The sequence below is a fragment of the Petralouisia muris genome (genome assembly GCF_004793545.1).
GTDB lineage: Bacteria > Bacillota > Clostridia > Lachnospirales > Lachnospiraceae > Petralouisia > Petralouisia muris.
This window is the reverse complement of record NZ_SRYA01000039.1, coordinates 1-44957: the sequence shown is the minus strand read 5'-3', so window position 1 is coordinate 44957 and position 44957 is coordinate 1. Positions and strand designations below refer to the sequence as shown.

38 protein-coding genes, 1 tRNA gene and 1 other annotated feature are annotated in these 44957 nt (G+C 43.9%); of the genes, 3 read left to right on the top strand and 36 right to left on the bottom strand.

Translation table 11 applies throughout. The features are described from left to right. Nucleotides 1–189: 189 nt before the first annotated feature. From E5329_RS17640 to pcrA, 4 genes are all read right to left on the bottom strand, one after another. A complete protein-coding gene (locus E5329_RS17640) occupies nucleotides 190–1047 on the bottom strand; it encodes a reverse transcriptase domain-containing protein (protein WP_330572238.1) in 858 nt (285 codons plus the stop codon). A gap of 467 nt (nucleotides 1048–1514) precedes the next feature. After that, nucleotides 1515–3041 carry a 23S rRNA (uracil(1939)-C(5))-methyltransferase RlmD gene (gene rlmD, locus E5329_RS17635; protein ID WP_135990761.1) on the bottom strand — a complete coding sequence of 509 codons (1527 nt, stop codon included), beginning with the start codon at nucleotides 3039–3041 and terminating at the stop codon, nucleotides 1515–1517. Nucleotides 3042–3119: 78 nt separating this feature from the next. Then, nucleotides 3120–3374 carry a hypothetical protein gene (locus E5329_RS17630; protein ID WP_135990760.1) on the bottom strand — a complete coding sequence of 85 codons (255 nt, stop codon included), beginning with the start codon at nucleotides 3372–3374 and terminating at the stop codon, nucleotides 3120–3122. A 102-nt stretch (nucleotides 3375–3476) separates the two neighbouring features. Beyond that, nucleotides 3477–5720 (bottom strand): DNA helicase PcrA, encoded by a 2244-nt coding sequence (pcrA, locus tag E5329_RS17625; RefSeq protein WP_135990759.1) that lies wholly within the window; start codon nucleotides 5718–5720, stop codon nucleotides 3477–3479. A gap of 148 nt (nucleotides 5721–5868) precedes the next feature. Between pcrA and E5329_RS17620 the strand changes: the two genes are divergently transcribed. Further along, entirely contained in the window at nucleotides 5869–6579 is a 711-nt protein-coding gene (locus tag E5329_RS17620; protein WP_135990758.1) for a DUF1836 domain-containing protein, read from the top strand. Nucleotides 6580–6724: 145 nt separating this feature from the next. Here E5329_RS17620 and E5329_RS17615 read toward each other — a convergent pair whose 3' ends face one another. Beyond that, nucleotides 6725–7027, bottom strand: a complete 303-nt coding sequence (locus tag E5329_RS17615) for a YerC/YecD family TrpR-related protein (protein WP_135990757.1) — start codon at nucleotides 7025–7027, stop codon at nucleotides 6725–6727. A gap of 173 nt (nucleotides 7028–7200) precedes the next feature. Further along, nucleotides 7201–7923 (bottom strand): phosphatase, encoded by a 723-nt coding sequence (locus tag E5329_RS17610; protein ID WP_135990756.1) that lies wholly within the window; start codon nucleotides 7921–7923, stop codon nucleotides 7201–7203. 237 nt (nucleotides 7924–8160) lie between these two features. Between E5329_RS17610 and E5329_RS17605 the strand changes: the two genes are divergently transcribed. Next, on the top strand, nucleotides 8161–9225 hold the full coding sequence (locus E5329_RS17605; protein WP_135990755.1) for an ABC transporter substrate-binding protein: 1065 nt from the start codon (nucleotides 8161–8163) through the stop codon (nucleotides 9223–9225). Nucleotides 9226–9469: 244 nt separating this feature from the next. Here the strand turns inward: E5329_RS17605 and E5329_RS17600 are convergent, their stop codons facing one another. The 28 genes from E5329_RS17600 to E5329_RS17475 all read right to left on the bottom strand — a co-directional run bounded on the left by E5329_RS17600 (nucleotide 9470) and on the right by E5329_RS17475 (nucleotide 42392). After that, complete coding sequence (locus E5329_RS17600) at nucleotides 9470–13144, bottom strand: InlB B-repeat-containing protein (RefSeq protein WP_168356670.1); 3675 nt, start codon at nucleotides 13142–13144, stop codon at nucleotides 9470–9472. A gap of 92 nt (nucleotides 13145–13236) precedes the next feature. Further along, nucleotides 13237–13836 (bottom strand): InlB B-repeat-containing protein, encoded by a 600-nt coding sequence (locus E5329_RS17595; protein ID WP_135990753.1) that lies wholly within the window; start codon nucleotides 13834–13836, stop codon nucleotides 13237–13239. 8 nt (nucleotides 13837–13844) lie between these two features. Beyond that, nucleotides 13845–14309, bottom strand: a complete 465-nt coding sequence (locus tag E5329_RS17590) for a hypothetical protein (RefSeq protein WP_135990752.1) — start codon at nucleotides 14307–14309, stop codon at nucleotides 13845–13847. 11 nt (nucleotides 14310–14320) lie between these two features. Next, entirely contained in the window at nucleotides 14321–14464 is a 144-nt protein-coding gene (locus E5329_RS29880) for a hypothetical protein (protein ID WP_168356669.1), read from the bottom strand. A gap of 260 nt (nucleotides 14465–14724) precedes the next feature. Continuing rightward, on the bottom strand, nucleotides 14725–15060 hold the full coding sequence (locus tag E5329_RS17585) for a hypothetical protein (protein WP_135990751.1): 336 nt from the start codon (nucleotides 15058–15060) through the stop codon (nucleotides 14725–14727). Between the two features lie 85 nt (nucleotides 15061–15145). Next, nucleotides 15146–16651 carry a hypothetical protein gene (locus E5329_RS17580; RefSeq protein ID WP_135990750.1) on the bottom strand — a complete coding sequence of 502 codons (1506 nt, stop codon included), beginning with the start codon at nucleotides 16649–16651 and terminating at the stop codon, nucleotides 15146–15148. Then, nucleotides 16648–17745, bottom strand: a complete 1098-nt coding sequence (locus E5329_RS17575) for an ATPase, T2SS/T4P/T4SS family (RefSeq protein WP_135990749.1) — start codon at nucleotides 17743–17745, stop codon at nucleotides 16648–16650. The genes E5329_RS17580 and E5329_RS17575 overlap by 4 nt, the downstream gene beginning before the upstream one ends. A gap of 179 nt (nucleotides 17746–17924) precedes the next feature. After that, complete coding sequence (locus E5329_RS29875) at nucleotides 17925–18086, bottom strand: hypothetical protein (protein WP_168356668.1); 162 nt, start codon at nucleotides 18084–18086, stop codon at nucleotides 17925–17927. 353 nt (nucleotides 18087–18439) lie between these two features. Beyond that, nucleotides 18440–19288 carry an Mrp/NBP35 family ATP-binding protein gene (locus E5329_RS17570; protein ID WP_135990748.1) on the bottom strand — a complete coding sequence of 283 codons (849 nt, stop codon included), beginning with the start codon at nucleotides 19286–19288 and terminating at the stop codon, nucleotides 18440–18442. A 139-nt stretch (nucleotides 19289–19427) separates the two neighbouring features. Continuing rightward, nucleotides 19428–20450: an Ig-like domain-containing protein gene (locus E5329_RS17565; protein WP_135990747.1), complete on the bottom strand. Its 1023-nt coding sequence runs from the start codon at nucleotides 20448–20450 to the stop codon at nucleotides 19428–19430. A 205-nt stretch (nucleotides 20451–20655) separates the two neighbouring features. After that, nucleotides 20656–21429 (bottom strand): ABC transporter ATP-binding protein, encoded by a 774-nt coding sequence (locus E5329_RS17560; protein WP_135990746.1) that lies wholly within the window; start codon nucleotides 21427–21429, stop codon nucleotides 20656–20658. Next, nucleotides 21422–22318: an ABC transporter permease gene (locus E5329_RS17555; RefSeq protein ID WP_135990745.1), complete on the bottom strand. Its 897-nt coding sequence runs from the start codon at nucleotides 22316–22318 to the stop codon at nucleotides 21422–21424. Before E5329_RS17555 ends, E5329_RS17560 begins: the two co-directional genes overlap by 8 nt. A 24-nt stretch (nucleotides 22319–22342) precedes the next feature. Then, nucleotides 22343–23380 (bottom strand): ABC transporter substrate-binding protein, encoded by a 1038-nt coding sequence (locus E5329_RS17550; RefSeq protein ID WP_135990744.1) that lies wholly within the window; start codon nucleotides 23378–23380, stop codon nucleotides 22343–22345. Between the two features lie 164 nt (nucleotides 23381–23544). Next, nucleotides 23545–23788 (bottom strand) — a binding site (T-box leader). 47 nt (nucleotides 23789–23835) lie between these two features. Next, a complete protein-coding gene (locus tag E5329_RS17545) occupies nucleotides 23836–24144 on the bottom strand; it encodes an energy-coupling factor ABC transporter substrate-binding protein (RefSeq protein WP_135990743.1) in 309 nt (102 codons plus the stop codon). Between the two features lie 59 nt (nucleotides 24145–24203). Continuing rightward, on the bottom strand, nucleotides 24204–24947 hold the full coding sequence (locus E5329_RS17540) for an energy-coupling factor ABC transporter permease (RefSeq protein WP_135990742.1): 744 nt from the start codon (nucleotides 24945–24947) through the stop codon (nucleotides 24204–24206). 44 nt (nucleotides 24948–24991) lie between these two features. Beyond that, nucleotides 24992–25639: an HD domain-containing protein gene (locus E5329_RS17535; RefSeq protein WP_135990741.1), complete on the bottom strand. Its 648-nt coding sequence runs from the start codon at nucleotides 25637–25639 to the stop codon at nucleotides 24992–24994. Between the two features lie 36 nt (nucleotides 25640–25675). Next, a complete protein-coding gene (locus E5329_RS17530; protein ID WP_135990740.1) occupies nucleotides 25676–26506 on the bottom strand; it encodes an energy-coupling factor ABC transporter ATP-binding protein in 831 nt (276 codons plus the stop codon). A gap of 32 nt (nucleotides 26507–26538) precedes the next feature. Continuing rightward, nucleotides 26539–27357, bottom strand: coding sequence for a cobalt ECF transporter T component CbiQ (gene cbiQ / locus E5329_RS17525; protein ID WP_135990739.1), 819 nt, complete (start codon nucleotides 27355–27357; stop codon nucleotides 26539–26541). Between the two features lie 366 nt (nucleotides 27358–27723). Further along, nucleotides 27724–28398: a uracil-DNA glycosylase gene (gene ung / locus E5329_RS17520; protein ID WP_135990738.1), complete on the bottom strand. Its 675-nt coding sequence runs from the start codon at nucleotides 28396–28398 to the stop codon at nucleotides 27724–27726. Nucleotides 28399–28476: 78 nt separating this feature from the next. After that, nucleotides 28477–29238 (bottom strand): imidazole glycerol phosphate synthase subunit HisF, encoded by a 762-nt coding sequence (gene hisF, locus E5329_RS17515; RefSeq protein WP_135990737.1) that lies wholly within the window; start codon nucleotides 29236–29238, stop codon nucleotides 28477–28479. Between the two features lie 2 nt (nucleotides 29239–29240). Beyond that, nucleotides 29241–29855, bottom strand: coding sequence for an imidazole glycerol phosphate synthase subunit HisH (gene hisH / locus E5329_RS17510; RefSeq protein ID WP_135990736.1), 615 nt, complete (start codon nucleotides 29853–29855; stop codon nucleotides 29241–29243). Nucleotides 29856–29874: 19 nt separating this feature from the next. Continuing rightward, nucleotides 29875–31539: a hypothetical protein gene (locus E5329_RS17505; RefSeq protein WP_135990735.1), complete on the bottom strand. Its 1665-nt coding sequence runs from the start codon at nucleotides 31537–31539 to the stop codon at nucleotides 29875–29877. 101 nt (nucleotides 31540–31640) lie between these two features. Next, complete coding sequence (locus tag E5329_RS17500; RefSeq protein WP_135990734.1) at nucleotides 31641–33005, bottom strand: PFL family protein; 1365 nt, start codon at nucleotides 33003–33005, stop codon at nucleotides 31641–31643. An 11-nt stretch (nucleotides 33006–33016) separates the two neighbouring features. Beyond that, nucleotides 33017–33301: an ACT domain-containing protein gene (locus tag E5329_RS17495; protein WP_135990733.1), complete on the bottom strand. Its 285-nt coding sequence runs from the start codon at nucleotides 33299–33301 to the stop codon at nucleotides 33017–33019. A gap of 42 nt (nucleotides 33302–33343) precedes the next feature. Beyond that, nucleotides 33344–34141 (bottom strand): MBL fold metallo-hydrolase, encoded by a 798-nt coding sequence (locus E5329_RS17490; protein ID WP_135990732.1) that lies wholly within the window; start codon nucleotides 34139–34141, stop codon nucleotides 33344–33346. Nucleotides 34142–34146: 5 nt separating this feature from the next. After that, nucleotides 34147–37392: a dephospho-CoA kinase gene (gene coaE / locus E5329_RS17485; protein ID WP_275443408.1), complete on the bottom strand. Its 3246-nt coding sequence runs from the start codon at nucleotides 37390–37392 to the stop codon at nucleotides 34147–34149. 25 nt (nucleotides 37393–37417) lie between these two features. Next, nucleotides 37418–40138, bottom strand: a complete 2721-nt coding sequence (gene polA / locus E5329_RS17480; RefSeq protein ID WP_135990731.1) for a DNA polymerase I — start codon at nucleotides 40136–40138, stop codon at nucleotides 37418–37420. Nucleotides 40139–40601: 463 nt separating this feature from the next. Further along, entirely contained in the window at nucleotides 40602–42392 is a 1791-nt protein-coding gene (locus E5329_RS17475) for an aminopeptidase P family protein (RefSeq protein WP_135990730.1), read from the bottom strand. Between the two features lie 144 nt (nucleotides 42393–42536). Between E5329_RS17475 and E5329_RS17470 the strand changes: the two genes are divergently transcribed. Next, a tRNA-Leu gene (locus E5329_RS17470) sits at nucleotides 42537–42619 on the top strand. A gap of 72 nt (nucleotides 42620–42691) precedes the next feature. On the opposite strand, the gene E5329_RS17465 is transcribed toward E5329_RS17470, so the two are convergent. Both E5329_RS17465 and E5329_RS17460 read right to left on the bottom strand, forming a co-directional pair. Continuing rightward, on the bottom strand, nucleotides 42692–43201 hold the full coding sequence (locus tag E5329_RS17465) for a tyrosine-type recombinase/integrase (protein WP_135990729.1): 510 nt from the start codon (nucleotides 43199–43201) through the stop codon (nucleotides 42692–42694). A 504-nt stretch (nucleotides 43202–43705) separates the two neighbouring features. Further along, complete coding sequence (locus E5329_RS17460; RefSeq protein ID WP_135990728.1) at nucleotides 43706–43951, bottom strand: hypothetical protein; 246 nt, start codon at nucleotides 43949–43951, stop codon at nucleotides 43706–43708. Between the last annotated feature and the right edge of the window lie 1006 nt (nucleotides 43952–44957).

The following is a 44957-nucleotide window of genomic DNA, read 5'->3' as shown; positions in this document are numbered from 1 at the left end:
TTCCGTAAGCGGTTCATATGTTCATTCATCTCCTTCACACTCACCTGACAGTTATATCCGCCTTTTCCCTAACGCTCAATGCCATAGCTTTTGGCTACAGCACCTTAGGGTGGTTTGAAACCTCCACCTGCATGGCGGTTCCGGCGGGCCCTCCGCCATCATCTGTACAGCATAGCTGTCTTCAAGCAGCTACGCTACTTGGACTCGCCTTCGTGGCGCACCGTCGTCCGCATATCTCACGAACCGGTGCCCCCTGCGTTCCAGTTCCTTATCCAGCTCATTCAGCGTCACGTTCCCACACAGCGGACTTAACGGCCCGCCCTGTGGCACGCCTTCCTCCGTTTTCTCGAAAAATCCCTTCTGCAATACTCCTGCGTTCAGGTATTTGTGTATCAGCGATATGACACGTCCGTCCTTGATTGTCCGTGACAGCACTTCTATCAGCTTGCTGTGGTTCACTGTATCGAAGAATTTCTCCAAATCCATGCTTACCACATACACATACCCTTCGTCTACATTCTTCTTGCAGGCCTTCAATGCGTCATGCTGGCTCCTCCCCCGCCTGAACCCATAGCTGTTCTCTGAAAACTGTGGTTCAAACAGCGGCGTCAATTCCTGTGTAACTGCCTGCTGAATCAGGCGGTCTACAACTGTTGGTATTCCTAATTTCCTGACCTTGCCTTTCTCTTCCTTGGGTATTTCTACCCTGCGGACTGGGTTGGGTTTATATTTCCCTTCCCGTATCTTCCGGATGATTTCGCTCTGGTTTTCTTTCAGGTAGGGTAGAAGTCCATCCACCTGCATTCCGTCTATTCCGCCTTTGCCTTTGTTTGATTTCACTTTCCTGTAAGCCCTGTTTAAGTTGTCTTTCCGTAAAATCAGTTCCAGTAGATTGTCCGTCCAAAAGTCCGTGATGATGTGGTTGTTTTCAGTAATCCGCTGATAGACGGACACTCCTGCATACTCTTTCTGTTCCGCAGATACCATTTGCAGGTAGTCTTCCATATGAAGTTGTCTGTTCTTAAACCCATCTTTGGTCACATTCATTTACTCACATCTCCTAAAGTTCAGTCCTTCCCACCACATTTGCAACCGTAGTGGCACTATGACCTCTGCTGACTTCTCGTGGTAAATCTTGTTTCAACCGCTCCTGCGAATGTTCTATCACTTTGGATGCGTCCACGAGACCTCCCCGGGTACTCACACGCTCTTTCCCTCTTATACTCACTCCATAACTACTAACTACAGTTCCGTGCAGTTATCGGACTTTGGTTTGTTTGGCAACCTTATCCCTGTATTTAGCCTCAAATGTAGCAAGCCAGAGTTTTGCCTGATCCTTTCTTCAGATTCCACCTCACGGTGGACACCCTTGGCTTCGGCTGTATCCTTCCCACTGCCGGGCGGATTGGGGACTTTCACCCGTTAGAACGTGTGCCCACCGGGCACACCAAAAAAATAACTGCCAATGTTTTCGCATCAGCAGCTATCGCTTTAGTTCAGTGTATTAAATTTGGCTATTGGTTATTTTTACCCTCTTCCTTAATCCTGTAATAATCATCCATACTCAGGCTCAGTTTCAAATGGGTATCCAGCTTTGCATTTCGGTTTCCCAAGAGGCAGACAGTCTCTATATTAGCAGAAGCCGGAAACATATCCACACAGCAAACCCGCTCCACCATATACCCCCTTGCCTGCAGCACCTCCAAATCCCTTGCCAAACTGGTAGGCTTACAAGAAATATAAACCATTTTCTCTACGCCATATCGGATAATCCTCTCTAAAGCCTTAGGATGAATTCCTTCTCTGGGCGGGTCCAGTACGATTACATCCGGCTTTTGTTCAATCTGTTCCAATGCCTTCATTACATCTCCTGCAATAAATTCACAATTATCCAACTGATTCAGCCGTGCATTCTCCTTTGCCGCTTCCACTGCTTCTTCCACAAGTTCCACGCCAATCACCTGTTTCGCCGCAGGCGCAAGAATCTGGGCAATAGTCCCTGTACCGCTGTACAAATCATAAACAATCTTTCCATTTCCGGCATCCGCTATATATTCCCTGACCGTCTCATACAAAACCTCTGCTCCTAACGAATTAGTCTGGAAAAAAGAAAAGGGGGTAATACGAAACCGCAGCCCCAAGAGTTCTTCATAAAAGTAATCCTGCCCATACAGAATTCTGGTGCCCTGATTGATCACGGCATCTGCCAAACTGTCATTATGAGTATTCAAAATCCCTGTAATCTTTCCCTCTAATTCCAACGAAAGAAGCATATCCCGAAATCCTGTCAGCAGCTTTTCTTCCGCTTCCCCCTGAATCTGGGTAGTCGTCACCAAATCCACCAGAATCTCTCCGGTTTTTGCCCCTTTGCGTACCAGAAGATGACGTAAATATCCAGTATGATGCATCTTATGGTAATAGGGAACTCCTCTATTTCCTTCCGAATCATCCATAGGATTTTCATAATTTTGAAAATAGGATAATGCCGCTGACAAAATCTCAGAATAATCCTGATCCACAATTCGGCATCCATGCACCGTCACAATATCATGAAAACTTCCTCTCTTATGCATTCCCAGTGACAAAGGGCCGTCCTTATAGCTGTCTCCAAAAGAAAACTCCATCTTATTCCGATATTCAAACTGCCTTGGGCTTCTCCTGATCCCCTCAAATTTCTTTTCAAAAGGCAAGCTGCTGTCCTCATCCTCATAATGAGCACACACCGGTTTCAGCAATTCTTTTACTTGCTGTTCTTTCAAATCCAGCTGAGTTTGATAGTCCAAATTTAAAAAAGTACATCCACCGCAGACGCCGAAATGTTCACATGGCACGGATTCCAGTTCCAAAGGAGATTTTTCCAAAACTTCCAAAAGCCTGCCCTCTCCCTTTCCTTTTCTGACTTTATTGATGGAAAAAGATATTTTCTGCCCTGACGTTACATTTTTTACCACAACAGTTTTGCCGTCTTCTAATTTGATGATTCCCTTATTGGGAAATATAACCTTTTCCACCCTGCCAACATATGTCTGTCCCTTTTTCATATTTCCTCCTGCATCCTTCAAAATTGCTTTATCCAAAAAGAACTCCCGCATGTTATGCGGGAGTTCCAGAATTGATTCCTATTCTTCAGTTTCATCCTCATCATCAAAGAAATCATCTTCAAAATCATCTTCGAAATCATCCTCAAAGTCTTCCAGATAATCCGGCGTAAAGAAACGATAGATACCATATGCGATGGCTGCCACTGCTACCACTGCTCCTGCAATTGCACAAACCCAAAGTACCTTTGACTTCTTCTGCTCTTCTTCCTGTTTGTGTAACAACTCATTCAACTTCACTGTACTTAACAATTCATCAATCTTTTCTCTGCTCATGATAACCGCTCCTTCTCCTCTTTTTGGGGGTTGATGTCTCAACCAATTGTTCTTATAAGTATAACACATATTTATCTATTAGCATACCAATTTTTTGAAATTTTATACTTTTTTTAGTTTTGCAAAAGAAGCAAACATTTTTTTCGTCCCTACGCGGTCAAATGCCACTGTTACCTCATAGTCTCTGCCGCCTTCCACAATCTGCAGCACTGTACCCTCTCCAAATTTCATATGCTTCACTCGATCCCCGCTGCTGTAATCTAAAGCAATCTTATCGGTGCTGCTGCTGGCAAATGAATTGCTTTGCCGGGATTGATAAATATTTCTGGTGCTGAAAATAGGCTTTACCTTGGAAGTAGCCTGCCGGAAAGACTGTGCGGAAGATTCCTGCTCGTCTTTTTGCTTCTTCTGAGTCCGCACCATGCCACCCAACAGATTTCCGGGAATTTCCTTTACAAAACGGGATACTTTATTATATTGCGTTTCTCCCCGAATCATACGCTGCTTTGCGCAGGTAATCGTAAGCTGAGTCATTGCGCGGGTAATTCCTACGTAACACAATCTTCGTTCTTCTTCCATCTCCAAAGGATCATCAGAAATAATCGTCATATAGCCGGGAAACATGCCATCCTCCATTCCGGCCAGATATACGTTAGGAAACTCCAGTCCTTTCGCACTATGTAATGTCATAAGAACGACATAATCACTGCCCTCCTGCAAACTGTCAACGTCCGCAACCAAAGCTACCATTTCCAGGAAACCGCTTAAAGTAGGCGTCTCTTCTGATTCCTCATAAGCAACAGCCTTGCTCAGCAACTCATCAATATTTTCAATCCGGGCCTGGGCCTCATCTGTGCCCTCTGCTTCCAATTCCGACACATATCCTGTCTCTTCTATGATTTCCTGCAGCAATTTGGCTACACCCAAGTACTCTACTTTACTCCGCATAGTTTGAATAAAATTCACAAACGGCCTGATTTTCACTCCTGCCTTGCCAATGGTAGATATCTCATCCGCCCCCCGCAGCGCCTGATAAAAACTCAGTCCCTGCTCTTGCGCATAAGCCTGTACGCGGCCTAGCGTTGTTGCGCCAATGCCTCTTTTGGGCACATTTATAATCCGGCGGACTGCTAAATCATCCCGTCCATTATCTATGGTTTTCAAATATGCCAGCAAATCCTTGATTTCTTTTCTAGCATAGAAATTAATTCCGCCTACAATTTTATAGGGAATATCAGAAACCACAAATTTTTCTTCAAAGAGACGTGACTGGGCATTCGTCCTATAGAGAATTGCGCAGTCTCCAAAATGGCAGCCGCTCTCTTTCACTTTTTTTCTGATATCCGCTGCAATATAATCTGCCTCTTCATAGGCCGTCTCAAACTGCTGGAAATCTATTTTCTCCCCTTCGCCGTGATCCGTCCACAGAGCTTTTGCCTTTCTCCCCACATTATTGGCAATCACACTGTTTGCAGCATTTAAAATATTCTGCGTAGAGCGGTAATTCTGCTCCAATTTAATCACTTTTGCATCTGGATAAATCTCTTCAAAATTCAGAATATTCTTAATATTAGCGCCCCGGAATTTATAAATAGACTGATCATCATCCCCTACCACACAAAGATTCCGGTATTTATCTGCCAACAATTTAATCAAATAAAACTGCGCCGTATTAGTATCCTGATACTCGTCCACCATAATATAGCGGAAACGCTCCTGATAATAATCCAGAACTTCTGCATCGTTACTCAAAAGTTCCACGGTTTTTACAAGCAAATCATCAAAGTCCAGCGCATTGTTCTTCCGCAGCGCCGCCTGATATTCCCGATATACTGCAGCCTGTCTCTCTTTGGCAAAATCACCTGCTGCACGCAGCGTAAAATCTTCCGGAGAAATTAATTCATCTTTGGCTGATGAAATAACTCCCAAAAAACTTTTCTCTTTATAAATCTTCGTATCTATCTGCAGACGTTTACAAATGTCCTTCATCAATATCTTCTGATCATCCGCATCATAAATCGTAAAATTTGTGTCATACCCCAAGCGATCGATATAGCGCCTTAAAATTCTCACGCAGGTGGAATGGAACGTGGACACCCAGATGCTCTCTGAACCAAATCCCACCAGACTGTCAATACGTTCCCGCATTTCTCCTGCCGCTTTATTCGTAAAGGTAATCGCCATAATGTGCCAGGGATTCACCCCCTTCTCCTCGATCAGATAACATGCTCTGTGGGTCAGCACTCTGGTTTTCCCGGAACCTGCGCCAGCCAGAATCAGTACCGGGCCTTCTGTGTGAAATACCGCCTCCTGCTGCATGGAATTCAAATTATCATACATACTCATATTTTTTCCTCTCATATCTCAAACATATGTTTATTATAGTAAATAATTCGTCATTTTTCAACCTGTTTTCTACCATCTTCCAGAAAAAATAATAAAACACTTGTTATCCGGTTTTTATTACTATATAATATATCCTGAGGTGAAATAAATGACAATAGATGATAAAGATTTACTGAACAGTATTCTGGACAGCCTTGCCCGGATTGACTACATTAAGCCGGAAGAGCTTCCCAACATAGATTTGTACATGGATCAGGTTACCACCTTTATGGACGCTCAGCTCTCCGTATCCAAACGCCATCCGGATGACAAGGTACTCACAAAGACAATGATTAATAACTATGCAAAAAACAACCTGCTTCCGCCTCCGGTCAAGAAAAAATACTCCAAAGAGCATCTGCTGGCTCTGATCTTCATTTATTATTTTAAAAATATTTTAAGCATCGGAGACATACAGGGCATTCTGAATCCCATTACAGACCAGTATTTTGCTGCTGATTCAGACCTCAATCTGGAAAGTATCTACTCCGAGGTATTTCGCCTGGCAGAGTCCGAAATCCAAAATATGCAAAAAGACATTACCCGGAAATACCATACCAGCCAACAAACATTTTCTGAACTCTCCGGGGATGAACAGGAACGGCTGCAGCGCTTTTCCTTTTTGTGCATGCTAAGTTTTGATGTTTACATTAAAAAACAATTGATCGAAAAATTAATTGATGCAGAGGTCTTCGCAAATGACAAGCCTGCCGGAAAACACACAAAAACTTCCGCAGAAGACAAATCCGCCGCAAAACGGACAAAAAATCTTTCCGAAGACAAGCCTGCCGGAAAGCGCACAAAAAATCAAGAAAAATAATTTAATCTCTAAAAGCTGAAAATGTCCGGTTAATTATTAAAAACCGGACATTTCCGACTTATGTATTTTCCCAGCCTAAATCTTTCCTTTATCCAGCCCTGTAATGGCTGGACTGTCACATTCTGACGCTGACTGCCCCATTAGGCTAATTATCATTTTTTCCCATTCCCGTTCTGGCAAACACCATATCATATCCGTCATTTCCATAATTCAGGGAACGATTTACTCTGCTGATTGTGGCTGTAGAGGCTCCTGTTTTCTCTGCAATATCCAGGTATGTTTTCTGCGCCCTAAGCATTCTTGCCACCTCAAACCGCTGAGACAGTGACAATAATTCATTCACTGTACACACATCTTCAAAAAAAGTATAACACTCCTCTTTGTTTTCCAGACTCAATATTGCTTCAAACAAATGGTCTACGGCTTCTGTCCTTAATTTTTTGCTCATACGCCATTCTCCTTTATGTAGTACTCCTTTTATAATTCTGTCTTATAAATGCTTCTCTGGTGATTTTAACATACTAAAGTTATGAAGTAAATACATATTTTTATCTTTCCTGAAAACACTATCCTTGGACTGTATTTCTCATGTATACATATTCCTGGTTTGAATGCCGCGCACTATACCAAATCTCCTCTGTTGATATACTCTTTCAGCAGTTCACGGTGATAATTTACCACCATTTCTCCTGGAAATCCAACCATTTCCAGCATTTCCTTGGCAAATTCATGATTTCCCACCAGCACATCTGCATGGGCGTCAGAATCCATCACAACAGGAACTTTCCACTCCATGCACAATTCCAGCATTTCCCTGTACTTTTCCCTGGGATCTCCCCGAAAACTATTGGGAGACAGAGATGCATTATTCACCTCAAGAATCACGTGATACTCCCTGGCAGCCTTTACCAACCTTTCATAATCAATTGGAAAACGTGCATCATCAGGATGGGCAATAATATTGATATAAGGATTCTTCATAGCCGCCACATAGGTGTCTGTATTCTCTTTTGCCGTTCCTGGCGTATAACAGGGCAAATGAAGGCTGGCAAATGCCAAATCCATCTCTCTTAACAGCGATTCCGGCAAATCAACACGTCCTGCATCATCAAGAATATTCAGCTCTGCACCATATAATACGGTCATATCTTTATATTTTCTCGGCAGCACCCGAAAGTTTGCAAAATACATAGTATGGCAGCTGCCAGGCATGGCAGGCGCATGTTCGGTAATCCCGTAAATTTCAAGTCCTCTCTTTTCGGCTGCCTTTATCATCTCATTGCGGGTATTATAAGCATGTCCGCTCATCAGTGTATGTGTATGCAAATCCATTTTATCCAGCATATTTATCCTCTTTTCCTTTCTCACTCTGTTCTTACATTTTAGCTGTTTTATTCTGAAATTGCAAGATAATGACCATTCATTTCATCCACAAATCCAGAATAAGAAATTACATACATTTTTCACATACACATCTGGAATAACAAAAGGCACACATTTTTTCTTTTTTTCATACTCTAATAAAAATGAAGCAGAAAACATTATTTTTTTGCGCAAACGCCAAAACAGAATGGAGGAATTATGAAAAAGAATCTTTTACATGCTATTTCACTGGCATTATGCCTTACTGTGCTCTTTACGACTGTCTGTGGCTGTTCCCAAAAATCAAAAACGCCGTCGAAAGAAACTTCCAGCCAAGCTTCCGATACTGTAGACGAGGATTCCAAAAATACTCCTGTGGATATTACCTTAAATGAGGTCGCACATTCCATTTTTTATGCACCTATGTACGTTGCCATCGAACAGGGATATTTTGAAGAAGAAGGCATTAATCTGACGCTTGTCACTGGATTCGGTGCAGATAAGACCATGACTGCCGTTCTCTCCGGCGAAGCAGATATTGGATTTATGGGACCGGAAACTACCGTTTACACTTACAATGAAGGTTCAGCAGATTATGTAGTAAATTTCGCCCAGCTTACCCAGCGCGCCGGCAATTTCCTGGTAGCCCGGGAAGAAATGCCCGATTTTTCCTGGTCTGACCTGTGTGGAAAAGAAGTTCTTGGCGGAAGAAAAGGCGGCATGCCTGAAATGGTCTTTGAATACATCTTACGGCAAAATAAAATTGACCCTGCCGCAGATCTCTCCATTGATCAAAGCATTGATTTCGGCTCTACTGCAGCTGCATTTTCCGGCGGAAAAGGAGACTTCTCTGTTGAGTTCGAGCCAGGCGCTACTGCACTTGAGACAGAAGGAGCTGGATATGTGGTTGCTTCTCTGGGAATCGATTCCGGCTACGTTCCCTATACGGCCTTCAGCGCAAAGAGCAGCTATCTGGAAAAAAATCCGGATGTGATACAAAAATTCACCAATGCTCTTCAAAAAGGCATGGACTACACACTCTCCCACAGCCCGGAAGAAATTGCCGAAGTCATCGCTCCTCAATTCAAAGAAACAGATATGGAAACACTGACCTCCATTGTAGCCAGATACCACCAGCAGGACACATGGAAAGAGAACCTCATTTTTGAGGAATCCAGCTTTACTTTACTTCTGGATATTCTTTCAGAATCCGGAGAACTCACCAAACGTCCTGAATGGGAAAAATTAGTCGACACTTCCTTTGCAGAAAAAGCCGCAAAATAGACGGATTCTGCACGGTTCAGGCAAAGAACTGAATTCTGCACTGCCCAGGCAAAATCGGCGGATTCCTCACTGCCCTGACAAAGAACTGGATTAACAGTATTCTATTTTCTCCTGACAGAGAAGAAGGTTTTTCCGCCTTCTTCTCTGCTTCTTTTCCCAGCTCAGACCTTCGGCATTTGGATACCATAAGATTTTCAGGATTATTCTTCCTCAAACAAATCAAGCGGCAAATGCAACTTCAAATTTATTTTCTGCAGTGGGAAAATCTTGCCAGAAAATCCTGTCCATTCCCCTGCCTGTTCTCTGACATCCAATCCTGTACTGCCAGCACATCTTCATGGGTAAATTCCCAGGTTTCCGCCGCCGTTTCATTTTCGAGAATCCGCTTCAGATATGCATAATTTTCCGGCTCACGCCAAACAGAATTTTCTTCCAGCGTATCCAGATATTTCTTGGAAATATAGCGGACATAATATTTCGGCATTTCCGCTATCGCTGCCTCTTCATCCGTTACCACTAATTTCACAGTTTTATAAGAAGTTTTTTTGTATGCATCTGTCACCTGATAAGTAATCTCAAATTCCGTTGTGGATTCTGTCTGCATCTTAATCACCTGACTGTCAAAATCTTTCAGATTTAATTTATCTGTTATATTTCCATCCTCTGTATCCCTGGCTGCGGCACGTCCTGTCAGAACCTCTTCTGTAATTTCACCTTTGTTTGCCTCTTCTTTAAAATAATAAAAGACATCTTCACTGATAATTTCCGGATAATTGTTATACTTTACTTTTACCGGAAATTCCTCTTCTGTAGTATTCCCATTAGAATCTGTCACTGAAAATGTCACCATCACTTCCACTGTTTCTCCTTTTTCCAACTTCAAATAGTAGGTATCCAACAGAAAATCCTTGGGCACATCCGTTTTGTACACTTTCTCATAAGCAGGCTGGCTCCCATTGCGGGATTTCGGATAATTGATTTTGATAATCTTCACCTTATCATTCAAATCCGGTTGATAGGGTCTGTTTTCCTTATGATTATCTTCTTCATCATGCACTGTCAGACAATCTACCAGATTTTCCCTGGTAACTTCCTCTCCTTCATAAAATTCCAGACTCTTTCCTGGTGTTACGGCAATGGTGGGAAATGCATTCCACTTTGCCAGAAAATTAATATATTCCTCTGCGTGATTTTCCTTTTTTCCTGGATCTTCTACCTGATAAGAGTCAACTGCCTCTAGGGTTCTGTTTAAAAGCGCCTGTTCCTCTTGCGCCTGTCTGTAAATCTCCAATGCCAACTCCTGTTCCTGCTGCCGATAAGGTCTGCCGGTACTAAGCTGCCATCCTGCAAATGCATACCTGACCCTGCACTCATAAGGCCGTCCATCTTCTGTATGCTTGGTTTTCATTTCTTCTCTGACAAATCCATTTTGCCGGAACCGATACATATTTTCCAGTGGAACGTCATACTCTAGTATATTTTTACCAGAAGTCGCTCCATTTCCGCTGTATGCCATGTTCACGTCTCTATACTGAAAATACCGGTATACGCTCCCTGGAGACTGAATGTTTTTCAATTCACTGCACCCTATGTACCGATACAGAGGATATGCCGTATCCAGAGTTCCCCATAAACTTCCTGCAGCAGCTCCGCCCTGAGCGATTTCCTTTTTCTCTTTCGTTCCAAGCTTAATAAGAGTACGGAATCTACCGCCTTTATAATACACTGCCTGGTCAAAAAGAACCTTTCCTGCCCCCGACACTTTCAAATGATAAGCTGCACCTTCCTGGGGCGTCAACGGCAAAGTAACAGATTGTGTATTTCCTGCAGAACCAGAAGCAGAACCTCCTGCAGCAACAGAGCAGAACCGGCCAATCGCCGTCCCCGCCGGTTTCCCAGTAAGGGACACTGTAATTCCTGTTTGTCCCGCCTTAACTGTCACCTGATCTTTTTCCCCGGCAATCAGGATTCTTGTGCTTTCCCTGTTATCCCCTGCTGTCTTTTCAAAATCACAGGGAACATCTGCATAATCCTCGCAGGAAATCAGACAATGATAACGGGCATACCAGGTGGCGTTTCCAAGCTGCTTAAAATCTGAGATTCCTGCAGAAGTCATTTTCCCTGACGCATCAATCATCTGTACGCCACCTGCTTCAGCATCGTAATATCCCTGAAAAATGTATCCGCTTTTCTTTGGAACCACAATACTTCCTGTTCTTGTTTTGTCTTTTAAAATGGCAGTGCATCCCTTATCGAAATACCATCCATTCTCATACTTTTCATAAATAACATCTGTTCCACCTGCTTCTAATCCGGTCAGCTTCTTATCCAATGTAACTGAATAAAGATTGGGTTCCCACTGAGCGTACAGCAGCCGGCTTCTGTCTCCGCTTTTCAGATCAGCAGCATAGTCCAGCATTCCATAGACTTGATTCTCATCATAAGATACTCCCGTTCCATCTGCGGCAGTGTTCCATTCTGCCCCTGTCCGCTTGGAATAGCCCATTTTTGCCAGGCCAAAGGAAGCGAATTTTTCCGGCGGGCTGGCAGGCGTTTCATAACTCCAATGATTCACATAAGTTCCAATCTGATAGGGCTTTCCTGCAGATGTTCCACCGTTCGCATGATACGTTACCGCCAACTTGTTGGGCCGCCACTGGGCATACAGGGTAATAGTTTCCTTGTGGGCATCTGTCAGATTCTTTACACACTCTCCCCCTTCATATGCCGTTCCCTTTCCATTTGACGCCATATTCCATCCTGCAAAGGTATATCCCTCCCGAACAAAACTGTTTTTCCGTAATGTAAGGTTCTCGTCATAGACAGCCGGCTGCGACTTCATAGTTCCGATTCCACCGTTCGCATGATACGCCACCGTATACTGGTTGGGTTTCAGATAAAATCCGTACATGGAATGATGAAACTCTCCGGAAGCCCCATAATTGGTCATTCCCACATTATTGGTGTCAATGGCAAATTTAAAATATCCGTCGCCCGTCCAAGAGACTTCCCCTTCATCCAGTTTGGAATCCTTTTTCTGTATCTGGCTGTTTTCTTTTTCAATATCCATTCCTTTCATATCATGAAATACAGAATTATCAAAATACATACGATATCCTTTTACCGTAAACATAAGCTTTCCGCAAAGCATATAGTATCTTTCCTTGTAGGGATATCCCTGGGGCCTAAGTGACTCCAGATTGGGCGCAGGCTCTCCCATTACAGGTTTAATCCCCAGTCCATCCTGCCTTGTTTTCTCCCAGTTTTTACCTTTTTCAATTTCCAAAGAATAATTGTCTTTCTCACTGCTGGCTTTGTCTCCCCGCACTTTAATCCATTCCACCACATGATCAAGATCCTTTTTGGGCATTTTCCCTATATATGTCATTTCCCAGGCAATATCCTGTGACTTCTGTGCGGTAAGCTTGGGTACACTCATATTCAGCTTATACCAATGACCGTTTTCTGCACTTTCCCCCTGTTTTCGCACAAAAATATAAAAATATCCATTTCGCACCACATACTTTTCATTTTCCGCAGCTTTTGCTGCTGCAAATACCGGAAGATTCATTTCTTCGAAAAGCAGCGTGCCATCCGCTTCCTTCTGAAATGCATCTGGCTTCTTCATTCTCTCTTCTTCAGGACACAATTCCTGATCCTGAATTTTCTCTTCCTTTTTAGGCATATACCGCTTGCCGGTCTCCTCTTCCTTTTGTGACGTCTCCTCCTTGCTGGCTTCCTCTTCCTTCTGAGACATGTCCCGCTTGCTGCTTCCCTCTTCTTGAAACATGTCCTGTTCCTGAACTTCTGCCCTGCGGCAAGGGGTACCCCGTTCCTGAATCGTTCCTGAACTGGAAAGATTTATATTTCCCATCAGCAGCACAAAAGACAGCAGCACACTTACTATTTTTGTTTCCATATTTCCTCCTTGCATACAATATTGCTTTCTCTCCCGCCCGGTTAGGCAGCAAGATTCATAAAGCACACAATACTTTAAATTTCCCTTTCTTCTCATCGAAAAACAGCTTCCAGCACAAGATTATCCTCTGCTGTCATATGATCCAGCGCACATTCCTTCTGTTCTCCCTGCTTTGACCAGTAGCAAAAAACTTTTCCTTCTTTTCTGGGTGTTTCAGGCTGAATGATTCTTCCTCCTTCATATAGGGAATACCTGGAATAAGTTTCCCCATCCACCAAAAAAGTGACCGTATGATATCCCTTTTTTCCAGAATACTCTTCTAAAATCACAGATTTTCGGCATACTGCTTTCTTCTCCTTCCCCAGAATCGTCCGATACCTTTGCGTAACCCTCACATCCAGTATGCCTTTTTTTGTATCTGCCGTGAGAATGTCCACCTGAAGCTCAGAGTCTGACTCTATCTGGGCTAACAGGAGCCGATGGAAATCCGTTATCAGCTCCTGGTATGCTTCCGTTTCGTAAGAATAATAGGTTTTTTCCTGTCTCAACCGCTCCAGTGACTGTTCTATCGCTGTATTCAACGATGTTTCCATTTCATTTTTCCGCACATTTTTTCCACTGATCCCCAACACAATTGCAACCACCATAACTACAAGCAATGCCAGGAATATACCGTATACCGTATGTTTCATGTTCCTCCCTATCTGTCATCAATCAGCAGCATAAATTTTTTGACCGTTGGTTTCTTTTGCCCATCTGCCGTCCGAAGTTCCAGTACATAGGCACCCCGTCTCAAAAACACTGCCGTATGTCCTGCCTTGTCATACCATTCCATTCTGCTGATTCCGAATGCATCCTGAATATCCAATACCTGGACATCCAGGTGATTCCCTTCTTCATCCACTGCTTCAAATGCCTGATTGATCCGGACTTTTTCTCCTGTTTTCCAAATACTGGCGCCTTTTCTGACCAATTCCGGCGGTTTTCTGGCACAAATCCATTTTGTCTGTGCTATGTCCTGATACTCCGAATAATTCTCCTTTTCCGTTTTCATCTGCTCTCCTAACCGGGAAAGCAATGCCATCCCTGCCAGAATACCCAGCAGCATTGCGCACACAATTCCGGATAAAAGAAGATCAGACATCCCTTTGCTTATCTGTTTCATAGCTTTCCCCTTCAGCAAATGCTCTGGGAAAATCCCAGAATCACTCCGTACAATCCCGAACTTCCCAACACAAAATCTACTGCCATACCCAAAATCATCATTGCCGCTATTCCTCCTGCTGCCACTCCTGCATACTCATCTATGATTTCTCTCATAATTTTTCCTCCTGTTTCTGCTCATTTCCTGATATACTGCCGCATATTTCCATGCTTCCTGCGGGGATTCCTGTAAACAGGACAAAGCCACTCACAGCCTGAAAATTAGCATATTTCCATGTTTCCTACAGGAATTCCTGTGCCAATCCTTATATTGCAAGGCTCAGTATATAACCAAAGATACCAAGAACCCCTCCCCCTGCAATAACATATACAATTGTTCCGCCAAATTCCTCAAAAATGGTTTTCATATTTCCTCCTTATCTTGCAAACCCGCGCACTTCATGGGCTGACGCCAAATTTAAAATGGAAATGGTATAATCAAAAGACAAAATCACTTCCGCCATTCTCTGATTTCCTTCCGCATCATAGACCAGTTCCGCTATTTCCAACTGATATCCTCTCTCCTGAGCCTGGCTTTTGCAGGCGGAGATAACCTCTGCATTAAAATTGCTGCATTCTATCTCACTGATCACATCCGCGTGGTAATTTCTGGCGGCAGTCACTTCTATTCCGGCCGACACAACGCCAATACCCACCAGACCCATAATCAGCAGGAAAAACAGACCCAGATACGTTTTTAACACTTGTCCCATCTATTCTTCTCCTTTGCAATCAACTCTTTTCCCCTGCTGTCCCTTCGCTTTGCACAAAATCCTTTCGTCCTCTTAATTTCTAAACTTATATCTTTAACTGTCCTAAAAATACTACCATAAATACCACCATATTCACCATAGTCTGGAAAGACACGGTAATCTGAGGCAGATAGAAAATGCTGTTGATCCCGGCAAGGCTTTTCTCATTCGAAAGCTTTTCTGACTTGTCCAGCATTTTGCTGTTTCTCTGCACTAATATCTGAATCTGGCTCTGTGCATCTCCGCTTCCCGATTCCGAAATCGCATAAAGCATCTTCATAGAAGACTGCACGGAAGAAAGCTGGAACATTTTCAGAAAATCCAGATAAGGCTCAATAGCGTCCGGCCGGCTCTTCAGGCTGTCTGACAACCTCTGCAGTTCTTCTTTTAATACTGCCGGGGCATGTTCTATCGTTTTCTCAATGGAAACCTGAACATTGTTTCCCTGCATCAGCAATGCCATTTCCATCAGCCATGACGGGAATACCCGATTAATTTCCTTCACTACTCTGTCATAAGCAAGCCGGTATCCCATTTTATGCTGATTCAGCAGAATCCCGCCGGCTCCAGCTGCCAGCAAAGCTCCAAAAGGATGCCCAAGCCCCCAGACTCCTAAACCAAACAGACATAGGCTTCCGCCCAAAATCAGGCTCTTATTCCTCTCCTTTTTCTCATCAAATTCCATAACCATACGGTAATATCCGGACAATTTTTCTTGCTCTTTATTTTCCTGTATGAGCCAGCTTCTGGCAATTTCCTTGTTCGCTTTTCGAAAAATTAAAATATTCAGCAGAAGATACAGCACTGTGGCTGCCTGAGTCACCGGATGTTCCACAATCGTGTACTGAGCCGGCATAGAACGGTATACGCTGTGGAACACAACAGCCAGAATCATCGTGACCGCCAGAGAAAAAATTACTTTTGTCCGGGCCGCCTTCTTGTCCTCCTGCAGAAGCAGTACATTGTCTGCCCAAACTGCTTTATCCTGCAGCAAAAGATCGATTGCTTCTTTGCAGGAGCCTCCATTGCTTTCCACCATACGCAAATACTCATGAATGGACGGCAGACGGTTTGCCGGATACTCACGTTCTATGAGTTCCAATGCCTCTCCATACAAATCCCACTGATACTTTCCCTGTTCAATATAATCCACCGCCTCACAGATTGCATTATGCATGCGTCCGGTTTCAAACAGGGAACTGGTATCTTTCAATGCATTGACAATTTTAGGATTCATTCGAAAGGAATACAAAATCTGCTCCATATAATCCGAAACATCCAGAAAGCACTTGTGTTCATACATTTGCTTATATCCATCCAAAATCAAAAAGGGCAGATTCCCCAGACACACCACTGCCAAAATCAGTATAAAATACCAGTGCAGGGAAAACAAAATTCCGCACCCCACTGCCCCTGCCAGGGCAGTAAACAGAAACATCACATACCTTCCCATCGAAAAGCTGTAGCCGTAACTGTCAATCTTTTTCTGCAAATTCTCCGGATGAAGCAAATAACATATACTGGTTTGTTTTCTCTTATTTCCTCTTTTCATTCTTCCTCCCATTCTGACTTTGCCGCCTTCACCAGTTCCACATCCAGCGGCTCGTAGGGACAGGTCTCCACACATTGAAAAGGCCTGGATATTCCTGCTCTGTCCATACGCTTTAAAATATCCTTGGGTATATTCCTGGAGATCAGTTTTCCGTCCTCCACCAGCATGTAAATATCATTTTTCCCATCCAGGCGATCATAAAAACACATCTGATCAATATACCGCTCCAGCATTCCCTGCTCATTTTCATACTGGCGGATCAACACACCTACGCTGATAAATTCATAAATATAATTTTCCAGACGGTCTGCATCTCTGGATCTTCCTATCATGTTCATAATCCGATCCGGCAAATTCCGTAAATCATCCAGATGCAGTGTAGTAAATCCATATACTCCTGTAGACCACTGTTCCAGCAAATACTGCACTTCCGTAGATCTGGCTTCTGACAGGATAATCCATTTGGGATTCTGCCGCAGGCACAGCTTTATGGCGTCGGTATAACTCAGCTCCTTACTTACCTGCAGCTCTACACAGTCATTTTCCGGATTGATCTCATGAAAATGCATCTCCAGATTATCCTCAATGGTAATGGCTCTCTGGTTCGCGGGTATAAAACGTGAAAAAAATTTAGCGCATTCTGTTTTTCCCACTCCCGGCTCCCCACAGAAAGCAAAATTCATCTTTGCTTTCACACAATTAATCAGCAGACTCAGCACCTCCACGGAACAATACCTGCTGTCCAGCATACTTTCCACCGTATGCCGCACCTTAGGCAGCGATTTGCGGATGCATATGCTTCTGCCTGACACCGCCGCCGATTCATGGACAATACTGATACGCAGCTCATTGGTTTCTGCTTCCAGCACATTGCTTGCCCGGTTGAAAGGCTTATTCACCCGGTTGGCAATCCGGTGGGTAAACCGCTCTACAAATTCCTCTGTTACTTCCGCTTTGGCCCGGTATCTGCCCTTTTTCAAGTCTGCAATCCACAAGGTCTGCCCGTTAAAATCAATATCCGTTACATTTTTATCCTGAATATACGAATAAAACGGCCCAAATTCCGCCTCCGTTAATTCCCAGTTGTATTTCATAGTCCCTCCATTCTGCATCTTGCATCATCTGTACCAAAACATACCGATGAACGCAAAAACCTATTTTCGGATTACCAGGCTTTGGCCAGCTCCCGGCGGCTATCCGGCTTGCCGCTATGCAAAAATTGCATAAGCCTGCCCGCCTTGCCTTGCCGCCGGATCTCTGGCTTCCTGCTGGTTTAAGAAACGCTTGCTTTGTCAAATAATTCTTTAATCAGATTAACGAAAGCGCTGTGCACCGGCCCATCCGCAGCCAGCAACAGTCCCACAACGGCAATTAATGCAATAATTGCAACAGCCGTAATAATAATTCCGCTGTACTCCTCAAAAATGACTTTCATGCAATTCCTCCTTTCCGCGGACAGAATCATCCACTGTTTTGTTGTACATTTCATGCATTGGTAATTGGCGGAACAACCTGCCAATTGATTAAGGCTGAAAGTTCTTCATCCTTATGCAGAAATTAAAGATTGTGTGTGCCGGCCAAGAAATAGCCGGCGGTAAGATTAGCTGGAACATATACTCTGGATATATTCCGCTGTAATAAATCTGTAACCAGAATTGCTTCTGTGCTGGTATTGTAACTCCTGTTTCTGGAAAAAGCAATTATGCATATTCCACAAATTTTTTTCGCAAAAAACAGCCCTGGGAAAGCAAACTAGCTTTCCGCAAGGCTTTGGAATGTCAAAAGACTCTAAATATTTGTTATTTTTTTCACCGCTTCTTCCAGATAAGAATTTTCTAATTGATGGAACTTCCCTTCATCTGCCAGCCGGGCATACTCAGGATTCAGCGGCATTTTTCCAAGCACCGGAATATTCCGCTTAGCCGCCGCTTCCTCCAGATGGCTTTCCCCGAATATTTTAATCTCTTTTCCGCAATCAGGGCATTTCAGGTAACTGTAATTTTCCACAATGCCAAGCACCGGAATATTCATCATTCCGGCCATATTGATCGCTTTTTTTACAATTAAGTGCACCAGTTCCTGAGGAGATGTTACAATTATGATTCCATCCACCGGAAGGGATTGAAACACCGTCAAAGGCACATCACCGGTTCCAGGCGGCATGTCTACAAACAGATAATCCAAATCCCCCCAATAAACATCATGCCAGAACTGCTTTACAGTTGACGCAATTACAGGCCCCCGCCAAACGACCGGAGCTTCCTCATCATCCACCAACAAATTCAATGACATAATTTTCGTGCCGTCCTGGGCCGGAATCGGAAACAATCCCATATCATTTCCTTCTGCCGGACCATGAATCCCATACATTTTCGGAATAGAAGGACCTGTAATGTCTGCATCCAAAATTCCCGTCTCATACCCCTGTTTTCTCATAGCGGACGCCAGCGACGCCGTAACAAAAGACTTCCCCACGCCCCCTTTTCCGCTAACGATCCCAATGACTTTTTTCACGCTGGAAAAGGGATTCAATTCTTCTATAAAACTTTGAGGCCCGCCTCCATTACGGCTGGGACACCCTTCACAACTTTCTCTTGAACAGCTTGATGCACTGCTGCACTCCTGATTCTCTGCCATTTTGTTTCCTCCTGTTTGATAAATATTACTTTCACAGAATCTATTATAAGCATATCCGGCAGAGAAGTATATAACTTTTTGCAATTTCTTTTGTTATTTCTGATTTCCCGGGATTCCTGCCAATATCAGATATTGATTATCATTTTACAATTACTTGCATGCGGCTCTTTACTCCGTCTTCTTTAGCATAAATATAGGCTTTTCCTGCATCATTTGCTGATATGTTTCCCTGTTCGTCCACGGAAGCAATACTGGTGTTTGAGCTTGAAAATACCGGCTTATTTCCGGAAGAAACCGTTACGTTCACTTTTCTGGTCTCCCCTCTTGCCATGATGATTTCACTTTCTGCAAATTTAACCACAGGCTTTTTCACTGTAACTTCACAGCTTTTGCTTACGCCATCCACTGTTACGGTAATAACTGCGGAGCCATTTTTTACTGCTGTAACTACGCCGTTTTGTTCTATTGTTGCAACACTTTTCTTATTGCTTTTCCACTTGGGCGCGCTGTTTGAGGTTGATTTGACTGTTAAACGCACTTTCCTGTTCCGGTACAGAGAAACAGACCGTTTACTCAGACTGACCGTGGGCTTTTTCACCGTAACCCTGCAGCTTGCAGATATTTTATCCACAGTTGCCGTAATTGTGGCAGTTCCCGGCTTTTTGGCCGTGATCACTCCGTTTTCGTCTACCTCGGCAATGCTTTTTTTACTGGTTTTAAAGGTTACGGGATGCCCCGTGGAAGAATTGACTTTTAATCTGGCGCTCTGTCCATTTTCCAGAGAAATTTCCTTCGCGCTTAGCTGAATCTTTGTTTTCTGCACTGTAACTGTGCAGCTTGCCTCCCCATTCTTAATCTTTGCCGTGATTTTTACCGTTCCTGCTTTTTTCGCTGTAATTTTTCCATAGGTATTAACCGAGGCAATTTTGGAATCACTGGATGAAAAAGAGGGCTTTTTACCGTTCGTGGTAAGGGCAAGAAGATAACATTCGTCTCCGATTTTCACCGTTTTGGAATAAAAATTTAAGACCACGGCTTCCAGCCCGGAAGCCGCATAAGCTGTCATTGACTGACTTATGGAAAGAAACAGCACGGATATCATGCAGCATACTGCAAATGCTGTTCTCAAGACTTTTTTCTTCACTGATGTAACTTCTGACATAACATTCCTCCATTCCTTATGGCAGGAATCCCGGTTTATATCAGAAATCACAAACCTCTGGTCTGTGATTGTTCTAATATAACACGGAATGCTATGAATGTAAAGAGGTTTTACGGCAAAATTTTCCAGAAAAATTCCAACGTAACTATCCTTTTGTAATGCCAAAATCCCGAAACGCCGGCCCGGCAATAGAACGCACTGCCGGCTAATTCCCGCATTCAATACTGATTTCATTAAATGTCCTAAGAATATCCTCCACCTTCAGCTTTGCCTTTTCTTCTCCTGCAAAATCCATTACTGCAGTTCCCTGATGCATCATTAGGAGGCGATCCCCGTATTCCACCGCATACCGAAGATTATGGGTAACCATAATTGTAGTGACCTGCTTCTGTTTTACAATTTTCCCTGTCAATTCCATGACAAGCTCTGCGGTTCTGGGATCTAAAGCCGCCGTATGTTCATCCAGAATCAGGAATTCAATGGGCGTCATTGTTGCCATAAGCAATGCCAGAGTCTGCCGCTGTCCGCCGGAAAGAGCTCCTGCCTTTGTTTCCATTTTATCTTCCAGCCCCAAATTCAGGCTTTGCAGCATCTCCCGGTATTTCTCGGCTTTCTTCTTATTCTTTCCCTGCCCCAGCCCGTATCCTTTTCCCTTATGATCTGCAATGGACATATTTTCAAAAATCGTCATGGAAGGGCAGGTGCCCTTGGCCGGGTCCTGAAATACTCTTCCAATCTTCCTGTGGCGCTCAAAATCTTTTTTGCCGGTAATATCCTTTCCATTTACCAGAATCTGCCCTGCGTCCGCCTCTATGCTTCCGCAAATCAGATTCAGCATAGAGGTCTTTCCGGAACCATTGCTGCCTACCACAGACATAAACTGCCGATCCGGAATCACAAGGTTAAAATGCTCAAACAAACACAGCTCATTTACCGTTCCCGGATTGTAATGTTTCGTAATATTTTTCAATTCAAGCATTCTTTTTCACCTTCTTCCTTCTCTCATTTGCAATTACCAGAATCAGTAAAAACAGAACTGATGTTACCAGCTTTAAATCCTTGGACTGCAGATTAATTACCTTCATATAGCGGAGAGCCAAAGCCACGCAGGCTTTATAGAGTATGGAACCAATGATTACGCTGCTGGTCACCCGAAGCAGCGTCGCTTTTTTTAACAGGCTGGTTCCGATAATCACGCTGGCCAGCCCAATGACTACGGTCCCTGTTCCCATGGAAATATCAAAAAACCTCTGCTGCTGTGCAAACAGACAGCCTCCTAAAGCGGTAAGCCCGTTGGCAATGGCAAGGCCAATCATTTTTACCCTGCCTTTATCCACTCCCATAGATGTAACAAATACATCATTATCTCCCACGGCCTGCAGCAAATATCCGGAATGAGTGCTTAGATACCAGTCCAAAAGATATTTCACCAATATGGCAATCACTGCGATTCCCAGCAATGTGGCAGCAGGCGCCAATGCATTTCCTGCAATTCCCTCGGTAAACCGGTTGTCAAAAACAGTTGCTTTGTTGTACAGAGGGACATTTGCCTTACCAGTAATTCTCAAATTAACAGTATACAGTGCCGTCATCATGATTATGCCGGAAAGCAAATCCCGCACCTTCAATTTTACATGAATCAGCCCGGTTAATATCCCCACAAACGCTCCCGCTCCAAAACTAACCGGAAGGGTCAAAAGCGGATGGATTCCTTCTGTTATCATCACCGCTGCAATAGCAGCCCCCATAGGAAAGCTGCCATCCACGGTCAGGTCCGGAAAATCCAGGATTTTATAGGTAATATACACTCCTAATGCCATTACTCCATAAATAAGCCCCTGTTCCAGTACACTTAAAATCAGCATCATATTATCACTCCATCTGTCTTTTTCTTATTCTGCCGTTATTTCATTAAAAGTTTCTGCCGCATCCTTTACATCGTTTTCATCCAATGCCATTCCTATTTTATCTGCAGCGGCTGTATTGACATAAAGTTCTGCTTCTGTGGCTGAGATAAAGGGCGTTTCTTCTGCCTTTGCCTCTCCCTTGAGGATTTTTGCCGCCATCACTCCGGTCTGTCTGCCCAACTCCACATATTCAATTCCCATGGAAGCCACACAGCCGGATTTCACCTGCTCAATTTCGCTTCCGAATATCGGAATCTTCTTTTCATTGGCCGCAGCCAGCACCGTCTGCAGGGCGTCTACCACCGTATTGTCTGTCAGATTCGTCAGGCAGTCTACCCGGGTAACCAGATCTGCGGCTGCCATTTCCACCTCGGAAGGTGCGGTAATGCCGGAATCCACAATCTCAAATCCATAGTCTCCTGCCAGTTCTTTGTATGTGGCAATGGTGCTGAGGGAATTGGCCTCGCTGGTAGTGTAGATAATCCCGATTTTCTCTGCTTTAGGCAATAAGCTGCGAATCATTTCCAGCTGAGCTTTTACCGGAAGCACATCGGAGGAACCCGTAATATTTCCAACTGGATTGCCTTCTTCATCTGCAAGGCCTGCCTCTGCCGGATCTGAAACCGCCGTATACACCACCGGGATATCTGTCTCCATACATGCATTATATGCACTCATAGCGCAGGGCGTTGCAATGGCACAGATCAAATCTGTTTTCTGGGAAACAAACCCTTCCGCTATCGTACTGGCTGTTCCCGTATCCGTCTGGGCATTGTCGTAAATCACTTTCAGATTTTCCCCTTCCACAATGCCCTCTTCTGCCAATCCCTTTATAAATCCTTCCCGGCAGTTATCTAAAGAGCCGTGTTCCGCAAACTGGGAAATGCCGATGGTATAAAACTCTTCTTCGCCTTTTCCACTGTCGGCTTCTGCCGCTCCTTTTGCGCCGTTACTGCCGCAACCTGTAAATATGGCTGCCATCATTGTAATTGTGGTTAAAATTGCAAGTGTTTTTCTTTTCATAGTGTTTTCCTCATTTTCTTATTTTTTGAAAAACCAATGAAAAAGGGTTTTCATGAACAATGCACACAAGCCCACATCCTGCCCGGAGGACTTTTATCTTATAAGAAAGTCGCGAACTTTCATATTTTAGCCTTCTTAATAAAAGAAAACCGCCTCAAGCTAACGCTTGAGACGGTAATAAATTCTTATTATCGCGGTACCACTCAAATTGACAAATGTCCACTCTCTCATGTACTATCATACATGCCGGGTTGATAACGGGTCCGGTTCCCGGCGGCTCCTACTTCCATTACGAGTTCAGACCGCCCTCAAAAGTCCATTCCATTCAGGTCTCCATACTGTAATTCCACCCTATACAGCTCTCTGTAATTTCAACCAGAACTTACTACTCTTTTTCATCGGTTTCTCTATATGCGTTATACTTTACTACGATAGCGAAGTAATGTCAAGAGTTTTTATTGATTTTCCCATTTTTTTCGTTCCACAAATCGTCCCATAAGAAAAGCAATAATTCCTACGCCAATTCCTGTCTGAATACAAAACATCAGACTTTCTACTTCTCCCGGCAGCTCTCCTCCGATTAAAGTCTCCAAAACAGGCGTAAACCATGGCTCATAATCATCGGCAATGGCTTCAATGGCCTGACTTCCAGCATCATCGGAGCCGCCGAATTCCGCACCTCTTAGCAACAGCAAGGGAACTGCTATGATCAACAGTACTGCCACCAGAACTGCCGCTATTATTTTTTTATCCGAACTCTTCATACTGTATACCTCCTATGTATGACAATGGGTCTGCTTCACACAAATTATAATAATTCTCATCAATTTTCCAGATATCCAACATTTTTCAATTCAGACCTGGCGTAATTTTCCAGGGTAATCATAATAATCATTGTCAAAAGCCCCTCTACCACTGCAAGGGGAAGCTGCGTTGGTGCAAATACCGTCAAAAATTTTCCTGCTGACGCCAGAATCCCGCCATTCTCAGAGGGATAAGCAACTGCAAGCTGAATGCTGGTGACGCAGTAAGTAAAAAGATCTCCAAAAGCTGCCGCCAGAAATACACTGACCCTGCGGTTTACTCTGCATTTCCTGCAAAGCTTATATATGCCGTAAGACAAAAAAGGCCCTGCGACTGCCATGGAAAAGGTATTTGCTCCCAGGCTTGTCAAACCTCCATGCGCCAACAAAATAGCCTGAAAAATCAATACGATAACTCCAAGAATACTGACTGCGCCTGGCCCAAACAAAATTGCTCCCAAACCGGTTCCCGTCATGTGGGAACAGCTTCCCGTTACCGAAGGAATTTTCAAAGAAGAGATCACAAAAATAAACGCTCCGGACATGGCAAGTATGGTAATATTCTTTGGATTTTCCTGCAGCTTATTTCTGATTGAGAAAAATCCCATAATCAGAAACGGAACACATATGACTCCCCAAGCAATACAAAAACGTATCGGCAGATATCCCTCCATAATGTGCATGGCATTAGCAGCCGGCGCTATTGCAAAGGCTGCAAATACGGCAATGACTAAAACAAATCGTTTTTTCTGTTGGTTCTTCATAAATTTTCTCCTTTCCGGTTCGTAAACGCTTTTATACGGCATTATCAGTAAATATCAAAATACGGGCTTCCTATCATCAAATCCTCTGCAAGAATATCTGCAAATTCAGAAACCACACGTTTCTTTTCCTCCCAGAAAACTTTTGCCTTTTCCGTTACCATAGGATTAGGCTCCTTCTTATTAGAATTCTCCATAATGTGATAATAAGCCGCTGCATAACTGGACGCATGGATATTTCCCATACTCATACAATCCCACACAATTCCCATGGCCCCTTCCTCATCCAGCAAATCCGCTTCCATCAGCAAAATCAGTTCCAGGCTGACGTTTTTATTTTTCAGCAAAGCCTTGTTGGAATGGGCATAAATCAGCTTTTCCACTTTCTCCCGAAACTCTGCGTTCATCTGCCGATTCAGCGCATATTCATGAAACGCCTGTCCGCTGCGCAGGGCATGCCGGTCATTTTCTCCGTCGGAATAACCAATATCGTGAAAAATTGCCGCTGTATATAATACCTCTTCCTCCACCTGCTCCAGCCCTTCCGCAAGCCGAAAGCACCAGTGCAGAACACGAATCGTATGCTGAAACCGGCAGCGGAAAGGATGTCTCGGATTGGGAGAAACCATTCCGCCGTGTTTTGTAAGATATTCTTTCACATATTCCAAATATTCCGTATACCTTTCTCTCCTCATGCTGCAACTCCTCTCTGCCAAAATAAACAATCTTTATCACATCAATGTCTCTGCCAACTCCTTCGCCTGCCTGGGATAACTGTCCGGGCGTATCAGATTCTTACGCAGCAGGGTTTCATATACCGTAAGCATTTGCGGTTTCTTCAAATGCGCTCTTTTTAAAACTTCCTCCTGCCGGAAAACCTCTAAAGTATTGCTGTCTGCTATCAGTCCTCCTTTGTCAAAAACCAGAATCCGCTGCGCCCAGCGGTAAGCAAAATCCACATCATGGGTGGAAATCAGCAAAGTTTTCCCTTCCCCCGACAATTTATCCAGCACTTCCTCTAACATGTCTCCGCTCAAAGGATCCAGCGCTGCAGTAGGTTCATCAAACAATATTACCTCCGGCTTCATGGCAATGATATCGGCGATACTGACCCGTTTCTTCTCGCCGCCGCTTAAATAATGGGGCGGCCGCTCCCGATATTCCAAAAGATCCATATATTCCAAAGCCCGGGTAACTCTTTTTTCAATTTCTCCTTTCGGTAATTTCAGATTCACTGGACCAAAGGCCACTTCTGCCTGAACACTCGAAGCAATAATCTGATTGTCTGCATCCTGAAATACAAACCCCACATGCTTTCTCAAATCATTCAGGTCCTTTTTTCCAATCCGCTTCCCTCGATAAAAGATGGTTCCTTCTGTAGGCAGAAGCACGCCGTTCAAATTTAAAAAAAATGTGGATTTTCCTGCCCCATTGGAACCCATCACAGCAATTTTCTCTCCCTGACTGATAGAAATGCTCAGTTCCCGCAATGCCGGACTTCCCGGCTGATATTCATAAGTCAACCGCTCTGTCCGTAAAATTTCTTCTGTATTACTTTCCAAGCCTTCTCCCTTCCTCTGTCCCGCTTTTATGCTTATTTTACCCAGAAATACAGGAAAACCAATCCTGCTGCATACATAGCCAGAATTCCAACCTGCCACAGTTTTACCGGTTTCTCTTCTTCCCAGAAAACAAGTTCCCCTTCATATCCCCTGGAAACCATAGCGTCATAATATGTATTTGCCTTCCTCAGAGACAGCAAAAAAAGATTTCCTCCCGTCTGTCCAAACGAACGGCAGGAAGTTTTAAAATCCACATACCCAAGCCTGGATACGGCAGCTGCCTTCATATTTCCCTGTACCTTTGTAAGAATAAAAATAAAGCGATAAATCATATGCATTAATTCCACAACCACTTTGGGAACATGGGCTTTTCTCAATATGCCTGCCAACTCTCCTGCCGGAGTAGACAATGCCAGAAAATACATGGTGCTTACAGCGCCCATAGATTTAAAAAATAGTTCCAAAGCCTGTCTTATCCCTTCGTCTGAAATACAGAGATAACGCCAGTGCAGGGATATCCTGAAATCTCCTAACGGATATTTTGAAATTCCAAAAGCAATTACCCCGCTCCCCAGCAGCAGGAATGCCATGGGAATTTTCAAAAAGCCTGCATAGTCACGAAAAGATACCTGATTGCCCCATATATTTACAATTCCCATAGAAACAATTACTGTGACAGAAATTTCCAACTGGTTCAAAATAAGACACAGCAGCAAAACCATGCAGGCAGCGATTACCTTATAACTGCCATTCCAATTTCTTAGTTCCGACTGAGCAGCATAATAATCCATGCTGCCTGTTCCATGGAACTGGCGATGCCGTCTGGGCCTCCGAAAATTCTGCAATTTCATATCTGTTTTCCTTTCCTGTAACAATAGCGCAGTCTTTCTTATAAGATGAAAAAAAGAACTGCCTATCAACAGTTCTCTCTATTCTCACAACCTACGTCTCAATGCAGCTATTATAATTACTTCTATCAAAATAATTATAATACAAGAATAATTATTTTGATATGCTCTGCTCTTACCGTAAGTATTCGCTTCGCTTGCCTCATTCTGCGTATAACAATCAATCATGCATGCTTTTGTAGATACAGAATAATCATAAGAACCAGCGCCGTTGAAAAACCTTTCATTTTCAGCTATGTACAGTATAGCATCCCTATCCTGATTTGGCAATATTTTTCAGATATTTAACAAATATTTCTAGGATTCCTGTTAAATATTTTCAATCTGCCAGTCAATGGGCTCCACCCCATGAGTTTTTAAAAATTCATTGGCCTGGCTGAAATGCCTGCATCCGAAAAATCCCCGGTATGCCGACAAGGGGCTTGGATGGGGAGCTTTCAAAATCAAATGATTGGGATTGGTCAGCATAGCCCCCTTGCTTTGCGCCGGCCTGCCCCACAGCATAGAAACAATGGGCCTGTCCTGTGCATTAACTGCATGAATAATCGCATCTGTAAACTGTTCCCAGCCCTGCCCCTGATGAGAATTGGCCTGATGCGCCCGGACAGTAAGCACCGTATTCAGCATTAAAACTCCCTGCCTGGCCCATTTTACCAGATAACCGTTGTTCGGTATCTCACATCCCAGATCTTCATGCAGCTCTTTATAAATATTTTCCAAGGAGGGAGGCGGTTCCACTCCCGGCTTTACCGAAAAGCAAAGCCCGTGGGCCTGCCCTTCATTGTGATAGGGATCCTGCCCCAGAATCAGTACCTTAACATCCTTTAAAGCCGTTAAATGCAAGGCGTTAAAAATATCATCTGCAGGAGGATATATGACCCTCGTATTGTACTCCTCCTTTACAAATTTATAAAGCTTTGCGTAGTAAGGCTTCTTAAATTCCTCTCCGACAGCCTCCACCCAGTCATTTTCCAGCATTCCCATAGTATCCTGCTCCTTTTTATCCTCTCACCGGCATCATTTTCTGCATATGCGCTTCCTGCGGCAGAAAAACGCTGACTGCTATAATCTTACCGGTATCTGTTGTTCTGCCAGATATTCTTTCAGTTCCATAATTTCCAATTCTTTATAGTGAAACAGAGACGCTGCCAGGGCTGCATCTGCGCCTCCTTCTGTCAGCGCCTCCTTGAAATGTTCTTCGGTTCCTGCACCCCCTGACGCAATCACTGGTATGGTAACGCAATCCGCAATGGCTCTGGTCAGCTCCAGATCATACCCGGCCTTTGTTCCGTCACAATCCATGCTGGTCAGAAGAATCTCTCCGGCCCCCAGCATATTTGCTTTCTTTGCCCATTCCACCGCATCCAGGCCGGTATCTATCCGGCCGCCGTTTTTATATACATTCCAACCGCTGCCATCCTCTCGCCGCCTGGCGTCTATGGCTACCACTACGCACTGGCTGCCAAATTTATCGGCCGCATCCTGAATCAATTTCGGTGTGTTAATGGCAGAAGAATTAATGGAAATTTTATCTGCCCCTTCCCGAAGCAATACTTTAAAATCTTCCACCGTACGGATTCCTCCGCCGACTGTAAAAGGAATAAAAACTGTCTCAGCCACCCGTCGCACCATATCCACTACTGTATTTCTGGCGTCAGAAGAAGCGGTAATATCCAAAAACACCAATTCATCCGCCCCAGCTCTGTCATAAGCCGCCGCAATCTCTACCGGATCTCCGGCATCTTTAAGATTCACAAAATTAACGCCTTTTACCACGCGCCCGCCATGGACATCCAGGCAGGGGATAATTCTTTTTGTAAACACCCTTACACCTCCCCTGCTTTTGCAAAATTCTGCAGTACCTTAAGGCCCATGGAACTGCTTTTTTCCGGATGAAACTGGCAGGCAAATACCGTCCCCTGTTCCACAGAAGCGTGAATCGTCACACCGTAATCTGCAGAAGCCTTTACAATACTTTCTTCTTTTGCCTTTAAATAAAAGGAATGTACAAAATATACAAAGGTTCCTTCCGGTATTCCCTCAAACAGTCTGCCCTGATTCTGTAAATGCAGAGAATTCCAGCCTATATGAGGAATCTTCATCCCCGGTGCATCCGGTATCTTCAAAATCTGTCCTTCCAAAATATTCAGCCCTTCCACACCGCCGCTCTCTTCACTGCCCTCAAACAACAACTGCAATCCCAGGCAGATGCCGAGAAACGGCTTTTGTCTGTGAACTGCTTCCTGTATTACTTTATCCAATTCGTATTTTTTCAAATGATCCATGGCTTCCCCGAAAGCGCCCACTCCTGGAAGAATGATTTTGTCTGCTTCCAGAATCTCTCTCCTGTCTCTGGTAACGACACTTTCTTCCCCCAGAAATTTCAAAGCTTTTTCCACGCTTCTCAGGTTTCCTGCATCATAATCAATAATCGCTATCATCTCGCACACCTGTCCATCGTTATTTTAGAAGCCCCAGACTGTTAATGATATCATAAAGCATGTATGTATAATCTTCTTTATCATGAACGGCATACAATTCTCTTGCCTGATCCAGGGTCATGCCAAATTTCTCTGACAGTAATTTCTCCAGTTCCGCAAGCATATTGTCATATTCTGCGGCTGCTCCCGCCTTGGCAGCATCCGACGCATTTTTATCGTATCTTCCCACGCCGCAAATCAGAGCGTTTAAGGATTCCGTATACAGTTCCTGTTCCTGATACGTGTAATAACTCCGAAGCTGCTGCTGTACATAAGCGGTATACTTTGCCTTGTTATATAACTCTTCATCCACTGCCTTCACTTTTGCGCCCTGAGTAAAACAGGTGTATGCTTCCACATAATCCCCATTCTCATAATACTCCTTTGCATTGGCAATGTCCAAGGAATAACCAACCTGGGTGGTAACCAGATAAATCAAAACCACCAGGGAAGCTCCCACCAACATTATCATAAACACAGGCTTTTTCGGAAGAGGCTTTGATTTCTCCACGACCTTGGGTTTCTTTTCTTTTTTCGGTTTGGCCTGTTTTTCCTTTTCCTTTTGCGCCTTCTTCTCGGCCTTCGCCTGCTTCTTTTCGGCCTTCTTCTGGTCTTTCTGCGCCTTTTTCTCCTTTTTCTTCTGAGCTTTCAGGGCTTTCTCGTCTTTTTCCTTCTTCCCCTTCTTCCCATCCAACTCTCTCAGAATCTCCATATTTTCATCTGAAAGATTGTCTATATCAGCATTTTGGGGAACCTCGCCGGATTCCTCTTCTTCATCTTCTCCAAAAAGAGCCAATGATATCCGTTTCAATAATCCCGGCTTCTTTCCATTCGGATCTTCTTTCTTCTTTTTTCCCTTCTTGCCCTTTTCTGGTTCCTCTTCCAGCAAAACCTGCTCTAATTCTTTCTTATTATCTTTTTCGCTTTCGCTCTCGTCATTGCTTCCAATTCCCAGGTCTCCGATCTCTTTTGCAAGATCTCTGGCTATGGATTCCAGTTCATCTTCCGGCATATTATCTGCCTCTCCTTCTTCTCCCATATCAGAAAACATATCTTCCATTCCCTGTTCGGCGTCTTCTTCTCCAAATCCAAGCATATCCGCATCACCCATGGTATTTACCATAAATTCCTGATTCTCTGACTCAAATTCGGATTCTTGTGCCTCAAACTCCGGCTCTATCTGATCCAATACCGGATCCTCCTCCGGAAAATTCTGCAGGGTCTCGTCAATGGATAAATCCTCTTCTCCCAGGTTATCAATTTCACCGAACGTATCAATATCACCAATAGTATCTATCTCGTCAAGAGTATCTATCTCGTCAAGAGTATCTATCTGGTCCATATCATCCAGTGTTCCATTTTTTACATTACTTACGATATTATCAATATCTTCCAGATCAAAGTCCATATCCAAATCGGACTCTGAATCTGCTTTGTTCTTGCTTCTTTCGAATTCCTGCAGAAAATCATTTTCATCATCTTCAGAAAAAGAACTGTTAAACTCCTCTAAGAAATCTTCCTCTGACCCCTGGAATTCTTCTGGATCATCCTCTACTCCCCGTAACAGTCTATCCAGATAATCTTCTCTCTCGTTCAAAGATTCCACCTCCGGTGATTTATTCTTCCGGTCTCCTCGCAACTCCATCAGAGCCTCCAGGCAACCCTCAGGTCTCCTCCCAACTCTGTTGGAGCCCTGCAACTAACTCTCAGAGTAAATTATATCACATCTTTCGGCAATACACAAATCTAATTCTTAAAACTATGTATCGGCGCCGGTATCCTGCCTCCGCGGCTGATAAATGCTTCACAACCGTATTTATTTACGGGCATCACCGGAGCATGGCCTAAAAGACCTCCAAATTCAACCGTTTCTCCAATTCCCTTTCCAATCACTGGAATCAGCCGCACTGCTGTTGTTTTCTGGTTAATCATACCAATTGCCATTTCGTCTGCAATAATTCCAGAAATTGTAGAAGGCGGAAGATCTCCCGGAACGGCAATCATGTCAAGCCCTACAGAACAGACACAGGTCATGGCCTCTAATTTCTCCAAAGTCAGCGCTCCCGCTTCCACTGCATCTATCATGCCCTGATCTTCACTGACCGGAATAAATGCGCCGCTTAATCCGCCTACATAGGAAGACGCCATAATTCCGCCTTTTTTTACCTGATCATTCAACAGAGCCAAAGCTGCCGTGGTACCGGGAGCTCCAGCATATTCCAGGCCGATTTCCTCTAAAATCTCAGCTACAGAATCGCCTACTGCCGGCGTAGGAGCCAAAGACAAATCAATAATGCCGAAGGGAATCCCCATTCTCCTGCTGGCTTCCTGGGCTACAAGCTGCCCTACGCGGGTAATCTTAAAAGCCGTCTTCTTGATGGTTTCACAGAGCACTTCAAAATTCTCACCCCGCACCTGTTCCAGTGATTTTTTTACCACTCCCGGGCCGGAAACCCCTACATTGATAATCGCATCCGCCTCCGTTACGCCATGAAAGGCACCGGCCATAAAGGGATTGTCATCCGGCGCATTGCAAAAAATTACCAGCTTTGCACAGCCAAGGGAATCATTTTCTTTCGTATATTCAGCAGTCTGCAGTACAATTTCTCCCATTAATTTCACAGCATCCATATCAATCCCGGTTTTGGTGGAGCCCACATTGACGGAACTGCACACCCGCTCTGTGACGGAAAGGGCTTTGGGAATGGAACGAATCAGATTTTCATCTCCTTTTGTCATCCCTTTCGACACCAATGCAGAATATCCGCCAATAAAATTAACCCCCACTGTCTTTGCTGCGCGATCCAACGTTTTAGCAATGGTTACAAAATCTTCCGGCGTCCTGCAGGCGGCCTGCCCAATCAGCGCCGCAGGCGTTACGGAAATTCGCTTGTTTACCACAGGAATACAGTAATCACGTTCAATTTCTGTTCCTGTTTCCACCAGCTTCGCGGCAACTCTGGTAATTTTATTATAAATATTTTTGTTTAACTGCTCCAAGTCAGAATCAATACAATCCAACAAGCTGATTCCCAACGTAATGGTGCGGACATCCAGATTTTCCTGCTCAATCATTTTATTGGTTTCTTTTACTTCCCAGATATTTATCATCGCTCTGCTCCTTAAATTCTGTGCATTTTATTAAATATTTCTTCTCTTTGACACTTAATGGACACGCCGATTTTTTCCCCAACCTGCTCCAGTTCTTTGGCGCACTGTCCAAAGGGCTTCGATGCTTTTTTCATATCTACAATCATCATCATATTAAAAAATCCCTGCACGATTGTCTGACTGATATCCAGCACATTGATATCGTTTTCCGCAAGATATGTACATACGCCGGCAATAATTCCTACCGTGTCTTTTCCTACCACTGTGATAATTGTTCTGTCTGACTTCTGCTCCATTCTCTTTTCATCCTCCATTTCATGTGCGGGGCACATTCTGTTCTAAAATTCAATCACATCCGAAACCATATCGCGTTTTGCTACATAAATCGGGAAATCTTTGGCCCGGTAATGGTTTTCTGCCATATCAATTTCCAGCCGCACTGTTTCATAGGCCAGCTTTTCGTAATTATTTTCCTTGCTCAAGTGCCCCAAAATCACTGTTTTGAAGTTATCATGAAGCACTTCGCTTAACAGCCGGCCGGATAATTCATTGGATAAATGTCCCTTATCCCCTAAAATACGCTGCTTCAAATAGTAAGGATAGGTTCCTACCTGCAGCATATGCACATCATGATTTGCTTCCAGCAGCAGCACGTCCAGGTTCTGAAGCTTTTCTATGATATAGCTGTCATACATTCCAAGATCTGTCATGACAGCCATAGATTTTTCCCCCTGGCGCAAAAGAAAAGCTGTGGGCATGGCAGCGTCATGGGAGACGCCAATGGGGCTTACTGTAATATCCCCAATGGAAAACTCCCGATCCGGCTCAATTTCCCGAAACAATTCCTCCGGTATCTCACCAACGCTTTTACACTTTACAATTGCTTCCCTGGTTCCCTTCGTGGCATAAATGGGAATCCCAAACCTTCGGGACATAACGCCCAAGCCGCTGATATGATCTGCATGTTCATGGGTAACCAGAATTCCGTCTGCTTCCCTGGCAGTACAGCCAATCTCATTTAATCCCGCTTCTATGCGTTTTCCGCTGATCCCGGCGTCAATCAGAAGGCTTGTTGTCTCCGTTCCGGCAAAAATGCAGTTCCCGCTGCTGCCGCTTGCAATGCTGCACAACCTCATAGCCTTTAATCCTCCCAGTAAATTTCCACCACATCCCCATACTTAAGAGGAGCAGTATAAGAAGGCACTTCACCATTCAGCTTAGTAACAATCGCCCTTCCTTTTCCAGCATTCAAATCAAATGCTATGGCGTCAAATACGTCTACAAACACATAGGAAGCTTTTCCAGTCAAAGTAACTGCCGCATTATTTACAATTACCTGCAAGGAAACCCCTGCCGGTTTCTCCTTCACAATTTTGGCTTCCGGTTTCTTTCGGATGGTTGGACGGATATCACTTTCTACCGTTTGCTGAGACTGCAGATATTTTTCCTCTAACTCTTCCTGGGTCAACTCTTCCTCTTCCTGTTTCTTAAGCGTTTGAGAAGAATCCGGTTCTTTTTCTGTGGCTTCGCTGGTTTCTTCCGGTTCTCGTACCACCACTTCCCGGGAAGTCTCTGTTTCTCTTATCCGTACCTCTCTGGATGCTTCCGGCTCTTTGAGCAACACTTCTTTGGTACTTTCTGTCTCTTTTTCAGATTCTTCTTCCAGATTCTCCGGCTGTTTTTGGGAAACTTTCATTTCCTCTGTTTTCTCTGGCTGTTCTTCCATAACTTTCTGTTCTTTTGGAACCTCTGGCTGTTCTCCCATAATCTTCCGTTCTTTTGAAGTTCCTGCCCCTTCTTCCATAATATTCCGTTCTATTGGCGTTTCTGCCTGTTTAGTCATAACTTTCCCTGTTGGAGCTTGGGCTTTCTCTAAAACTTCTGGTTCTGCTACAGCTTTCGGCTCTTCTGGTATCTCTGTCTCCTCTGCCTTGAGCTCTTCTGCCAACTCATCTGCTGTCATCTCTGACTCCTCTAAGGGTCTGCCGTACACATTCTCAATCTCTGCCAAAGGCGTCCGATAGGTAATCACTTCCCATTCTACTGAGAAATTCTCATACACCTGGGTATCCAGATCTGCCGGCTTGTTATTTACAAGGATTTCGCCGTCCAAATCAATTTCCACATCCATAAACTCCATGATTTGGGCAACGGTATAAAATCCGCGCATTTCTACCCAGTCATTTTCCTGAATTTCGTAATAGGGCGGCTCCAGGCTGCCGTTTACCTCCGCAAATTTCGGACAAGTAATCATTCTGCCGTTTACTTCGAAGGTAATGACAACTCTGCCGTATTCTTCCAGCTCTTCTAACCGACACACGGCTGCTTCTCCCACAGTGGAAGGCTCAATTACAATATCACTGTTAGGTTCTAACGTGGCGTTGATGCTGGTTATCCTGCCATTCACCCGAACCACGGCAGATTCCCCAGGCTCTCCCCGGACAATCCGTTTCTTTCCATTTACATAGAAATTGATTTCCTTTCCTCTTCTGGGGAAAAGCTGATCATTGGGGAATCCTGCCCGCAGCGCTGCGTCTACTATGGTCAGTTTGTTGTTATCATATAATTTAATTCTCTCGCCGTTAAACCGCACAAAGACAAAATTATTCTTTTGATCATAATAGCTGATGCAAATGCCAATGGGCGTTACCAACAGAGGATCTTTCTTAATTTCTTCCTGCTCAAAATGGATTTCCTGCAGTACTTCTTCCCCTCTTAACGCCACACGCTCCAGCGGAAGCTCCAGCTCAGAAGCCAGGTGCTCCACGAATCCATGCACCTTGCCGCCGCCTCCTACCACAAAGGTAGCGCTTACGGTTTCCCCGCCGTTTAATTCCTTAATTTTCGCTGCGATATCTTCTGTCAGGCGGAATACCAGCGGCTGAATCAAATCCCATACTTCCTCTGCCGTTATGGTATGCTTAATCATCATAATATCCTGATATTCAATTTCTTTTTCCGTGGTGGAGCTTAACTTAATATGCTCTGCCGTCTTGAAATCCACCAGATAATGCTGCACCAAAAGTTCTGTAATCTCATCTCCTGCGCAGGGGATCATGCCATAGGCTATAATGCTGCCGTCTCTTGTTACAGAAATATCGCTGGTGCCTGCGCCTACGTCCACCAATGCAATATTCAGCATACGGAAGGTTTCTGGAATTGCCACATTGATGGCTGCAATCGGCTCCAGGGTAAGGCTTGCCACTTTCAGGCCTGCAAGCCCCACGGCAGAATACAGGCCGTCCACCACGTCTTCCGGCAGGAAGGTCACGATAATATCCGCACTGACCACCTCTGCTTTATGTCCCTCCAGGTTGGAAAAAATATCTCCGTTCAGGTAATATTTCACCACGGAATATCCCACGCAGTAAAATTTGAAATTCGTATCGTTGTTTTCATTTAAAATCTGCTGTGCTTTCTCAATTCCCAGCAAATCCAGGGTATGCACATCTTCCCCAGTCACTACCACTTCTTCCTCAAAGCTGTATTCCACTGTAGTTGTGACTGTTTTCAACACACGTCCTGCCGCTGCAATACACACTTCACTTAAAGAAAAATGGCTCTGCTCCTCCAGTGCTTGTTTCACCGTATTAATTGTCCGTCCCACTCGTCCAATATCATGAATCTGTCCGTCCAGCATGGAACGCGTCTCATGTTCCTTCATATATTGGGCAATCACATAGAAATCATCTTCGTCTTTATATCCAACCGTGCCTACTACATTTCTGGTGCCAATATCCAGCCCGAAGACCAGCGGAACCCCATTTAACTGCTGTTCCATCTTATTTAATTCCCCCTTCTGCTTAATTGCCTGGGCAACCTGATAGAATGTCTCTTCCCTGGTTCCGTCATTCTCAATCACCACCTGGCAGTGCTTTCGGTACTCACTGTCAGAAAGCTGGCTCTTAAACATACTCTCCACCTGCTCCTCGGAATACCCTCTGGAACGCATAATCCTCTTTTTCCTGATTTCTTCGGAAGTCCGCACATACCACAATTCATCGCAGATTTCCTCGTAATTTTCTTCAATCAAAAGAGCAGCTTCTATAATTACATAATCCAGGATTCCCATACGCTCCTGCTCTGCAATCTGCCCGATAATGTATTCTTTTACAGCAGGGTGCATTACCTCATTAACCCGGCTGCGCAGTTCATCGGAACTGAAAATTGCCGCTGACAAGGCTCCCCGGTTAATAGTCTCATCGTCATTATATACCTCTACCGGAAGGAATTTCAGCAATTTCCGGTAACACTCGCTTCCCGGTTCCATCAGCCTTTTGGCTATTTTGTCTGCGATGAGATTTTTCACTCTGTAATTTTGCTCCAAATACTCCAGAATGGCAGATTTTCCTGCTCCAACTCCACCAGTAATTCCTATTACCTGCATATGTCAAAACTCCTTTATCTATTTTTTAATGTGCTTCATACCAGTCTTTTCCATGTTTCATATCGATTTCCAACTGGACGGAAAGGACGGCGGCGTTTTCCATTTCCTGCTTTAAAATTTCTTCCACCTGTTCCATTTCCTCTTCCCATGCTTCAATCAGCAATTCATCATGGACCTGCAGAATCAGCCGGGAACGCAATCCCTTATCCTTAAGAGACTCATTGACCCGGATCATTGCTATCTTGATAATATCCGCGGCTGTTCCCTGAATAGGCGCATTCATTGCCACCCGCTCTCCGAAGGACCTCTGCATAAAATTGCCTGAGGACAGTTCCGGCACCGGCCTTCTCCTGCCAAATATGGTGGAAACGTATCCCTTTTCCTTCGCATCCTTCACCAGCTGATCCAAAAAGCGCTTCACTCCCGGATACGTCTCAAAATACGACTCAATATACCCGGCTGCTTCCTTTTTGGTAATGCTCAGATCCTGGCTTAACCCAAAAGAACTGATTCCATATACAATTCCGAAATTTACAGCCTTGGCGTTCCTCCGCTGCAGGGAGGTCACTTCTTCAAAGGGAACATGAAATACCTGGGATGCTGTAATTCTGTGAATATCCTGAGCTTTGCGGTAAGCGCCGATCAGGTTCTCATCGCCTGACATATGGGCAAGCACCCGCAGCTCAATCTGGGAATAATCTGCATCTATCAGCACGCACCCCTCTCTGGGAATAAATACCTTCCGGATCTGCCGTCCCAGTTCCATCCGAATGGGAATATTCTGCAGATTCGGTTCTGCACTGCTGAGCCTTCCGGTAGCTGTAATAGTCTGATGAAAGGTGGAACGTATCCTCCCATCCTCTTCAATATAATTGGCAAGGCCCTCTGCATAGGTGGATTTCAGCTTTGTGAGCTGGCGGTACTCTAAAATCTTTGACACCAGAGGGTAATCTCCCGCCAGCTTCTCCAATACATCTGCCGCAGTGGAATATCCTGTTTTTGTTTTCTTGCCATAGGGCATTTTCAATTTATCAAAGAGGATCACCCCAAGCTGTTTCGGAGAATTGATATTAAATTCCTCGCCTGCCTCCTGATAAATTTCCCGCTCCAGCTCTATAATTTTTTCAGAAAGATTCTCGCCGTAGGATTTCAATGCTTCCCCGTTTACCTGAACGCCTTCTTGCTCCATCTCATACAGGGTATAGGTCAGAGGCATTTCTATTTCCCAAAAAAGCTGCTGCATTCCTGTATCCTTCAGCTTCTGTTCCAGCTTCTCTGACGCCTGAAAGGGCACTGCCGCCAGAAAAGCCCCATACTGAAACAACTCTTTCCTTTTTTCCAGGGACGCCTGAAAAAGCGGCAGCTTTCCCAGCAAATCTATCCGTGACGGAATCATCAAATCCAGATACTCTTTGGCTATATCATCATAGGTATAGTCACTTTTCAGAGGATTTATCAGATAGGCGCTGATTAAAACATCTGAAATTTTATTTCTAAGTTCCCTCGGAATGGAAAGCCAGGACAGCTGGGATTTCAAATCAAAGGTAGCTGCCGACTTTACCTTCTGCAGCAGTGCGAGAAGCTGTTCCACAAGCCATTTGCCTGCCATATGTTCTCCCGCCCGCAGATAAAATATTTTCTCCTTTCCAAATGCAAGGGAAATTCCAAGAATTCCTTCGGCTTTTTTCTCTGCCGCTTCTCTGTCATTCTGAAGAAAACTATCCAATGTCATCTGACCTTCCGGCTCTGCGCCCTCTGCGTCCGCCAAAAGGGAAAATCCAATCCGTTCCGCCTCTCCCGCCTCCTGGAAGACCTGCTTCGCCTCTGACAACTCTGTTACTTCTATAAAATACTGTTCCATGGAAACAGCCGGAGTTTCCACCTGAAAACGGCTCAGCATGTTCTTAAATTCCAGCTTCTTCAGCCATACATAAGCCTCCGGCGTAAACAAATCCCCAAGCGCGGCCTCCTCCAGGTGATATTCGATGGGCGCATTCACTTCAATGGTTGCCAGAGTTTTGCTCATCTGCGCCTGTTCGTAATGCTCCCGCAGATTGTTCTGAGCCCTTGGAGGCTTAATCTCATCCACATGCGCATAGGCGTTTTCAATACTTCCATAGGAAACAATCAATGCCGTAGCCGTCTTTTCTCCTATGCCTGGCACCCCCGGAATATTGTCCGCAGTGTCCCCCATCAATGCCTTTACATCGATAAATTCTTTCGGGGTCACCTGATATTTTTCTTTCACATCCGCTGCATAATAATCTTCAATTTCCGTTCCGGTGCGTTTTGTTTTGGGAATGCGGATCTTGATACGCTCACTGGCAAGCTGCAGTAAATCCCGGTCTCCGGACACCAGGGATACCTGAAGCCCTTCTTCCTCACATTGCACTGCAAGGGTTCCTAAAATATCGTCTGCCTCATAACCCTCCTGCTCCACAATCACAACGCCCATGGCCTGCAGCACTTCCTTTATCACCGGAACCTGCTGCCGTAATTCCTCTGCCATGGGTTTTCTCGTGCCTTTATAGGCCTCATACATTTTATGCCGGAATGTGGGGGCGTGCACATCAAAGGCCACCGTCAAATAATCCGGTTTTTCCTCTTCCAGTATCCGAAACAAAATATTCAAAAACCCATACACAGCATTGGTATGGAGCCCTTCTCCATTGGTCAAATCCGGTATCCCGAAAAATGCCCGGTTGAGAATACTGTGTCCGTCAATCAAAACTATTTTCTTACTCATACACTGATTCCTTCTATTAAAAAATATTTCCGCTTTTACCCATAATCATTTCTATTTTACACCAAATGCCTCAGATTTAAAAGTTATTAATTCACGAAATAGCAAAAAATATAATTCTTTACGCTTTTTGGGGAAGTGTGATGTAGTTTTATATAATATTATCAGAGGTGTTTGCATTGAATAAATTAGCTGATATGATAAAACGGATTCTTGCCTGAGAACTGCCAATTGCAAATCATTTTAAGTACACGATTACATTTTACTCCCTTGTATCGGAAAACATAATAGAACAAATGCGGTGATTGTTTCGACGGTCTTCCAAAATATAAATTGCTGCTGCCTGAATTATAACGTGTGTTTAAAAACACTCAGCGCAGCAGCAATTCTATTACTCCGGCGGTTAAATGCCAACGAAATTCAGATAAGTAGAAACGCTGCTATTACACCGCTGAAATAATACCTATCATATAGCTCTGGTATAAACCTTCAGCCATTCCCGTTCTTCTTCTGTCAGAAACGGAGAAATCTTTTCATACACCATTTCATGGTAATGATTCAGTAAATTTCTCTCAGAAGCCGTCATTTCCTCCGGAAGAATTGCATCCAGATCAATGGGTGCATAAGTAACGGTTTCAAATTCCATAAACTGTCCGTATTCATTCTTCTCTGCTTTCTTGCAGATCAACTCATTTTCTGTCCGGATGCCATACTTTCCTTCCAGATAAACCCCCGGCTCATCGGTGGTAACCATGCCTTCCTCCAGCACGCAGCTGTCCCCCCGCTCTGGTACGATTTTCCAACGGAACCCATTCGGACCCTCATGGACATTCAAAAGATATCCGATTCCATGGCCTGTCCCGCATTTGTAATCCAGGCCCAGATTCCATAGCGGACCTCTGGACAAAATATCAAGATTCAGCCCCCGGCAGCCGTATAGGAATTTCGCCGAAGCAAGATTCAGATTGGAACGGCATACGGTGGTAAAGTGGAATTTCTCTTCTTCCGTTAAAGCTCCAAGGGCCATGGTTCTGGTAATATCCGTACTTCCATCCAGATAATGCCCGCCGGAATCCACCAGCAAGAATCCTTCTGGTTTCAGTTCCGCATCCGTCTTTGGCGTTGCCGTATAATGCATCATAGCTGCATTTGCTCCATATGCACTGATGGTATCAAAACTCAAATCCACAAACAATTCCTGTTCTTTTCTTCTCTCTTCCAGATAATCTGAAGCAGAAATCTCTGTAATTTTCTGCTTTCCAATATTCGTCTTTAACCAATACATGAATTTGGTAAAAGCAACTCCGTCTTTTACATGTGCATTCCGAATATTCGAAAGCTCAGTCTCATTTTTAATTGCTTTCATCAATTCTGTTGGGTTAGGCTCCTGCACCACCTTTACCCCGGATTTCAGATTATGAAAAATACGGTAATTTACAATATTCTTATCCAGCAAAACTGTTTCAGTCTCCGGAATTTGCTCTGCATAAGCATAAATTTCTTCATAAGGCTTGAGGATAATCTGATTATCCCTGCAATAGCTGCGCAGTTTTTCATCCAACGTCTCCTCATGAATGAACCAATAGCTTTCTTTCTCCGTCACCGCTGCAAAAGACAGCACTACCGGCACATGATCGATATCGCCGCCGCGAATGTTAAAGAGCCACGCAATATCATACAAGGAGGTAAGGATATGGATGCTGGCTTTTTTTTCCGTCATTTTTTCCCTCAGTCTCTTCAGCTTATCTGCCGTTCTTTCCCCCGCATAAATTTCCTCCAGCACGAACACCGGATTCTTAGGAAGCTGCGGCCGTTCTTTCCAGATAATGCCCACCAGATCCTCTGACACATAAACACTTCCCTGTTTATCTGATGCAGCTTTTTCATAATCTTCCCCGTCTTTGGCATTTATCACACGGCCATCAAAGCCAAGGCAGCCCTTCTCAGGAAGATTCTTCTCTACATATTCTTTCACGGTGGGAACGCCTTCTTCTCCCATCCGATACAGGATTACCGGACTTCCTGCCAGCTGGCGTTCTGCCTGAATAAAATATCTGCCGTCCGCCCACAGTCCTGCTTCCGTTTCCGTAATCACGGCAGTTCCTGCTGAACCGGTAAATCCTGTGATATATTTCCTGGCTTTAAAATAATCTCCCACGTATTCTGATTCATGAAAATCAGAGGTAGGCACAATATACATGTCAATTTTTCTCTTTCGCATCTCTGCTCTGAGCGCTTCAATTCTCTCTGCTGTCACCTGTATTCTCCTTTTTTCTGAAAATTTTTTACCGCTCTTATTCTACCACGTTCCTCAATTTCATTCAATGCAGAAACATTTAAAAAAGTACTTGCTTTTTTTTCCTATCTATGGTAATATATATTTTGTTCGGATGAACAATATGTCGGCGTGTCGGAATGGCAGACGAGGCAGACTCAAAATCTGTTGTGGGCAACCACGTGCGGGTTCAAGTCCCGCTGCCGGCAGTTCTTTTAGATGCTGAACTCCTTGGAAAATAAGAGGTTTGGCATTTTTTGTGTTCTGATTTTTTGAGAACTCTATTTCACCGCCTGCGTAATCTCCCTGTTGATGTTTGAAATTACATTAATTTTATACTGCTTGTCAGACACATCATAGGCATAATTCGAATTATTAACCTTTTCTGTATGTCCAAGGATAGAAGATGCAACAATAGAAGAAACTCCTTCACAACGCATCTTTGAATTAATTGTACGTCTTAACGCATGTATGCTTTTCGCCTGGATTCCTGCCTGAATGCATTTATTCCTCATACAATCGTATATCACTCTTGCATGAATCCGTCCATTTCCATTTGCAAAAACGTACTCACATAAATATCCATAACCTGTCTCAACCTTTTTAATCTGCTTTAGCAATATTTCTATTTCCTTGCCCAATAGAATAAACCGCGGTTTTGCGTTTTTGGTTGTATCTATAAAATACTCTTTCTTTTCCCTGTCATACTTTTCAGATCTAGCGACCAAAATGTATTTTTCTTTGAAATTAACGTTTTCCCAAATCAAACCTGCCAATTCGCCAGCTCTCATTCCAGCTTATGAGACTAATTCTATTGCATACGGCGGAATATAGTTTGGTTTATTCATATGATCCTGTGTGATAATATCGTACAATAACTTCATTTGTTCATCCGATACAACTCTTTCCTCTGCTGTTTTTCCTATCTGAACTTTACAATGCTCCTTTAATACCGGGAAATCTATACTTTCACACGGATTTACATGGATTATTTTGTCTTTCTGTGCCTTTTGAAAAATTCCATTCAATATCCCAAACATGGATTTCACTGCCCGATAGGACAATTCTTTTTGCTTAATCCTATTAATTCAGGAAACAATGTAAGATTTCATCATCGATTTTAGAAATGTCCATAAATTCAATTGTGCTATTTTCAAAAAATCTAACATAATCACAATTATATCTATTCATCGTATTATTTGAAACACCACAATCCAATTGTCTTTGAATCCATACATTATATCTTTCCTTAAATATGATAGGTTCCGTTTTTAGATTTTTGTAGTATTCCATAACTACATTCTCAATCTCTTTCTTTGAACTTTTTTCTTCTTCACTCTCCCTTTCTTATCATCCGGCAGATATGTATACCATTTTCCATCCTTGCCCTGCCAGATTTTGTATTGATGCTTCTTTAATAATTCATCTCTCTTCATAGCTTCCATGCTATCCTGTACATCGTGTAAGTCAAGCATACCACTTTTTATGATAAACTGCAAGATTTCCGTGCTCTGGCCATATTGCAGGGTTTCTTTTTTCATACTGTCTTCTATGTTTCGTCACCTCTGTTGTTCATTTTTTCTATTTTATATGGAACATGCAGCAGGATTCTTTTTCCTGCCGCATGTGAATTTATATTTCCTCAAAGTTCTATACTTTCATATGAATGCGTGATGCGTTTTTAGTTTCTGTTTCTTCAATAATATAATGTGTCCATCAAAATGTTTGGTTCAGTGACATTGCTGCATACTGCCCCATATTTATTCACAGTCTACAAATAATCTGCATTGCTTATATTCACTTACATTTGCGTTTCATCTTTTCTTTCATTTCTGTCATTTCCTTAATTAATTCCACGTATTCCTGTTTCATTTCGTTCAATTCTTCAATCAGCCCCGTGTATTCCCGATAGGCCTGCCCGGCAAGGATTTCCTTCCTATTCTGTCAAGCCTAAATCTATTGATTTTTCTAGCTTTGACGATTCTGCTTACCTCAAAAACAGAGCAGGAAGTGATGGATATCGCAGTATCATGTTCCGAATAGCTGATAAATGGGTATAGTTGTTAAAGCATCCCTTTTGTTTGCTTTGTGAAGGCTATTTTCCCTCTGTTCAACTATGATGATGAACCTTCCGCGTCTAAAGGGATCGTGTCCCAACTTCCTTTTTTATGTTTGATTGTTGCCGACCTGCTTTTACCTGCCATGGCGCTGATTTTACCAGTGGACGCTATGCCACTGCAGATTCCTGTCGGTCTTTTTGCTGATGCGGTTCATTTCAGACCCCATCGTTTACGGGTTTCTGTTCCAGAGCCCTGTCCAATCCCCAACACCTGACGCCAGCGTCTCGACAGAGTTCTGGATTATGTTTCTTATTTTGGTTTCCTATGCCGCTATCTGTGCCTGTCTGCTGACGTCTCCCATTTCCGCCAGCATTCCGGCCGGAATGTTCTCACCTGCGCCATTGATCTCCAGCATATTTTCTGCATAAGGCGTTTCCTTGCATTTCTTGCGTAAAGCGCCTTCAATTTCCGCAAGCCGCTCCTCCCG

What these genes read in the sequence shown, in the direction of transcription:
- coaE (WP_275443408.1), bottom strand. Translation starts at nt 37,392, where the DNA reads ATGCAGGTAATAGGAATTACTGGTGGAGTTGGAGCAGGAAAATCTGCC.
- E5329_RS17505 (WP_135990735.1), bottom strand. Translation starts at nt 31,539, where the DNA reads ATGGAGTTGCGAGGAGACCGGAAGAATAAATCACCGGAGGTGGAATCT.
- pcrA (WP_135990759.1), bottom strand. Translation starts at nt 5,720, where the DNA reads ATGAGTATGTATGATAATTTGAATTCCATGCAGCAGGAGGCGGTATTT.
- E5329_RS17610 (WP_135990756.1), bottom strand. Translation starts at nt 7,923, where the DNA reads ATGCTGGATAAAATGGATTTGCATACACATACACTGATGAGCGGACAT.
- E5329_RS17565 (WP_135990747.1), bottom strand. Translation starts at nt 20,450, where the DNA reads ATGTCAGAAGTTACATCAGTGAAGAAAAAAGTCTTGAGAACAGCATTT.
- E5329_RS17630 (WP_135990760.1), bottom strand. Translation starts at nt 3,374, where the DNA reads ATGAGCAGAGAAAAGATTGATGAATTGTTAAGTACAGTGAAGTTGAAT.
- E5329_RS17575 (WP_135990749.1), bottom strand. Translation starts at nt 17,745, where the DNA reads ATGAAATACAACTGGGAATTAACGGAGGCGGAATTTGGGCCGTTTTAT.
- cbiQ (WP_135990739.1), bottom strand. Translation starts at nt 27,357, where the DNA reads ATGAAATTGCAGAATTTTCGGAGGCCCAGACGGCATCGCCAGTTCCAT.
- hisH (WP_135990736.1), bottom strand. Translation starts at nt 29,855, where the DNA reads ATGATAGCGATTATTGATTATGATGCAGGAAACCTGAGAAGCGTGGAA.
- E5329_RS17590 (WP_135990752.1), bottom strand. Translation starts at nt 14,309, where the DNA reads ATGAAACAGATAAGCAAAGGGATGTCTGATCTTCTTTTATCCGGAATT.
- E5329_RS29880 (WP_168356669.1), bottom strand. Translation starts at nt 14,464, where the DNA reads ATGAGAGAAATCATAGATGAGTATGCAGGAGTGGCAGCAGGAGGAATA.
- rlmD (WP_135990761.1), bottom strand. Translation starts at nt 3,041, where the DNA reads ATGAAAAAGGGACAGACATATGTTGGCAGGGTGGAAAAGGTTATATTT.
- E5329_RS17640 (WP_330572238.1), bottom strand. Translation starts at nt 1,047, where the DNA reads ATGAATGTGACCAAAGATGGGTTTAAGAACAGACAACTTCATATGGAA.
- E5329_RS17465 (WP_135990729.1), bottom strand. Translation starts at nt 43,201, where the DNA reads ATGAGAGCTGGCGAATTGGCAGGTTTGATTTGGGAAAACGTTAATTTC.
- E5329_RS17535 (WP_135990741.1), bottom strand. Translation starts at nt 25,639, where the DNA reads ATGAGGAGAGAAAGGTATACGGAATATTTGGAATATGTGAAAGAATAT.
- E5329_RS17570 (WP_135990748.1), bottom strand. Translation starts at nt 19,288, where the DNA reads ATGGCAGAGAATCAGGAGTGCAGCAGTGCATCAAGCTGTTCAAGAGAA.
- E5329_RS17580 (WP_135990750.1), bottom strand. Translation starts at nt 16,651, where the DNA reads ATGAAAAGAGGAAATAAGAGAAAACAAACCAGTATATGTTATTTGCTT.
- E5329_RS17490 (WP_135990732.1), bottom strand. Translation starts at nt 34,141, where the DNA reads ATGAGGTTGTGCAGCATTGCAAGCGGCAGCAGCGGGAACTGCATTTTT.
- E5329_RS17560 (WP_135990746.1), bottom strand. Translation starts at nt 21,429, where the DNA reads ATGCTTGAATTGAAAAATATTACGAAACATTACAATCCGGGAACGGTA.
- E5329_RS17550 (WP_135990744.1), bottom strand. Translation starts at nt 23,380, where the DNA reads ATGAAAAGAAAAACACTTGCAATTTTAACCACAATTACAATGATGGCA.
- ung (WP_135990738.1), bottom strand. Translation starts at nt 28,398, where the DNA reads ATGGGAATGCTGGAAAATGACTGGGTGGAGGCTGTCGGAGAGGAATTT.
- E5329_RS17585 (WP_135990751.1), bottom strand. Translation starts at nt 15,060, where the DNA reads ATGGGACAAGTGTTAAAAACGTATCTGGGTCTGTTTTTCCTGCTGATT.
- E5329_RS29875 (WP_168356668.1), bottom strand. Translation starts at nt 18,086, where the DNA reads ATGAAAGTCATTTTTGAGGAGTACAGCGGAATTATTATTACGGCTGTT.
- E5329_RS17540 (WP_135990742.1), bottom strand. Translation starts at nt 24,947, where the DNA reads ATGAAGAACCAACAGAAAAAACGATTTGTTTTAGTCATTGCCGTATTT.
- E5329_RS17545 (WP_135990743.1), bottom strand. Translation starts at nt 24,144, where the DNA reads ATGAAGAGTTCGGATAAAAAAATAATAGCGGCAGTTCTGGTGGCAGTA.
- E5329_RS17620 (WP_135990758.1), top strand. Translation starts at nt 5,869, where the DNA reads ATGACAATAGATGATAAAGATTTACTGAACAGTATTCTGGACAGCCTT.
- E5329_RS17595 (WP_135990753.1), bottom strand. Translation starts at nt 13,836, where the DNA reads ATGAAACATACGGTATACGGTATATTCCTGGCATTGCTTGTAGTTATG.
- E5329_RS17605 (WP_135990755.1), top strand. Translation starts at nt 8,161, where the DNA reads ATGAAAAAGAATCTTTTACATGCTATTTCACTGGCATTATGCCTTACT.
- E5329_RS17500 (WP_135990734.1), bottom strand. Translation starts at nt 33,005, where the DNA reads ATGATAAATATCTGGGAAGTAAAAGAAACCAATAAAATGATTGAGCAG.
- E5329_RS17600 (WP_168356670.1), bottom strand. Translation starts at nt 13,144, where the DNA reads ATGGAAACAAAAATAGTAAGTGTGCTGCTGTCTTTTGTGCTGCTGATG.
- polA (WP_135990731.1), bottom strand. Translation starts at nt 40,138, where the DNA reads ATGAGTAAGAAAATAGTTTTGATTGACGGACACAGTATTCTCAACCGG.
- E5329_RS17615 (WP_135990757.1), bottom strand. Translation starts at nt 7,027, where the DNA reads ATGAGCAAAAAATTAAGGACAGAAGCCGTAGACCATTTGTTTGAAGCA.
- E5329_RS17495 (WP_135990733.1), bottom strand. Translation starts at nt 33,301, where the DNA reads ATGGAGCAGAAGTCAGACAGAACAATTATCACAGTGGTAGGAAAAGAC.
- E5329_RS17460 (WP_135990728.1), bottom strand. Translation starts at nt 43,951, where the DNA reads ATGAAAAAAGAAACCCTGCAATATGGCCAGAGCACGGAAATCTTGCAG.
- E5329_RS17555 (WP_135990745.1), bottom strand. Translation starts at nt 22,318, where the DNA reads ATGATGCTGATTTTAAGTGTACTGGAACAGGGGCTTATTTATGGAGTA.